48 protein-coding genes (2 of these 48 running past the window's edge) are annotated in these 56,990 nt (G+C 60.2%); 28 read left to right on the top strand and 20 right to left on the bottom strand.

Going from position 1 to position 56,990, the window contains the following annotated elements; all coding sequences use genetic code 11:
• Positions 1–498, bottom strand: partial view of an osmolarity response regulator transcription factor OmpR gene (ompR, locus tag ACEN8Z_RS03840; protein WP_008003231.1) — the 5' portion only. Its footprint begins 243 nt before the window's first position; the window shows 498 of its 741 coding nt (coding positions 1–498); it begins with the start codon at positions 496–498; its stop codon lies off the left edge, out of view.
• Positions 499–859: 361 nt separating this feature from the next.
• Between ompR and ACEN8Z_RS03835 the strand changes: the two genes are divergently transcribed.
• From ACEN8Z_RS03835 to tauD, 7 genes are all read left to right on the top strand, one after another.
• Positions 860–3,184: a Tex family protein gene (locus tag ACEN8Z_RS03835; RefSeq protein ID WP_007983156.1), complete on the top strand. Its 2,325-nt coding sequence runs from the start codon at positions 860–862 to the stop codon at positions 3,182–3,184.
• Positions 3,184–3,567, top strand: a complete 384-nt coding sequence (locus ACEN8Z_RS03830; protein WP_495596827.1) for a PaaI family thioesterase — start codon at positions 3,184–3,186, stop codon at positions 3,565–3,567. The genes ACEN8Z_RS03835 and ACEN8Z_RS03830 overlap by 1 nt, the downstream gene beginning before the upstream one ends.
• Before the next feature lie 273 nt (positions 3,568–3,840).
• On the top strand, positions 3,841–5,424 hold the full coding sequence (gshA, locus tag ACEN8Z_RS03825) for a glutamate--cysteine ligase (protein ID WP_495596826.1): 1,584 nt from the start codon (positions 3,841–3,843) through the stop codon (positions 5,422–5,424).
• Positions 5,425–5,664: 240 nt separating this feature from the next.
• On the top strand, positions 5,665–6,642 hold the full coding sequence (gene tauA, locus ACEN8Z_RS03820) for a taurine ABC transporter substrate-binding protein (RefSeq protein WP_495596825.1): 978 nt from the start codon (positions 5,665–5,667) through the stop codon (positions 6,640–6,642).
• Between the two features lie 15 nt (positions 6,643–6,657).
• The gene (gene tauB / locus ACEN8Z_RS03815; protein ID WP_495596824.1) at positions 6,658–7,452 is read left to right on the top strand and encodes a taurine ABC transporter ATP-binding subunit; all 795 of its coding nucleotides are present in this window, start codon (positions 6,658–6,660) and stop codon (positions 7,450–7,452) included.
• Complete coding sequence (tauC, locus tag ACEN8Z_RS03810) at positions 7,449–8,282, top strand: taurine ABC transporter permease TauC (protein WP_495596823.1); 834 nt, start codon at positions 7,449–7,451, stop codon at positions 8,280–8,282. Before tauB ends, tauC begins: the two co-directional genes overlap by 4 nt.
• Positions 8,283–8,428: 146 nt before the next feature.
• Positions 8,429–9,271 (top strand): taurine dioxygenase, encoded by an 843-nt coding sequence (gene tauD, locus ACEN8Z_RS03805; protein WP_495596822.1) that lies wholly within the window; start codon positions 8,429–8,431, stop codon positions 9,269–9,271.
• Between the two features lie 142 nt (positions 9,272–9,413).
• On the opposite strand, the gene mgrA is transcribed toward tauD, so the two are convergent.
• Positions 9,414–10,451: an L-glyceraldehyde 3-phosphate reductase gene (gene mgrA / locus ACEN8Z_RS03800; protein ID WP_495596821.1), complete on the bottom strand. Its 1,038-nt coding sequence runs from the start codon at positions 10,449–10,451 to the stop codon at positions 9,414–9,416.
• A gap of 237 nt (positions 10,452–10,688) precedes the next feature.
• Between mgrA and ACEN8Z_RS03795 the strand changes: the two genes are divergently transcribed.
• Complete coding sequence (locus tag ACEN8Z_RS03795) at positions 10,689–10,949, top strand: hypothetical protein (protein ID WP_495596820.1); 261 nt, start codon at positions 10,689–10,691, stop codon at positions 10,947–10,949.
• A gap of 24 nt (positions 10,950–10,973) precedes the next feature.
• Here ACEN8Z_RS03795 and betT read toward each other — a convergent pair whose 3' ends face one another.
• Entirely contained in the window at positions 10,974–12,935 is a 1,962-nt protein-coding gene (gene betT / locus ACEN8Z_RS03790; RefSeq protein WP_162130689.1) for a choline transporter BetT, read from the bottom strand.
• A 392-nt stretch (positions 12,936–13,327) separates the two neighbouring features.
• The gene (gene epsC / locus ACEN8Z_RS03785; protein ID WP_007983137.1) at positions 13,328–14,254 is read right to left on the bottom strand and encodes a serine O-acetyltransferase EpsC; all 927 of its coding nucleotides are present in this window, start codon (positions 14,252–14,254) and stop codon (positions 13,328–13,330) included.
• A 190-nt stretch (positions 14,255–14,444) separates the two neighbouring features.
• On the opposite strand from epsC, the gene ACEN8Z_RS03780 reads away from it, so the two are divergent.
• The 11 genes from ACEN8Z_RS03780 to ACEN8Z_RS03730 all read left to right on the top strand — a co-directional run bounded on the left by ACEN8Z_RS03780 (position 14,445) and on the right by ACEN8Z_RS03730 (position 25,930).
• A complete protein-coding gene (locus ACEN8Z_RS03780; RefSeq protein WP_495596819.1) occupies positions 14,445–15,437 on the top strand; it encodes a D-cysteine desulfhydrase in 993 nt (330 codons plus the stop codon).
• 302 nt (positions 15,438–15,739) lie between these two features.
• Entirely contained in the window at positions 15,740–16,534 is a 795-nt protein-coding gene (gene tcyJ / locus ACEN8Z_RS03775) for a cystine ABC transporter substrate-binding protein (RefSeq protein WP_108231455.1), read from the top strand.
• Positions 16,534–17,199 (top strand): cystine ABC transporter permease, encoded by a 666-nt coding sequence (gene tcyL / locus ACEN8Z_RS03770; RefSeq protein ID WP_007972897.1) that lies wholly within the window; start codon positions 16,534–16,536, stop codon positions 17,197–17,199. The genes tcyJ and tcyL overlap by 1 nt, the downstream gene beginning before the upstream one ends.
• Positions 17,200–17,203: 4 nt before the next feature.
• A complete protein-coding gene (gene tcyN / locus ACEN8Z_RS03765; protein WP_477753105.1) occupies positions 17,204–17,959 on the top strand; it encodes an L-cystine ABC transporter ATP-binding protein TcyN in 756 nt (251 codons plus the stop codon).
• Between the two features lie 484 nt (positions 17,960–18,443).
• Entirely contained in the window at positions 18,444–19,208 is a 765-nt protein-coding gene (locus ACEN8Z_RS03760) for a hypothetical protein (protein ID WP_495596818.1), read from the top strand.
• 232 nt (positions 19,209–19,440) lie between these two features.
• A complete protein-coding gene (locus tag ACEN8Z_RS03755; RefSeq protein WP_495596817.1) occupies positions 19,441–20,673 on the top strand; it encodes an SfnB family sulfur acquisition oxidoreductase in 1,233 nt (410 codons plus the stop codon).
• 23 nt (positions 20,674–20,696) lie between these two features.
• Entirely contained in the window at positions 20,697–21,890 is a 1,194-nt protein-coding gene (locus tag ACEN8Z_RS03750) for an SfnB family sulfur acquisition oxidoreductase (RefSeq protein WP_495596816.1), read from the top strand.
• Positions 21,891–23,243, top strand: a complete 1,353-nt coding sequence (locus ACEN8Z_RS03745) for an LLM class flavin-dependent oxidoreductase (protein ID WP_495596815.1) — start codon at positions 21,891–21,893, stop codon at positions 23,241–23,243.
• Between the two features lie 119 nt (positions 23,244–23,362).
• Positions 23,363–24,172, top strand: a complete 810-nt coding sequence (locus ACEN8Z_RS03740; RefSeq protein ID WP_495596814.1) for a MetQ/NlpA family ABC transporter substrate-binding protein — start codon at positions 23,363–23,365, stop codon at positions 24,170–24,172.
• 2 nt (positions 24,173–24,174) lie between these two features.
• Positions 24,175–25,296, top strand: coding sequence for a methionine ABC transporter ATP-binding protein (locus ACEN8Z_RS03735; RefSeq protein WP_495596813.1), 1,122 nt, complete (start codon positions 24,175–24,177; stop codon positions 25,294–25,296).
• A complete protein-coding gene (locus ACEN8Z_RS03730; protein WP_007999735.1) occupies positions 25,286–25,930 on the top strand; it encodes a methionine ABC transporter permease in 645 nt (214 codons plus the stop codon). The genes ACEN8Z_RS03735 and ACEN8Z_RS03730 overlap by 11 nt, the downstream gene beginning before the upstream one ends.
• Here ACEN8Z_RS03730 and ACEN8Z_RS03725 read toward each other — a convergent pair.
• Positions 25,927–28,644, bottom strand: coding sequence for an RHS repeat domain-containing protein (locus ACEN8Z_RS03725; RefSeq protein ID WP_495596812.1), 2,718 nt, complete (start codon positions 28,642–28,644; stop codon positions 25,927–25,929). The two genes, ACEN8Z_RS03730 and ACEN8Z_RS03725, sit on opposite strands and share 4 nt — an antisense overlap.
• 656 nt (positions 28,645–29,300) lie before the next feature.
• On the opposite strand from ACEN8Z_RS03725, the gene ACEN8Z_RS03720 reads away from it, so the two are divergent.
• The gene (locus tag ACEN8Z_RS03720; protein ID WP_495596811.1) at positions 29,301–29,642 is read left to right on the top strand and encodes a DUF6124 family protein; all 342 of its coding nucleotides are present in this window, start codon (positions 29,301–29,303) and stop codon (positions 29,640–29,642) included.
• A 185-nt stretch (positions 29,643–29,827) separates the two neighbouring features.
• A complete protein-coding gene (locus ACEN8Z_RS03715) occupies positions 29,828–30,457 on the top strand; it encodes a class I SAM-dependent methyltransferase (RefSeq protein WP_495596810.1) in 630 nt (209 codons plus the stop codon).
• A 97-nt stretch (positions 30,458–30,554) separates the two neighbouring features.
• Here ACEN8Z_RS03715 and ACEN8Z_RS03710 read toward each other — a convergent pair whose 3' ends face one another.
• From ACEN8Z_RS03710 to ACEN8Z_RS03700, 3 genes are read right to left on the bottom strand one after another with little or no spacing between them, the layout of a single operon-like run.
• Positions 30,555–33,605 (bottom strand): efflux RND transporter permease subunit, encoded by a 3,051-nt coding sequence (locus ACEN8Z_RS03710; RefSeq protein WP_495596809.1) that lies wholly within the window; start codon positions 33,603–33,605, stop codon positions 30,555–30,557.
• Complete coding sequence (locus ACEN8Z_RS03705; protein WP_495596808.1) at positions 33,602–34,666, bottom strand: efflux RND transporter periplasmic adaptor subunit; 1,065 nt, start codon at positions 34,664–34,666, stop codon at positions 33,602–33,604. Before ACEN8Z_RS03705 ends, ACEN8Z_RS03710 begins: the two co-directional genes overlap by 4 nt.
• Positions 34,663–35,766 (bottom strand): efflux RND transporter periplasmic adaptor subunit, encoded by a 1,104-nt coding sequence (locus tag ACEN8Z_RS03700; RefSeq protein ID WP_495596807.1) that lies wholly within the window; start codon positions 35,764–35,766, stop codon positions 34,663–34,665. Before ACEN8Z_RS03700 ends, ACEN8Z_RS03705 begins: the two co-directional genes overlap by 4 nt.
• 176 nt (positions 35,767–35,942) lie before the next feature.
• On the opposite strand from ACEN8Z_RS03700, the gene ACEN8Z_RS03695 reads away from it, so the two are divergent.
• Positions 35,943–37,139 carry an AAA family ATPase gene (locus ACEN8Z_RS03695; RefSeq protein ID WP_495596806.1) on the top strand — a complete coding sequence of 399 codons (1,197 nt, stop codon included), beginning with the start codon at positions 35,943–35,945 and terminating at the stop codon, positions 37,137–37,139.
• A gap of 479 nt (positions 37,140–37,618) precedes the next feature.
• Here the strand turns inward: ACEN8Z_RS03695 and ACEN8Z_RS03690 are convergent, their stop codons facing one another.
• The 8 genes from ACEN8Z_RS03690 to ACEN8Z_RS03655 form a co-directional block, all read right to left on the bottom strand.
• Complete coding sequence (locus tag ACEN8Z_RS03690) at positions 37,619–38,401, bottom strand: MetQ/NlpA family ABC transporter substrate-binding protein (RefSeq protein WP_007972924.1); 783 nt, start codon at positions 38,399–38,401, stop codon at positions 37,619–37,621.
• 267 nt (positions 38,402–38,668) lie between these two features.
• Positions 38,669–39,592 carry a sigma 54-interacting transcriptional regulator gene (locus ACEN8Z_RS03685; protein ID WP_495596805.1) on the bottom strand — a complete coding sequence of 308 codons (924 nt, stop codon included), beginning with the start codon at positions 39,590–39,592 and terminating at the stop codon, positions 38,669–38,671.
• Between the two features lie 55 nt (positions 39,593–39,647).
• Positions 39,648–40,229 (bottom strand): alpha/beta hydrolase, encoded by a 582-nt coding sequence (locus tag ACEN8Z_RS03680; RefSeq protein WP_007999757.1) that lies wholly within the window; start codon positions 40,227–40,229, stop codon positions 39,648–39,650.
• Positions 40,230–40,506: 277 nt separating this feature from the next.
• On the bottom strand, positions 40,507–40,908 hold the full coding sequence (locus ACEN8Z_RS03675; protein WP_007999758.1) for an ExbD/TolR family protein: 402 nt from the start codon (positions 40,906–40,908) through the stop codon (positions 40,507–40,509).
• Position 40,909: 1 nt separating this feature from the next.
• Positions 40,910–41,635 (bottom strand): MotA/TolQ/ExbB proton channel family protein, encoded by a 726-nt coding sequence (locus ACEN8Z_RS03670; RefSeq protein ID WP_495596804.1) that lies wholly within the window; start codon positions 41,633–41,635, stop codon positions 40,910–40,912.
• 44 nt (positions 41,636–41,679) lie between these two features.
• Complete coding sequence (locus ACEN8Z_RS03665; RefSeq protein ID WP_495596803.1) at positions 41,680–42,489, bottom strand: energy transducer TonB; 810 nt, start codon at positions 42,487–42,489, stop codon at positions 41,680–41,682.
• Between the two features lie 258 nt (positions 42,490–42,747).
• Positions 42,748–45,108, bottom strand: a complete 2,361-nt coding sequence (locus ACEN8Z_RS03660; RefSeq protein WP_495596802.1) for a TonB-dependent receptor — start codon at positions 45,106–45,108, stop codon at positions 42,748–42,750.
• 134 nt (positions 45,109–45,242) lie between these two features.
• Entirely contained in the window at positions 45,243–46,163 is a 921-nt protein-coding gene (locus ACEN8Z_RS03655; protein ID WP_495596801.1) for a TauD/TfdA dioxygenase family protein, read from the bottom strand.
• Between the two features lie 183 nt (positions 46,164–46,346).
• On the opposite strand from ACEN8Z_RS03655, the gene ACEN8Z_RS03650 reads away from it, so the two are divergent.
• Positions 46,347–47,267 (top strand): LysR family transcriptional regulator, encoded by a 921-nt coding sequence (locus tag ACEN8Z_RS03650; protein WP_495596800.1) that lies wholly within the window; start codon positions 46,347–46,349, stop codon positions 47,265–47,267.
• A 124-nt stretch (positions 47,268–47,391) separates the two neighbouring features.
• Here ACEN8Z_RS03650 and ACEN8Z_RS03645 read toward each other — a convergent pair whose 3' ends face one another.
• Positions 47,392–48,405: an ABC transporter substrate-binding protein gene (locus tag ACEN8Z_RS03645; protein WP_495596799.1), complete on the bottom strand. Its 1,014-nt coding sequence runs from the start codon at positions 48,403–48,405 to the stop codon at positions 47,392–47,394.
• Positions 48,406–48,807: 402 nt separating this feature from the next.
• Between ACEN8Z_RS03645 and ACEN8Z_RS03640 the strand changes: the two genes are divergently transcribed.
• Genes ACEN8Z_RS03640 through ACEN8Z_RS03630 form a run of 3 tightly spaced genes read left to right on the top strand, consistent with a single transcriptional unit; the run spans position 48,808 to position 52,844 of the window.
• On the top strand, positions 48,808–50,406 hold the full coding sequence (locus ACEN8Z_RS03640) for an ABC transporter permease (protein ID WP_495596798.1): 1,599 nt from the start codon (positions 48,808–48,810) through the stop codon (positions 50,404–50,406).
• Complete coding sequence (locus ACEN8Z_RS03635) at positions 50,403–51,218, top strand: ABC transporter ATP-binding protein (RefSeq protein ID WP_495596797.1); 816 nt, start codon at positions 50,403–50,405, stop codon at positions 51,216–51,218. The genes ACEN8Z_RS03640 and ACEN8Z_RS03635 overlap by 4 nt, the downstream gene beginning before the upstream one ends.
• A 15-nt stretch (positions 51,219–51,233) precedes the next feature.
• Positions 51,234–52,844, top strand: a complete 1,611-nt coding sequence (locus tag ACEN8Z_RS03630; RefSeq protein ID WP_495596796.1) for an arylsulfatase — start codon at positions 51,234–51,236, stop codon at positions 52,842–52,844.
• A 129-nt stretch (positions 52,845–52,973) separates the two neighbouring features.
• Here the strand turns inward: ACEN8Z_RS03630 and ACEN8Z_RS03625 are convergent, their stop codons facing one another.
• On the bottom strand, positions 52,974–54,047 hold the full coding sequence (locus ACEN8Z_RS03625; protein WP_495596795.1) for a fatty acid desaturase: 1,074 nt from the start codon (positions 54,045–54,047) through the stop codon (positions 52,974–52,976).
• 100 nt (positions 54,048–54,147) lie between these two features.
• On the opposite strand from ACEN8Z_RS03625, the gene ACEN8Z_RS03620 reads away from it, so the two are divergent.
• Positions 54,148–55,152 carry an AraC family transcriptional regulator gene (locus tag ACEN8Z_RS03620; RefSeq protein ID WP_495596794.1) on the top strand — a complete coding sequence of 335 codons (1,005 nt, stop codon included), beginning with the start codon at positions 54,148–54,150 and terminating at the stop codon, positions 55,150–55,152.
• A gap of 210 nt (positions 55,153–55,362) precedes the next feature.
• Here ACEN8Z_RS03620 and ACEN8Z_RS03615 read toward each other — a convergent pair whose 3' ends face one another.
• Positions 55,363–56,049, bottom strand: a complete 687-nt coding sequence (locus ACEN8Z_RS03615; RefSeq protein ID WP_007999783.1) for a Crp/Fnr family transcriptional regulator — start codon at positions 56,047–56,049, stop codon at positions 55,363–55,365.
• Between the two features lie 84 nt (positions 56,050–56,133).
• Between ACEN8Z_RS03615 and ACEN8Z_RS03610 the strand changes: the two genes are divergently transcribed.
• Positions 56,134–56,658, top strand: coding sequence for an Mpo1 family 2-hydroxy fatty acid dioxygenase (locus ACEN8Z_RS03610; RefSeq protein WP_495596793.1), 525 nt, complete (start codon positions 56,134–56,136; stop codon positions 56,656–56,658).
• A gap of 91 nt (positions 56,659–56,749) precedes the next feature.
• Here ACEN8Z_RS03610 and ACEN8Z_RS03605 read toward each other — a convergent pair whose 3' ends face one another.
• Positions 56,750–56,990, bottom strand: partial view of a sulfate/molybdate ABC transporter ATP-binding protein gene (locus ACEN8Z_RS03605; RefSeq protein ID WP_007983086.1) — the 3' end only. Its footprint extends 749 nt past the window's final position; the window shows 241 of its 990 coding nt (coding positions 750–990); its start codon lies off the right edge, out of view; the stop codon is at positions 56,750–56,752.

Genomic DNA, 56,990 nt, shown 5'->3' with positions numbered 1-56,990 from the left:
CATGTGCACTTCTTCGCCACGCTTGAGCTCGCGGGTGGCCAGGGACAACTCGTAGTCACCGAAGGTCACGCTTTCGTCTTCGCTGCCCGGGGCGCCAGGCACCGGAGCCGACTGGCGACGCAATACCGCTTTGACTCGGGCCATCAGCTCATCCGGGTTGAACGGCTTGGCCAGGTAATCGTCGGCGCCCAGTTCCAGGCCCTTGATGCGGCTCAACTCGTCGCCCTTGGCGGTGAGCATGATGATCGGAATCTGGTTGTTCGCGTTGCGCAAACGGCGGCAGGCGGTCAGACCGTCTTCGCCGGGCAACATCAGGTCGAGGACGACCAGGTTGAACACTTCGCGCGCCAGCAGGCGATCCATTTGCTCAGTATTCGGTACGGCGCGGGCGCGATAGCCCTTGCTGACGAAAAAACGTTCCAACAGGCTGCTGAGGCCCGGATCGTCGTCAACAATAAGAATTTTTTCGCCTTCAGCAATGTTTGCAGTGCTGCTCATTGGATGCTCCTTTGATCTCGGCGCGCATTATGGCGTAGCTGCCGTTATACGCACCGTGTGCATTGTTAGCAGATTTTTCCTTTAGCGCCAGAAAACCGGCCGTTGTGCCTGCTGCCTGCGATGCCCCCGAACGACAGAACGCTGGTTATAATGCGCGGCCTTTTGTGTCAGGCAACATCAGACAGGTACTACAGACAGACGCCATTTATTTTCATGGCGTCGGCAGTAATTGTTCGATTTCACGGGTCAACGGGATACCTTTTGATCCAGGTAGCGGCGCAGGCCAGGCCGCTCAACCAGACTCGCCGAGCCCTTATCCTTGCGCCTGCGAGCCTGCTTTCACAATTTGTCAGGTGGTTTTATGGACAGCATCAACAGCCGCATCGCCGAGGAACTCGGTGTACGCCCACAACAGGTCGAAGCGGCCGTCGCGCTACTCGATGAAGGCTCTACCGTTCCCTTCATCGCCCGTTACCGAAAAGAAGTGACCGGCAGCCTCGACGATACGCAATTGCGTCATCTGGAAGAGCGCCTGCGCTACCTGCGAGAACTCGACGAACGGCGCATCAGCATCCTTGCCAGCATCGAAGAGCAAGGCAAGCTGACGCCGCAACTTGAACGCGACATCAAGCTCGCCGACACCAAGACCCGTCTCGAAGACTTGTACCTGCCGTACAAGCAGAAGCGCCGCACCAAGGGCCAGATCGCCCTGGAAGCCGGCCTCGGCGAACTGGCCGACGGCTTGTTCAACGACCCGTCCCTGAGCCCGGAAACCGAAGCCGCACGTTTCATCGACGCAGAAAAAGGCGTGGCCGATGTGAAGGCTGCTCTCGAAGGCGCCAAGTACATCCTCATGGAGCGCTTCGCCGAAGACGCCGGCCTGCTGGACAAGCTGCGCAACTACCTCAAGCAGGAGGCCACCCTCAGTGCCCGCGTGATTGCCGGCAAGGAGGAGGAAGGCGCCAAGTTCCGCGACTACTTCGAACACGACGAACCACTGAAAAGCATGCCGTCGCACCGCGCACTGGCGATTTTCCGTGGCCGTAACGAAGGCATCCTCAGCTCCGCGCTGAAAGTCGGCGACGAACTGCCGGGCACCATGCACCCGTGCGAAGGCATGATCGGCCAGCATGTCGGCATCCAGAACCAGAACCGCGCCGCCGACAAATGGCTGGGCGAAGTGGTGCGCTGGACCTGGAAGGTCAAGCTCTACACCCATCTGGAAACCGACCTGCTGGGCGAACTGCGCGATGGCGCGGAAACCGAAGCGATCAATGTATTCGCCCACAACCTGCACGACCTGCTGCTGTCGGCCCCGGCCGGCCCGCGCGCCACTTTGGGCCTCGACCCTGGCCTGCGTACCGGGTGCAAAGTGGCCGTGGTTGATGCCACCGGCAAGCTGCTGGATCACGCCACGGTTTACCCGCACGTGCCGCACAACAAGTGGGACCAGACCATCGCGGTACTCGCCGCCCTGTGCGCCAAGCACTCGGTGGACCTGATCGCCATCGGCAACGGTACCGCCAGCCGTGAAACCGATAAGCTGGCCGCCGAGCTGATCAAAAAATATCCAGCGATGAAGATGACCAAGGTCATGGTTTCCGAGGCCGGTGCATCGGTTTACTCGGCGTCGGAACTGGCCTCCAAGGAATTCCCGGACCTCGACGTGTCGATCCGTGGCGCCGTGTCGATTGCCCGTCGCCTGCAAGATCCGCTGGCTGAGCTGGTGAAGATCGATCCGAAATCCATCGGCGTTGGCCAGTACCAGCACGACGTGTCGCAGCTGAAACTGGCCCGTGGCCTGGATGCAGTGGTCGAGGACTGCGTGAACGCCGTCGGCGTGGACGTGAACACCGCTTCCGTGGCGTTGCTGGCACGGATTTCCGGCCTCAACGCAACCCTGGCGCAGAACATCGTCAGCCACCGCGACGAACATGGCGCGTTCAAGACCCGCGCCGCGTTGAAGAAAGTCGCGCGCCTGGGCGAAAAAACCTTCGAACAGGCCGCCGGATTCCTGCGCGTGATGAACGGCGACAACCCGCTGGACGCCTCCGCGGTACACCCGGAAGCCTATCCACTGGTGCAGCGTATCGCCGCCGAGACCGACCGCGACATTCGCTCACTGATCGGCGACAGCGGTTTCCTCAAGCGCCTCGATCCGAAGAAATTCACCGACGAAACCTTCGGTCTTCCGACCGTCACCGACATTCTCCAGGAGCTGGACAAGCCAGGACGCGACCCGCGTCCCGAATTCAAGACGGCCGAGTTCCAGGAAGGCGTCGAAGACCTCAAGGACCTGCAGCTGGGCATGATCCTCGAAGGCGTGGTGACCAACGTGACCAACTTCGGTGCATTCGTCGATATCGGCGTGCATCAGGACGGTTTGGTACATATCTCCGCGCTTTCGGAGAAATTCATCAAGGATCCACGGGAAGCGGTGAAGGCCGGTGACGTGGTGAAAGTGAAGGTCATGGAAGTCGACATCCCGCGTAAACGCGTGGGCCTGTCGATGCGCATGAGCGACACCCCGGGCGAGAAAATCGACGGCGCTCGCGGCGCGCGTCCGGGATCAGCGCCACGCCAATCCCAGAACACTGCACCGCGCAAGGAAACCACGGCAGCAGCACCGAGCAACAATGCCATGGCTTCGCTGTTCGCCAATGCCAAGCAGTTGAAGAAACGCTGATGGACATTCCCGCCGGGCTGACCGAAAGCGCGTTTTTCAAGCTGTTGGGTTGCCGCTTGCACAGCCTGGAAACCGGGGTGGCGCAAGTCGCCCTGGCGCTTGAACCCGAGCTGCGCAATCGCGGTGGCAAGCTCCACGGCGGGGCCTTGTTCAGCCTGGTGGACATTGCCATGGGGCTGGCCTGTTCCAGCACCCATGGCTTTGACCAGCAGAGCGCGACCATCGAGTGCAAGATCAATTACATCCGCGCCGTCTCTGGCGGCGAGGTGATGTGCACGGCGCGGGTGATCCACCCGGGCCGCCGCACACTGGTGGTCGAGGCCGATGTGATGCAGGGCGACAAACTGGTCGCAAAAGCACAAGGCACGTTCGCTGTCCTGTAGCTAGATGTCATCGATTTGAGTTAATTTCGACGCAATGAAACCTGTGGGAGCGAGCTTGCTCGCGATGGCGGTGTGTCAGACGACGTTAATGTTGACTGATACGCCCTCATCGCGAGCAAGCTCGCTCCCACAGGGATTGTGCAGTTACTGACTGACCGGCACATGGCCTGTGCGGCTCGAAAAACCAGGCGAAAACGCCAGTTTTAACTTCACCCTTGTAGACCGTCTTGCCCACCCCCATATTGGGGCGACTGACGCGTGAAGGAATCCAACTTGAGCGAACTTCTCAACCGCCGCCTGGCCCTGCTCGGCGAGCGCGCTAACCTCTCTCTGCTCGAACAGTGCCTTCACGGCATCGAACGTGAATGCCTGCGCGTGACCGGCGAAGGTCGCCTGGCGCAAACGCCGCACCCGGAAGAATTGGGTTCCGCGCTGACCAACGAACAGATCACCACCGACTACTCCGAGTCGCTGCTGGAGTTCATCACTCCGGCCCTGCCTGACCCGGCGGATACGTTGGCGAGCCTGGACAGGATTCACCGCTTTGCCTACAGCAAGCTCGGCAACGAGTATCTGTGGAGCCCATCGATGCCGTGCCCGTTGCCGGCCGAGGAAGACATCCCGATCGCCTATTACGGCACGTCCAATATCGGGCAGCTCAAGTACGTCTACCGCAAGGGCCTGGCCCTGCGTTACGGCAAGACCATGCAATGCATTGCCGGCATCCACTACAACTTTTCCCTGCCGGAAAAACTCTGGCCGCTGCTCAGGCAGGCCGAAGGTTTTGTCGGCACCGACCGCGATTTTCAGTCGTCATCCTATATCGCGCTGATCCGCAACTTCCGCCGCTACAGCTGGCTGCTGATGTACCTGTTCGGTGCTTCACCAGCACTGGACGCCGGCTTCCTGCGCGGTCGTCCGCACCAGTTGGAACAACTGGACCCGCAGACTTTGTACCTGCCGTACGCCACCAGCCTGCGCATGAGCGACCTGGGTTACCAGAGCAATGCCCAGGCCGGCCTGACGCCGTGCTACAACGATCTGAACAGCTACACCGACAGCCTGCGCAAAGCGGTGGCCACGCCGTATGCGCCGTACGTCGAAGTCGGCACCCACCAGGATGGCGAGTGGGTGCAGCTCAACACCAACATCCTGCAGATCGAAAACGAGTACTACTCCAACATCCGCCCGAAACGCGTGACCTACACCGGCGAGCGGCCGATCCAGGCGCTGATGGCCCGCGGCATCCAGTACGTCGAAGTACGCTGCCTGGACATCAACCCGTTCCTGCCGATGGGCATCGACCTCACCGAGGCGCGTTTCCTCGATGCATTCCTGCTGTACTGCGCCCTCAATGACAGCCCTCTGCTGACCAACACCAGTTGCGGCAACGCGACCTCGAACTTCCTCAGCGTGGTCAAGGAAGGTCGTCGTCCGGGCCTGCAACTGCAACGCGACGGGCAGCCGGTTGATCTTAAGGAGTGGGCCGGCGAGCTGCTGGAAAAAATCGCTCCGCTGGCAGCGATGCTCGACCAGAGCCATGGCGGCGATGCCCACAGCAAGGCGCTGGACGCCCAGATGGCCAAGGTCCTGGACCCGTCCCTGACGCCGTCGGCCCAGGTATTGGCGGCGATGGCCGAGCACAAGGAGAGCTTTGCCCAGTTCTCCCTGCGCCAGAGCCAGGCCCATGCCGAGTTCTTCCGCAGTGAGCCGTTGGCGCCTGAAGAACAAAGCAGGTTTGAAGAACTGGCGCGTTCATCGCTGGCTCAGCAGGTTGAGCTGGAACAGAACGAAGTCGGTGATTTCGATGTGTTTGTCGGGGCGTACCAGGCGAGCATTCTGGCAATCAGCAACTGAAGGTCCTTCGGACCTTATCGCGAGCAAGCTCGCTCCCACAGGGTTCAATGGTGTTTGCACGATTGTGCTCACACCGAAGATCCACTGTGGGAGCGAGCTTGCTCGCGATGACCGCGTAGCGGTCGCTCCTCAAGTTTTCCTCTCATAAGCTCATTCGAAAAAGTTATTTATTTTCGAATTCTTAGATCATTTAGTCTCTTTCTCATGCCGACACTCGGTCGCCTGACAAGGAGCTTTCTGATGAAACTGACTTTCCCTCTACGCTTGCTGGCGGCCGCTTCCTTGGCTACCGCAAGTTTCTTTGCCCAGGCAGCCGGTGTCACCGTCGCCTACCAGACCACCGTTGACCCGGCGAAAGTCGCCCAGGCCGACGGCGCCTACGAAAAAGCCACCAAGGCCGATATCAGCTGGCGCAAATTCGACAACGGTGCCGATATCATCGCCGCCATTGCCTCCGGCGACGTGCAGATCGGCTACCTCGGCTCCAGCCCCCTGACCGCCGCAATCACTCGCAAAGTCCCGGTAGAAACTTTCCTTATCGCCACCCAGATCGGCGCCGCTGAAGCCTTGGTCGCCCGCGATGGTTCCGGGATCAAGACCCCGCAAGACCTGGTCGGCAAGAAAATCGCCGTGCCGTTTGTATCCACCGGCCACTACAGCCTGCTCGCCGCACTGAAGCACTGGAACATCGATCCGTCGAAAGTCACCGTTCTCAACCTGGCGCCACCCGCGATCATTGCCGCCTGGAAACGCGGTGACATCGACGCCACCTACGTCTGGGACCCGGCCCTCGGTGTAGCCAAGGAAAACGGCAAAGTGTTGATCACCTCTGGCGAGCTGGCCAAGTTCGGCGCACCGACGTTCGATGCCTGGATCGTGCGCAAGGATTTCGCCGAGAAGCACCCGGAGATCGTCACCGCATTCGCCAAAGTGACTCTGGATGCCTACGCCGATTACCGCAAAGACCCGCAAGCCTGGCTCGCCAATCAGGGCAACGTCGACAAGCTTGTAAAACTGTCCGGCGCCAAGGCCAGCGATATTCCACTGCTGCTGCAAGGCAACGTCTACCCGCTGGCGGCTGACCAGGTGATCACTCTCGGCGCACCGACCACCAAAGCCATCACCGACACCGCGGCGTTCCTCAAGGAACAAGGCAAGGTCGAGGCTGTGCTGCCGGACTACGCGCCATACGTCAGCGCCAAGTTCATCACCAACTGATCGGGAGTCAATGCGATGGCCTTGCTACAGCTGGAGCGTATCAGCGCACAGTACCCCGGCAACCCGGAACCGGTGTTGGCGGATATCTCTCTGAGCCTCGGCCCCCGGCAATTGCTGGTCGCCCTCGGCCCGTCCGGCAGTGGCAAGACTTCGCTGTTGAACCTGATTGCCGGTTTCGTCGAGCCCGGCGCCGGGCGCATCACCCTCGATGGCGTGCCCGTCAAAGGCCCGAGCGCCGAGCGCGGCGTAGTGTTCCAGGACGATGCGCTGTTGCCATGGCAGGACGTGTTGGCCAATGTCGGTTTCGGTCTTGAACTGGCCGGCATCGCCCGGGACAAACGCGAAGTTCGCGCCAGGGAAATGCTCGCCCTGGTCGATCTTTCCGGCTTTGAACAGCGCCGCATCTGGCAGCTCTCGGGCGGCCAGAAGCAGCGTGTCGGTCTGGCCCGTGCCCTCGCCGCCGACCCGCGCGTGTTGCTGATGGACGAACCTTTCGGCGCCCTCGACGCCTTCACCCGCGAGCAGATGCAGGAACTGTTGCTGCAAGTCTGGCGACGCACCGCCAAACCGGTGTTCCTGATTACCCACGACATTGAAGAAGCCGTGTTCCTCGCCACTGACCTGATTCTGTTGGCGCCGAACCCGGGGCAAATCGTCGAGCGCCTGAGCCTCGATTTCGGTCAACGTTACGCCGCCGGTGAGTCGGCTCGTTCGATCAAATCCGACCCGCGCTTTATCGAAACCCGCGAACACGTACTCGCCAAAGTGTTCTCCCAACGCAGTGCCGCCCAGCGGCAGGAGCGCGCATGAGCAGTTATGAAATCCCCGTCGCGGCGATAAAACCGGGCTCAGCCGTGATTCCGGTAAATCGCCACTTGAGTACTCGCTGGATCAGCGTGCTGACACTGGCCGCGCTCGTTGCCATTTGGTGGGTCGTTACGGCGACCGGTTTGATCGAGCCGCTGTTCCTGCCGCCTCCTTCCGCCGTGCTGCAAAAAGGCTGGCTACTGGCGACCTCGGGTTATATGGACTCAACCCTGTGGCAGCACCTCGGCGCCAGCCTCAGCCGCATCGGCCTGGGCCTGGGCTTCGCGGTGCTGACCGCCGTGCCGGTGGGGATAGCCATCGGCGCCAACCGTATCGCCCGTGGCGTGCTCGATCCGTTGATCGAGTTCTACCGGCCGATTCCGCCGCTGGCCTACCTGCCACTGATCGTGATCTGGTGCGGTATCGGTGAATTGTCGAAAGTGCTGCTGATCTACCTGGCGATCTTCGCCCCGATTGCCATCGCCACCGCCACCGGTGTGCGCACGGTCGACCCGGCCAAATTGCGTGCCGCGCAGTCGCTGGGCGCAACGCGCGTACAGTTGATTCGCCACGTCATTTTGCCGAGTGCCTTGCCGGACATTCTGACCGGTGTGCGCATTGGCCTCGGCGTGGGGTGGTCGACCCTGGTCGCCGCCGAGTTGATCGCTGCCACCAGCGGTTTGGGCTTCATGGTGCAATCGGCCGCGCAGTTCCTGGTCACTGATGTGGTGGTGCTAGGGATTCTGGTGATCGCGCTGATCGCCTTCGCGATGGAAATGGGCCTGCGTGCCCTGCAACGCAAGCTGGTGCCGTGGCATGGCCAGGCCCACTGAATAATTGCCCTGTGAGTACCCCTGTGGGAGCGAGCTTGCTCGCGATGGCGGTTGCACGTTCAACACTTGTGTCGCCTGACCGTCCGCTATCGCGAGCAAGCTCGCTCCCACAAAAGCTCGACACCCCCGGATCAATGAGAACCACCATGAGCCACCCAACCATTGTCCCCTTAAGCTCGGCCCTCGGCGCGCAAATCAGCGGCATCGACATCAGCCAGCCACTGAGCGCGGAACAACGCAATACCATCGAACAAGCCCTGCTCAAACATCAAGTCCTGTTCTTTCGCGACCAGCCGATCACACCGCAGCAACAAGCACGATTCGCCGCCTGTTTCGGCGACCTGCACATTCATCCGATCTACCCCAATGTGCCGGAACAACCGCAAGTGCTGATCCTCGATACCGCCGTCACCGACGTGCGCGATAACGCGATCTGGCACACCGACGTGACCTTCCTGCCGACCCCGGCAATGGGCGCGGTGCTCAGTGCCAAGCTGCTGCCGGAGTTTGGCGGCGACACGTTGTGGGCCAGCGGCATCGCGGCGTATGAAGCCTTGTCGGCACCGATGAAAACCTTGCTCGAAGGCCTGACCGCCACCCACGATTTCACCCGTTCGTTCCCGCTGGAGCGCTATGGCAACACGCCCGAGGCGCTGGCCCAGTGGGAGGAAGCACGGCGCAAGAATCCGCCACTGTCGCATCCAGTGATCCGCACGCATCCGGTGAGCGGACGGCGCTCGCTGTTCGTCAATGAAGGCTTCACCTCGAAGATCAACGAGTTGTCGGAAACCGAGAGCGAGGCGATTCTGAAGTTTCTGTTTGCCCACGCCACACGGCCGGAATTCACCATACGCTGGCGCTGGCAGCAGGACGACATTGCGTTCTGGGACAACCGCGTGACCCAGCATTACGCGGTAGACGATTACCGCCCGGCGCGGCGGGTGATGCAGCGGGCGACGGTGTTGGGGGATGTGCCGTTTTTTCGTTGAGCTCCAAATTCTTTACTGGTTGTCTTGACCCCTTCGCGAGCAAGCCCGCTCCCACATGGGATTTGTGTCGACCACCAACCTGTGGGAGCGGGCTTGCCCGCGAAGAGGCCGGAACAGGCACCAAAAATCCAGTGCCGATCACTTACTCCGCAGTCGAAGGCTTCTCCCAAAGATTGATCCCACCCTCCTGGGCAAATCGATCTATCTCCGCCAGTTCCTCTGCACTGAAGCTCAGGTTCTTCAACGCCCCGACGTTCTCGATGATCTGCTCCGGCCGGCTCGCACCGATCAGCGCCGAAGTTACCCGAGGATCGCGCAGGGTCCAGGCCAGCGCCAGTTGCGCCAGGCTCTGACCGCGACGTCTGGCAATTTCGTTGAGCGCTCGCACGTGGGCGATGTTGGCCTCGGACAAGTGCGACGCCTGCAACGAGCCTCCACCCGGACGATTGACCCGCGCATCCGCCGGCACGCCGTTGAGGTATTTGTCAGTCAGCAAGCCCTGGGCCAGTGGCGTGAAGGCAATCACGCCAGTGCCGAGTTCGTCGGTGGTATCCAGCAGGTCTTCTTCCACCCAGCGATTGAGCAGGTTGTACGCCGGTTGATGGATCAGCAACGGGACTTTCCACTCCTTGAGCAACGCGGCCATTTCACGGGTTTTCACCCCGGAATAAGACGAGATGCCGATGTACAGCGCCTTGCCCTGTTGCACCGCTGTCGCGAGTGCGCTGGCGGTTTCTTCCAGTGGCGTATCCGGGTCGAATCGGTGGGAATAGAAGATGTCGACGTAGTCCACGCCCAGACGCTGAAGGCTCTGGTCGAGGCTGGCCAGCACATACTTGCGCGAACCGCCGCCCTGACCGTAAGGGCCCGGCCACATGTCCCAACCGGCCTTGCTGGAAATGATCAGTTCGTCACGGTACTGCTTGAAGTCTTCACGCAGCAAACGACCGAAGTTGATCTCGGCGCTCCCATACGGCGGGCCATAGTTGTTGGCCAGGTCGAAATGGTTGATGCCCAGGTCGAATGCCGTGCGCAACAACGCGCGCTGGGTATCGATCGGCGTGCTGTCGCCGAAGTTATGCCACAGGCCCAGCGACAGCGCCGGCAACACCAGACCGCTGCGGCCTACGCGGCGGTAAGGGATGGCGTCATAGCGGTTTTCGGCAGCGGTGTAAGTCATCGAATCCTCTCTTGTCGGTCTTGAATCTGGTATCGACTGGTTTGCCAGTCGCCCAGCATACGCCCGGATCAAAGCCAAAAAACCTGAGAGTCGATGAATTGCTGAAACGTTTCACAGAAAATTTATTTGCCCGGAGAATGGAACAAAACAGCGACAGGCTTGCGTGATCAGGGTCGACAGGAACAAAGTCGCCAAAGCAATGAAGAGGCGATACCTATCACCAGGACGGAACCAGCCATGCACACCACAATCATCATCACCTTCGGCCTCGCCTTGCTCGCCCTGATGCTGTTCATCGGCGAGAAACTCGGCTTCAGCCGCCAGACACTCACCTACAGTTTCGTGATCCTGTGGCTGGCGCTGACAGTGATCAACGGCGCCGTCGGCGTGGTAACCGCCGGCCAGTCGTTGAGTACGGAACTGGGGATCGGCACGATGGTGTTCAGCATTCCGGTGGCGGCACTGGTGTTGTTCATGGTGCTGAGCGCCGAGACCTGAAAAGCCCCGGCGCCCTGCCCGCGATCAACGCACCAGGTGCAGGAACTGCATGTGCCGTTCGTACTGGTCGAGGATGTCGTTGATGATCTGCTCCTTGGTGTACCCCATCAGATCGTAGTCCTGACTGCCCTCGCTCAGATGCACTTCGGCCCGATAGTAACGGCGATTGTTGAGCTGCTTGGAACCCATGCCGCCCCGGGCAAAAGACGGCGTGAAATAGCCGCGCATCTGCACTTGATAAACGAACGGATGCTGATCGCCATGGCCGATCTCCAGGCTGACGCTGTCATTGGCCGGGTCAGGGTGGGTCGCTACGTGCAAACCCTTTTCGATGAACACGGCAGACACTTCTTCAATCGCCGGGCGCACCGTCGTATCGAGGAAGCGATAGACCTCGTCCCGCGACGGAAAATGTACCGCCTGACTCAGGCGCTGACGCCAGCCGCCCTTGCCACGCAGGGAACCCGAGACCGGCGCCAGTGAATGCATCTGCGCAATCTTTTTCTGCGATTCCAGATAAAACGCCTTGTGCAGCCCCCACATCATCAACAGCAAGATCAACGAGAACGGTAGCGAGGTCAGGACCACCGCCGACTTCAACGCATCGATGCTGCCCGAGAACAGTAATGCACTGGTCACCAGTGCGGTCATCGCACCCCAGAACACCCGCAGCCATTTCGGCCCGTCTTCATCGGGACTGCCGCCCTTGGCGGACAGCGTCGACAGCACCACGGTGCCAGAGTCGGCGGAAGTGACGAAGAACACGAAACTGATGAACACAGTCACCGCGATGACGGTTTTGCTCCACGGGTAGGTTTCCAGCAGCAGATAGAGCGTCATCGACGGATTGTCGATGGCCGACATGCCGAGCGCACTCATGCCGTGGTTGAGCACTTGATCGATGGCGCTATTACCGAAAATCGACATCCACGCCAGGGTGAACCCGAGCGGAATCAGCAGCACGCCGAAGACGAATTCGCGGATGGTGCGGCCACGGGAAATCCGCGCAATGAACAAGCCCACGAACGGCGACCATGCGATCCACCAGGCCCAGTAGAACACTGTCCAGCCGCCCAGCCAGTCGCTGGGTTTGTCGTAGGCGTAGAGGTCGAAACTCTTCATCGGCAAGGCGCCGAGGTAATCGCCGAGGTTCTGGATCAGGGTATTGAGCAAATGCTGCGTGGGACCGGCGAACAACACGAACAGCAACAGCGCACAGGCCAGCAGCATGTTGATGTCGGACATGACCCGCACGCCCTTGTCGACGCCGGATACGGCGACGATGATCGCCGCGCCCATCATCAGGGTGATCAGGCCGACCTGAATCCATTGGGTGTGGGCGATGCCGAACAGGTAGTCCAGGCCCGAGTTGAGGTGCAACACACCAAAGCCCATGTCGGCGCCAAGGCCAAACACCGTGGCGATGATGCCGAAACCATCCACCGCGTAGCCGATGGGGCCATTGATGCGCTTGCCGATCAGCGGATACAGCGCCGAGCGCAGGGCCAGCGGCAGGTTGTGCCGGTAGGCGAAATAGGCCAGCGCCATGCCGACAAAGGCGAACACGCCCCAGCCATGCAGGCCCCAGTGCAGAAACAATATCTGCATCGCCTGACGCGCCGCATCCGCTGTACCGGCCTCGCCCTGGGGCGGTTGCAACATGTGGGTCAGCGGCTCGGACACGCAGAAGAAAAACAGGGTGATGCTGATCCCCGCGGCGAATAGCATGCCGGCCCAGGACAGGTAACTGAATTCGGGTTCGTCGTGGTCGGCACCGAGCTTGATCTTGCCGTAGCCGGACAAGGCGGTGACCACCACGAAGACCAGATACAGGGTCATCGCCAGCAGGTAATACCAGCCAACCGTGTTGGCCGCCCAGTTTTGCGCCGCCAGCAACCAGGCACCGGCCTGTTCGGGCATGGCGATGACAACGACACCAAACAACAGAATGAAACTCGCCGAGAACCAGAACACCGGCGGATTCATGCGGATCAGGCCGCTTGGAGGGATGGACGATGCACTCATGTTCGGTGCACCTCGAAGGGGTAAAACGTGGCTGTAGAAATCGGACTCAGCAAAGGCAAGCCTCCTGTTGTGAGCGGGCAGCGAACCGCCGGTTTAACTTGAATGAACGTTCAAGTTAAACATGGATAGGGGGCTAAGGACTAATCGCAGGGCTCGGCGGTACTGGTTGTACGCTAGCTCAATGGAGGATCTGGTGCGGGATTGGCGACTCGATTCGGCTTGAAATTCAATCGCGAGCAAGCTCGCTCCCACAGTGGATCCTGGTTGAACACAAAAGCTGTGAACGACAGAAAACCTTGTGGGAGCGAGCTTGCTCGCGATGGGGCCAGACCAGTCAAAGAAGATTCTGGAGCCTACTTCTGCGCCCCGTCATCATGCTGCAGATTCGCCTGGGTCAGGTTGCTGCCCGCCGGCACGCTGCGGGTCAGCCAGACGTTGCCGCCAATGGTCGAGCCCTGGCCGATGGTGATCCGTCCGAGAATCGTCGCCCCGGCATAAATCACCACGTCATCCTCGACAATCGGATGCCGCGGCTGGCCTTTCTGCAACTGACCGTCTTCGTCTGCCGGGAAGCGCTTGGCGCCCAACGTCACGGCCTGATAAATCCGCACGCGCTCGCCGATGATCGCCGTCTCGCCAATCACCACGCCAGTACCATGGTCGATGAAGAAACTGCGACCGATCTGCGCGCCGGGGTGAATGTCGATACCCGTGGCCGAGTGGGCGATTTCTGCGCTGATACGCGCCAGCAACGGCAGCCCGGCACGGTACAAATGGTGAGCCAGACGATGATGAATCACCGCCAGAATCCCCGGGTAGCACAACAACACTTCATCGACACTGCGCGCGGCCGGGTCGCCGTGGTAGGCCGCCAGCACGTCGGTGTCCAACAGGCTGCGCAACCCCGGCAGGGCGAGGGCGAAGTCCTGAATGATCTGGATGGTTTTGGCTTCGACCTCGGTATCGGCCTGGGCACTGTGGCGCGCGGCGTAGCGCAATTCGAGCCGCGCCTGGGCCAACAGCGCATTCAACGCCACATCCAGCGTGTGACCGACGTAGAAGTCTTCGCTCTCTTCGCGCAGGTCCACCGGCCCCAGGCGCATCGGGAACAATGCCCCGCACAGGGCTTCGAGAATCTCCGCCATGGCCGCACGGGAGGGCAGCTCGCGACCGCCCTGCTCGGTACTGGCCCGGCCATTTTGCGCTCGCCATTGCTCACGCGCGGTGCGCAGCTGGCTGACGATGGTCTGCAATTGCCAATGGCTGGAACGCTCACTCACGGTAAAAACTCCTCACGGGCGACCGGACTGTCTGGCCGCACTGACGGCAATTACTTTACGGCAAGGGTTGCAAGGCAAATTAAGAACCAATAGTGCTGTGCTCAGTACGATTGGCTATAAGCGATTGGCGGTTGCCCAGGCTTTTGGGCGTGCCTATAGTCCTGAGACCTTCAACGGCCAGTACGGACCCATGATCAAACAACAGCTCGCCCGCTTTAACCGCCTCGACCTGCTCGGTCAGCCCACCGCCCTGGAAAAACTCGAACGCCTGTCGACCTGGCTGGGTCGCGACGTGTACGTCAAACGCGATGACCTGACGCCGCTGGCGATGGGCGGCAACAAGCTGCGTAAACTCGAATACCTGGCCGCCGATGCCTTGGCCCAGGGCGCCGACACCTTGATCACGGCGGGGGCGCTGCAATCGAACCACGTGCGCCAGACGGCTGCCATTGCGGCGAAACTGGGTCTGGGCTGCGTAGCCCTTCTGGAAAACCCCCTCGGCACCGATGACAGCAATTACACCGGCAATGGCAACCGCCTGCTGCTCGACCTGTTCGATGCCAAGGTCGAACTGGTGGAAAACCTCGATAACGCCGACGAGCAACTGCAAGCCCTGGCCGGCCGACTGCGCAGCAACGGCAAGAAGCCGTACCTGGTGCCGATCGGTGGCTCCAATGCCTTGGGTGCTCTGGGTTACGTGCGTGCAGGGCTGGAACTGGCCGAACAGATCAAGGACACCGGCCTGGCCTTCTCCGCCGTGGTTTTGGCCTCGGGCAGCGCCGGCACTCACAGCGGCCTGGCACTGGCATTGAGTGAAGCACTGCCGGATCTGCCAGTGATCGGCGTGACGGTTTCGCGCAGCGATGAAGATCAGCGGCCAAAGGTTCAAGGCCTGGCCGAACGCACTGCCGAGCTGCTGGGCGTGGACCTGCCGGACGCTTTCAAGGTCGAGTTGTGGGACGAATACTTCGCCCCGCGTTATGGCGAGCCGAATGCCGGCACACTGGCGGCGGTGAAGCTGCTGGCGAGTCAGGAAGGCTTGCTGCTGGACCCGGTCTACACTGGCAAGGCCATGGCCGGGTTGCTCGACGGGATTGGTCGTCAGCGTTTCGACGACGGCCCGATTATCTTTCTGCACACCGGCGGGGCTCCGGCGCTGTTTGCCTACAAGGATTATCTGTAGGAGCGAGCTTGCTCGCGATGGACGACAGGGCACCGCGGGGTGTCAGGTTGCCAGCGTTATCGTTGACGACCATCGCGAGCAGGCTCGCTCCTACAGTCAAAACGTAAGCTATTCCAAAATGAAATAAGCAGAAGAATAACTATTATTTTCCAATCTAAAAACGCCATCATATAGTCATGCTACAGGCGAATTTCCCGAGAGACGCATACGCTGCTTTAAGGCAGGATAGCGCTGTCGCTTAACTCCCGATTTCGCCAAATTTTCGCAAAAGCGTCTTCCATAAGAAAACACAGGGGCTTGTCATGAATTTTTCCGCACTACGTCGCAATCTGCTGGTGGGCTCGCTGGGCCTGGCTCTGAGCGCTGGCCTGATTGGCCAAGCCGTTGCCGGTGAGCAACTGCAAAAAATCAAAGACGCCGGCGTGATCAACGTTGGCCTGGAAGGCACTTACCCACCGTTCAGTTTCGTCGACGCCGACGGCAAACTGGCCGGCTTCGAAGTCGAGTTCTCCGAAGCCCTGGCCAAAGAGCTGGGTGTCAAAGTCAAACTGCAACCAACCAAATGGGACGGCATCCTCGCGGCGCTGGAATCCAAGCGTCTGGACGCGGTCATCAACCAGGTGACCATCACCGAAGAGCGCAAGAAGAAGTACGACTTCTCCACGCCTTACACCGTTTCCGGGATTCAGGCGCTGACCCTGACTAAAAACAAAGACACCATCAAGACCGCCGCCGATCTGGCCGGCAAGAAAGTCGGCGTAGGCCTGGGCACCAACTACGAGCAGTGGGTGAAAGAGAACGTGCCTAAGGCTGACATCCGCACCTACGAAGATGATCCGACCAAGTTCCAGGACCTGCGTGTCGGTCGTATCGACGCCATTCTGATCGACCGCCTGGCCGCACTGGAATACGCCAAGAAGGCCAAGGACACCACCGCCGCCGGTGACGCGTTCTCCCGTCAGGAAGCCGGCATTGCCCTGCGCAAAGGCGAGCCTGAACTGCTGGCCGCGGTGAACAAGGCAATCGACAAGCTGCGCGCCGATGGCACCCTGAAAAAGCTCTCGGAAAAATACTTCAACGCTGACGTCACTCAATAATGGAAGAAGCTTTCCAACTCGCACTGGACTCCGTGCCCTTCCTGCTCAAGGGCGCGTACTACACGGTGATCCTCAGCCTGGGCGGGATGTTCTTCGGCCTGGTGATGGGATTCGGCCTGGCGCTGATGCGTCTGTCGCGCTTCAAACTGGTGAGCTGGATCGCCCGCATCTACGTTTCGTTCTTTCGCGGCACGCCGTTGCTGGTGCAACTGTTCGTGATCTATTACGGCTTGCCGCAATTGGGTCTGGAACTTGATCCACTGCCGGCAGCCCTGATCGGCTTCTCGCTGAACATGGCCGCCTACGCCTGCGAAATCCTGCGTGCCGCGATCAGCTCCATCGAGCGCGGCCAGTGGGAAGCGGCTGCCAGTATCGGCATGACCCGCGCGCAGACCCTGCGCCGGGCCATCCTGCCGCAAGCGATGCGCACGGCTTTGCCGCCGCTGGGCAACAGCTTCATTTCGCTGGTCAAGGACACTGCGCTGGCCGCCACCATCCAGGTACCGGAACTGTTCCGTCAGGCACAACTGATCACCGCCCGTACTTTCGAAATCTTCACCATGTATCTTGCCGCCGCACTGATCTACTGGGTCCTGGCCACGGTGCTGTCGCACCTGCAGAACCAGTTGGAAGCGCGGGTCAATCGGCACGACCAGGAGTCCTGACCCGATGATTGTCGTGGAAAAACTGACAAAGCAGTTCAAGGGTCAAGTCGTGCTCAACGGCATCGATCTTGAGGTCAAGGAAGGCGAGGTGGTGGCAATCATCGGCCCTAGCGGTTCGGGCAAGACCACCTTCCTGCGCTGCCTGAATTTTCTGGAAGAACCCACCAGCGGCCGGATCAAGGTCGGTGATATCGAGGTCGATACCAGCCGTCCCCTGAACCAGCAGCAGAGCCTGGTGCGGCGTTTGCGCCAGCACGTAGGTTTCGTGTTCCAGAACTTCAACCTGTTCCCCCATCGCACCGCCCTGGAAAACGTCATCGAAGGCCCGATCATCGTGAAGAAGATCCCGCACGCCGACGCCGTTGCCCTGGGTAAAAAGCTCTTGGCCAAGGTTGGTCTGGCGGGCAAGGAGGACGCTTACCCGCGTCGCCTCTCCGGTGGTCAGCAGCAGCGCGTGGCGATTGCCCGGGCGCTGGCGATGGAGCCGGAAGTGATCCTGTTCGATGAGCCGACCTCGGCCCTCGACCCGGAACTGGTGGGCGAGGTGCTAGCGACTATCCGCGGCCTGGCCGAAGAGAAGCGCACCATGGTGATCGTCACCCACGAAATGGGATTTGCCCGGGACGTGGCCAACCGGGTGGTGTTTTTCGACAAGGGCGTGATCGTCGAGCAAGGCGAAGCGAAGGCGTTGTTTGCCAACCCGAAAGAAGAGCGGACAAAGCAGTTTCTCAGCAAGTTCCTGAATAACGCTCACAACTAATAACCTGCGCAACAACGGTCAACTTCCACGGATGGAAGTGACACCCCATTCAAAAAAACCACCCCAACAATATCAAACTAAACTTATATGTTCGACATGCCTTTTTTGTAGTCGCGTGCGGTACATATATATGCTTCGCAACAATTCAGTCGAGTGACTCCATTCGGTCACCTACCGCATGGAATGACCGGCCACCTGCCACCAAACGTCCGCATAACAAGGCATTCAGCAGATAAAGTCGACACGGCGACAGGGTTTACTTACTTGTCACCGTAGGAGTTTTCTGAATAGCATCAAACATCAGCCACAACTAACAAATCTTATTGACACTGGTTATCCAGAACTCTTATCTAGTCTCCAACCAGCGACACTCACCACGCTCAAATCATTATTTCAATTCAAAGTAATGAAAGGTTTTGCTGTTCGATATTTAGTTTTTGACTTTCCAGAAACGGACTTCGTTGCAAGACTTCAAGGAGACTTCATGAAAAGCACCTCGAACAAATCCGGGCTTGCGGCCCCGACCCTGGCGCAATCCAACAAGACTGGCATCAACGTCACTTGCGCGGCGCACCTGCTGATCGATGTGGCGCCCTACCCCGCCATGGACGCAGGTGACCTGATTGAACTGTTCTGGGACAACTGCTACGTGGCCTCCCGCGTGCTGACGGCCAGCGATGTCGGCCAACCGGTGCAGTTGCGGGTGCCTGAAAGTTTTATCGCCAACGGTACTTCGCGCATTCATTACCGGGTCATGCAAATTGGCCGGGGCCCGGCGGTATCGGTCAGCCGCAACGTGCAGATCAAACTCGACTGTCCAGGCGGCCAACCTTCGGCGCTGTGCGGCGATGAAAACCAGTGCCTGGCACCGGTGAGCATTCCCGAGGCGATTCGCCGTCAGGGGGTCAATCCGAATCAGGTCAAACGCGGTGTTCCCTTGACTATCGAGCCATACCTGAACATGGCCGTCGACGACGAAATCACCCTGCGCTGGGGCGATGTGCGCATGGATCTGCCACGGCTCAAGTCCGCCGATGTGGGCCAGCCGATCCAGGTCTGGATACCGCCGGCCATCATCCTCGAAGCCGGCGAAGATCTGCGGCTGGAAGTGACGTACTGCATTCTCGACAGGGTGGGCAACAACTCCCGCTGGGCACCGGCCCGCACCCTGAAGATTGGTTGTGCCAATCCTTATCTGAAAGTCCCCCCGAAAAAAGTGCTCAAGGCTGCCGAGTCCCGCAAGCAATGAAGACAGGGGTCAGTGCACACCAGCTGAATCATCCTTCTATTCATATTCCTAAAAGTTAGTTCATAAAATATTTATACACGTTTAGGGTATATGAACCGGACCACCGGACATCCTTGTTTTCGTTCGCCGCCTTCTGCGGCGCTTCCATAAGATGTGAGGTAGGTATGGTCCGGAACACAATCACCCCAGTGCAGATCGCCAGGGCATTGCGTGCAGCCAAGGAGTGGCACTGATGTCCAGTCTGGCAGACGCAATCGTCCAGAGTGACCTGGACATCGCCCCGTTGTTGTTGCCCGCACAAGTCTTGCGCAACGATGCTCAAGCCATCAAGGCGGCCCACGAACTGGCGCAAGTCGCGCGCCTGCAAGCGGCCAAACGTGACCAGCAGCGCAAGCTCCCATGGTCTGAAATCGAACAGTTCACCCGTAGCGGCCTGGGCAGCATTTCCATCCCCCGCGAGTACGGTGGCCCGCAGGTTTCGTTCGTTACCCTGGCCGAGGTCTTCGCGATCATTTCCGCCGCCGACCCGGCGCTTGGGCAGATCCCGCAAAACCAGTTCGGCATTCTTAACCTGATCCTCGGCAGCGCTACCGAAGCGCAGAAAAGACAACTGTTCAAAAACGTCCTGGATGGCTGGCGCATCGGCAATGCCGGGCCGGAACGTGGCACCAAAAACACCCTTGAACTGAAGGCACGCCTCACCGCTGACGGCGTCCTCAACGGCCAGAAGTTCTATTCCACCGGTGCACTGTTCGCCCATTGGGTCGCGGTCAAGGCATTGAACGACGACGGCAAACAAGTGCTGGCGTTCATCCGTCGCGGCACACCGGGTTTGCGCATTGTCGATGACTGGTCGGGTTTCGGTCAGCGCACCACCGCCAGCGGCACCCTTTTGCTCAATAACGTGCAGGTCGATCCCGACCTGGTTGTGGATAACTGGCGGATCAACGACACGCCAAACATCCAGGGTGCCGTCTCCCAACTGATTCAAGCGGCTATCGACGCCGGTATCGCCCGAGGCGCCATCGACGACGCCATCGACTTCGTGAAAACCCGCGCCCGGCCGTGGATCGACGCCAAGGTCGAACGGGCCAGCGATGACCTGTATGTGATCGCCGACATCGGCAAGTTGAAAATCGAACTGCACGCCGCCGAAGCGCTGCTGCGCAAAGCCGGGCAAGTGCTTGATGAAGTCAGCGCCGCACCGCTCACCGCCGAGTCCGCCGCCCGCGCCTCGATTGCCGTGGCCGAAGCCAAAGTGCTGACCACCGAGATTTCGTTGCTGGCCAGCGAAAAGCTGTTCGAACTGGCCGGCAGCCGCGCGACCCTCGCCGAATTCAACCTCGACCGCCACTGGCGCAACGCCCGGGTGCACACGCTGCACGATCCGGTGCGCTGGAAATATCACGCCGTTGGCGCCTATCGCCTCAACGGCACGCTGCCTAATCGCCATTCCTGGATTTAACGACCAGACATCTGGAGAAGCACATGAGCATTTCTCACCACGTCGCGGTCATTACCAGCGATGAACAAGCACTGATCATTGCCAGCGATCTGGCCGAAGACTTCAGACGCGACAGCGCCCTGCGCGACCGCGAGCGCCGCTTGCCACACCCGGAACTGGAAGTGTTTTCCCGCTCGGGCCTTTGGGGCATCAGCGTGCCAGAGGAATATGGCGGCGCCGGTGTTTCCAACGTCACCCTGGCCAAGGTCATCGCTCTGATCGCCCAGGCCGACGGCTCGCTGGGACAGATTCCGCAGAACCATTTTTACGCCCTCGAAGTGCTGCGCGTGAACGGCAGCCACGAGCAGAAAAAACGTCTTTATACCGAAGTGCTGGCCGGCCAGCGCTTCGGCAATGCGTTGGCCGAGCTCGGAACCAAAACCGCACACGACCGCGTCACAAGCCTGACTCGCGATGGCAGCGGATATCGCATCAATGGTCGCAAGTTCTACGCCACGGGCGCGATTTACGCCCAGCGCATTCCCACCTCGGTGGTGGATGAAAACGGCGTGCAGCAACTGGCGTTCGTCCCGCGCAACAGTAAAGGCCTGACAGTGATCGACGACTGGAGCGGCTTCGGCCAACGCACCACCGGCAGCGGTTCGGTGGTGTTCGAAGATGTCTACGTCGCTGCCGAAGATGTCATCCCGTTTCAAAGCGCATTCGAGCGCCCGACCCCGATCGGCCCGCTGGCGCAGATTCTTCATGCCGCCATCGACACCGGCATCGCCCGCGCCGCTTATGAAGATGCACTGCACTTCGTACGCACGAAAACCCGGCCGTGGATCGACGCCACCCACGAAAAAGCCACGGACGATCCGCTGACCCTCAAGAGCTTCGGCCACCTGAGCATTCGCCTGCACGCCGCCGAGGCGCTGCTGGAGCGTGCCGGTGAATACCTCGACAAGGCCCAGGCCGACACAAATGCCGAGACCGTCGCTGGCGCATCGATTGCCGTCGCCGAAGCCCGCGCCCTCAGCACCGAAATCTCACTGGCCGCCGGCAGCAGGCTGTTCGAACTGGCCGGCAGCCAGGCGACCTTGATCGAACACGGTCTCGACCGCCACTGGCGCAACGCCCGGGTGCACACCCTGCACGATCCGGTGCGCTGGAAGTACCACGCCGTTGGCAATTACTACCTCAACGATGAAAACCCGCCACTGCGGGGGACCATCTGAATGGCTAAAAAGAAGATCCTGCTCAATGCCTTCAACATGAACTGCATCGGGCACATCAACCATGGTCTGTGGACGCACCCGCGCGACACGTCAACCCGCTACAACACCCTCGAATACTGGACCGAACTGGCGCAATTGCTCGAGCGCGGGCTGTTCGACGGCCTGTTCATCGCCGACATCGTCGGGGTCTACGACGTCTACCAGAACTCGGTGGATGTGCCGCTGAAAGAGTCGATCCAGCTGCCGGTCAACGACCCGTTGTTGCTGGTCTCGGCCATGGCGGCGGTGACAAAAAACCTCGGTTTCGGCCTGACCGCCAACCTCACCTACGAAACGCCGTACCTGTTCGCCAGACGCCTGTCGACGCTGGATCACCTCAGCCGTGGCCGGGTCGGCTGGAACATCGTCACCGGCTACCTGGACAGCGCCGCCAAGGCCATGGGCCTGAGCGAACAGGTCGAGCATGACCGCCGCTATGACCAGGCCGACGAGTACCTGGAGGTGCTCTACAAACTCTGGGAAGGCAGTTGGGAAAACGGCGCGGTGCTGAACGACCCGCAGCAGCGGATCTACGCTTCGCCTGAGAAAGTGCACAAGGTCGAGCACAAGGGCGAGTTCTATCAGGTCGAGGGTTATCACCTCTGTGAACCCTCGCCGCAGCGCACGCCGGTGCTGTTCCAGGCTGGCAGTTCGGATCGCGGCTTGCTGTTCGCCGGGCGGCATGCCGAGTGTGTGTTCATCAGTGGCCAGACCAAGGCATCGACCAAGGCGCAGGTGGACAAGGTGCGCGCCAGCGCCGTCGAAGCCGGGCGCAATCCCGAGGACATCAAGGTGTTCATGGGCCTGAACGTGATCGTTGGCGCCACCGAAGAGCTGGCCTGGACCAAGCACGCCGAATACCTGAGCTACGCCAGTGCCGAAGCCGGCGTGGCGCACTTTTCGGCGTCCACCGGGATCGACTTTTCCCAATACGAGATCGACGAGCCAATCCAGTACGTGAAGAGCAACGCGATCCAGTCCGCCACCAAACACCTGCAGAACAACGACTGGACCCGGCGCAAATTGCTGGAACAACACGCCCTCGGCGGTCGCTACATCACCGTGGTCGGCTCACCGCAGCAAGTGGCGGATGAGCTGGAATCCTGGATCGCCGAAACCGGGCTGGATGGCTTCAACCTGACCCGCATCGTCACGCCGGAAAGCTATGAGGATTTCATCGAGCTGGTGATCCCCGAGTTGCAGCGCCGTGGGTCGTACAAGACCGCTTATGACAACGGCACTTTGCGTCAGAAGCTGTTTCGTGAAGAGGCGTTTTTGCCTGAGCAACACATCGGTTCGACTTTCCGACGCTAAAAGCATCGCGAGCAAGCTCGCTCCCACATTTGGAATGCATTCCCCTGTGGGAGCGAGCTTGCTCGCGATGAGGCCCGAACAGACACCACAAACTTAATGCACTGACTGGATAACTCATCATGAAAAAGCACTACCTCTCTCACCCAGTCAAAGCACTGGCCCTGGCCCTCGGCCTGTTCAGCTCGGTGACCTTCGCCGCCGACACGCCGCTGAAAATCGGCACCACCGCCGCTTTCGCCATTCCCCTTGAAGCGGCCGCCGAAGAAGCCAACAAACAAGGCCTGAAAGTCGAACTGGTAGAGTTCAGCGACTGGATCGCACCAAACGTCAGCCTCGCCGCCGGCGACATCGACGTGAACTACTTCCAGCACATCCCGTTCCTGGAAAACGCCAAGGCTGCCTCGGGTTTCGACCTGGTGCCGTTCGCACCGGGCATCATCAACAACGTCGGCCTCTACTCGAAGAAATACAAAAGCTTCGACGAACTGCCGCAAGGCGCCAGCGTGGCCATCGCCAACGACCCGATCAACAGCGGTCGAGGCTTGCAACTGCTGGCCAAGGCCGGCCTGATCACCCTCAAGCCCGGCGTCGGCTACAAGGCCACCGAAGAAGACATCGTGGCTAACCCGAAGCACATCAAGATCCTGCAAGTCGAAGCCGTGCAACTGGTACGTGCCTATGACGATGCCGATCTGGTACAGGGCTACCCGGCCTACATTCGCTTGTCGAAAACCTTCGATGCGGGCTCCGCACTGCTGTTCGACGGCCTCGATCACAAGGAGTACGTGATTCAATTCGTGATCCAGCCGAAGAGCAAAACCGACCCGCGCCTGATCAAGTTCGTCGACATCTACCAGCACTCACCCGCTGTGCGCGCCGCACTGGATAAGGCCCACGGCAAGCTCTATCAAGCCGGCTGGGAAAGCTGAGCATGACTGCCGCCATCCAACGGCGACTGGAGATTCCAGAGCCGCAAAGCGCCGAGCGCACTGAGCTGCATCCCGAACTCAACCATGCCCACGTCCGCTTCATCGGCCTGGGCAAAACCTACAACGGCCAGCAAGGCCCGGTGGCCGCATTGCACGGCATCGACCTGGCGATCCAGCGCGGCGAAGTGTTCGGCATCATCGGTCGCAGCGGCGCCGGCAAGTCGTCGCTGATCCGCACCATCAATCGTCTGGAACAACCGAGCAGCGGTCGGGTGCTGATCGATCAGGTCGACATCGGCGAGTTCGATGAGGACCGCCTGGTGACGCTGCGTCGGCGCATCGGCATGATCTTCCAGCACTTCAACCTGATGTCGGCCAAGACCGTTTGGCAGAACGTCGAGCTGCCGCTGAAAGTCGCCGGTGTGCCCAAGGAAAAACGCGAGCGAAAAGTCCGCGAACTGCTGGAACTGGTCGGCTTGCAGGCTAAACACAAGGCTTACCCGGCGCAGTTGTCCGGCGGGCAGAAACAGCGCGTGGGCATTGCCCGGGCGCTGGTGCATGACCCGCAAATTCTGCTGTGCGACGAAGCCACCTCGGCACTGGATCCGGAGACCACGCAATCAATTCTCGGCCTGCTGCGCGAGATCAATCAGCGCCTGGGCCTGACCATTGTGCTGATCACCCACGAGATGGCGGTGATCCGCGAGATCTGTGATCGCGTAGTCGTCCTCGAACACGGGCGCATCGTCGAGCAGGGGCCGGTGTGGGAAGTCTTCGGCAATCCACAACATGAGGTCAGCAAGACGTTGCTGGCGCCGTTGCAACACGCATTGCCGGAAGAACTGCAAAGCCGTTTGCAGCCGCAATCGAACGCCTCAGATGCAGCCGTAGTCCTGCGCTTGCAGTTCACCGGCAGCCAACGCGAGGAACCGGACCTGGCGGCACTGTTCAGCGCCCTCGGAGGCCGCGTGCGATTGCTGCAAGGTGGCGTGGAACGGATTCAGGGCCATGCCCTCGGGCAACTGCTGCTGGCGGTGACGGACTCCCCACTCGATGCCGAAGAATTGCGTCAGCGCGCCGGCCATTGGGCGCAACAGGTGGAGGTACTGGGCTATGTGGTTTGATCGCTTGCTGCAGGGTTTCATCGACACGTTCCTGATGGTCGGCGTGTCGTCGTTGATCGCGCTGTTGGCGGGCATTCCGCTGGCGGTGATCCTGGTCACCAGCTCCAAGGGCGGCATCTACGAAGCGCCAGCGCTGAACCGCGCACTGGGCGGGTTCGTGAACCTGTTTCGCTCGATTCCGTTTCTGATTTTGATGGTGGCGCTGATTCCGTTCACCCGGCTCATCGTCGGCACTACGTATGGCGTATGGGCGGCCGTGGTGCCGTTGACCATCGCGGCCACGCCGTTCTTTGCGCGCATTGCCGAAGTCAGTTTGCGCGAGGTCGACCATGGATTGATCGAAGCGGCGCAGGCGATGGGTTGCCGGCGTTGGCACATCGTTTGGCATGTGTTGTTGCCTGAAGCGCTGCCTGGGATTGTCGGTGGGTTCACCATTACCCTGGTGACGATGATCAACTCTTCCGCCATGGCCGGGGCGATTGGTGCGGGCGGGTTGGGGGACATTGCCTATCGGTATGGCTATCAGCGCTTTGATAGCCAGATCATGCTGACGGTGATTGTGCTGCTGGTGGCATTGGTGGCAGTGATTCAGTTGGGCGGGGATCGGTTGGCTCGGGGGTTGAATAAGCGTTAAGTCACTACATTTCGTCGCGGAATAACCCCGACAGAAAAGTGAGCAACAATTGGATGAAAAATCGGATCTGGTTGACGGTGGACCCATTGCGCCTCCATTTGGAATTCCTTCAATGCAATTTGTGTCCCTTTACCTATGGGTGTCATATTGAGGAATACACGTAACATCTCAGGCGATAATGTTTGGAGTTCTACTGTCGCCTCTAATGTTTGTTTATTCATCACAAATTGGTTTTCTACAACAGAAGGTAAAACCCCGAAAAAACCCATTTTCTTTGATATCTGCTCATACTGATAACTGACTACTTGGCTCGCAAAATAATCCTTGGTTTTGCTCAGCTTAAAATTAGATTGGAGCTTCCATACTTCAGGAAAAAAAGTATTTGAGAACTCATCTATACCATTCCAGTGCTTGGAGCTGATTTTGTAAGGATTCATTGGATCATGTACATGCTCAAACATTGTGGTAATGATTATAGGACCGGTACCATCCTGAAGCTTTAGTTTGGCGCGTTCAAAACTTTCCGGATCGTAATAGGATCTTGGCGGGGTATAAGCATAAGAGCCCCATGCATTCTCTAAGTACTGATCCTGATCACCCCAAAGTACCCCAGGTCTAGCATCCAACGTTTCGATGCCAGCAGATGAACTCCGATCAGACTGACTAAAATTTGAATATTCAAAATATGCATCATTACTAATAATGTAATCCATATCAATATCCAGATGCGAGGCTACTGCGCGCTCACCTACCAACCCGGATACATCCAAATAATTAAGCGAATTTGAACCGACAAATATATATACATTTAAACCATCAAATGTCTTTAGTGGATCCGGGCTGATCCATCGCTGCAACCACGGCGCGTAATACCGATACCCGTAGTAATAAAGCCCAGTCGCATCCCGTTCCTTGCCCGAATACCGAATAGTCTTGTACTTCGCCACCAAGGCATTTTTGCCTGCCCAACTGGCTGTACCCCCGAACGGATAATAGTGCTCCTGAGTCAGCACACCCGCCTCATCATCCAGTTCCAGGGTGCTGGAACCGAGGTGATCGCTGAGGCTGTAGCGTAGTTGATCGTCGTGAACACCTTCGGGCCAATGCAATGCCCGAACAGCGCTGCGTCCGGCTTCGATGCTGACGACGTAGTGCTCTTCGCCATCGGCCTGGCGGTGGATTTCCAGTCCGGGGAGGTAACGGACCTCGGTGCGCAGGGTGCGGCCGCTGCCTTGGGCGAATCCCATTTTGCGCAAGCGATGGCCGGGGCGGTCGTAGCGGTAGCACTCGTAGTCGTCGGGGTCGGTTTCGCGTTTGACCAACGTGACTTGGTGCAATTGATTGCGACTGTCCCAGGTCAGGACTTGACCACGTTGCAGTTCCCGTTGATTGCCACAGGCATCGAAACCCAATGCAATATCACCCTCTCCCGGCAGCGAACCATCGTCACGTTGCGCGAGACTGCGGTTACTCAGCGCCGAGGTGAACATCGAGAAACCCGGCGCGCCGCTGTGGTGACGGGTGATCAGATTCCCGGCCCGGTCGTATTCGAAACGTTGGGTGTAATTGCGCCGTTGGTTGGGGTCCAGCGGTGTGGGCAACAGTGCCGGCAGCTTCGGCCCATGGCTCGGCTGGCTGACCTCCCAGCCTTGGGTTTCGACCAATTGGTACAGGCTGTCGTAGCGGTAGCGATTGATCGGGTCGATGCGCTGGTTGTTGAAATGGGTCACGGATTGAGAACTGTCATGTAACTCGACGATGTTGCCCGCCGCGTCGTAGATGTAGGTCAGGTCCTGCACCGGTTTCTGACTGCCGACTGCCGCCACCAGCCGGATCAGCCGACCGTCATCGGCAGCGTACTCGGCGCGGGTCACTACACCATTGCCGGCGGTTTCGAGTTCGACCTGATCCTGGGCGTTGTAGCGGATCGCGCTGACCAGCCGTTGCGGTCGCTTGTCCTCACCGGCCATGTGCAGCCAGGCCTCACTCAATTTGCCCGCCACGTCGTAGCCAAAGGCGCGAACGTTACCCATCGCATCAATTTGTCGCTGAAGCCCTCCGCCGGGATTGAAGGTGTAACGGGTGAGAAATGACTGATCTTCCAGCCACGTCTCGCGCTCATCAGTGTCCAAGGGCCAATCGGGAGTTTCGAGGTCAGCGAGGAAACGTTGTTCTTCAATCAGCACGGCACCCGAAAGTCCATAAGCGGGGAAGATTTGGGTGCCGGCCGGATGGTCATGGCGGATCAATTGTCCGCATTGGTTGTGCACTGCGAACACGGGGGCAGAGCCACCATAGGTCAAGCGCTCCACCACACAAGGTCGTTCTCCCGCAGCCTGTTCCGTGACGGTGATCGGTCGCTGTTGTTCGTCGAACACCGTTTGACGCTGACTGCCTCGTGCATCCCAAAACGAACAGGGCGAACCGGCCTGATCTAGCAAACTCGACTGCCGCCCGGCATCGACGCTGTCTGTCAGCAACGGTTGGCCGCTCAAGCCGTAGATCGTGGTCAAGTTCGGCTTCGAGGCCGTGCCCCACAACCGTGGATCCCACGACTCGATCAAGTGACCTGCCGCGTCGAAGCGTTGCCGGGTGATGCGTGGGTCAATCTCCGGGCTGTCGAGATGACGGCAGTAACCCACGCTGCGAACCGTCAGGGCGCGTGGATCGATGACCGACAGTGTTGGTGTCGCGGTGTGGTGATAAGCGTCCATTGCATTGACGGCCCTTCGCTTTGACTCAGGACAGACTGAGCTTCTTTTGGCCGGACCGAAACTGTAAGAAGTAACAGGTCGGTGCCTGTGAAATAGCCATCGTCGGAACGCCGCCCGGAGCAAGCTCGCTCCCACAATGGATCGCGCCGAATAGATATCAGTGGGCGGGGATCGGTTGGCGCGGGGCCTCGTGTAGGAGCGAGCTTGCTCGCGATGGAGGTCAACGATAACGCGGGAAACCTGATTCCCCACGGCGCCCTCAGGTTTTTCGCGAGCAAGCTCGCTCCTACACGAGTGGCGATCCTGGCGATATTTCGTACAAAGAAATCAGTGTTTCCGACGGCCCGTTCCCTTTCCTTTGCAGGACGTTTCCTAGATCATTTCGCTCGCTTGCGCCTGCCAATTTCCGTGGCTAGTCTCGGCCCGTCACTGCTCATCAGTGATCGGGTTTAGTAGCCCGGAACAATAGGCGCATAGCGATTCCATGCTCATGTCCGGCAAGTTTTGCCGCATGCAAAATATGGTGGCTGTGCGTGGGGCACCTTCGGGTGCACCGGTTTTCCTATTGACCGGCCTACTAACCTGCGTACAGCCGCCACCCAATCGTTTAGTAGGCGATACGTGATGGCTCCCATGCAGCAATAGGAGTAACACTCATGGAAAAATCCGTTCCCGATCCACCCCCCGAAACCTCCACCGATGACCCGCTCAGGGATCGCTCAGCGCTTTACCGTGCCATCGATTTCCACCTCACCGGCAAGCAACCCGCACCACCCGATGAAATGCGCTTCTACAACGTCAGCAAGGACGTGAGCTTCGAAGACACCCAACTCTATGTCGCCGACCTGCTGCGCTGTGCTTCGGTCACGGCGTATCAGTGTGGCGATCAACTCAAGGGCGCCGACCGGGCGATGGTGTACTCGATCTGGCATTTGCTGGAGATTGCCAAGGCGATGGTGGATCACTCCATTGAGTGTTTGGGGATGAAAAAGGATTGAGTCATTTGCTGTCTGTGCCACCGTCATCGCGAGCAGGCTCGCTCCTACAATGATTCGCGCCGTGCACAAATATTGTGTGCACTGAGGATCAACTGTAGGAGCGAGCTTGCTCGCGATGGGCTGCGCAGCAGCCCCCGGCGCCATGGCGTATATTCGGTGAATCCAAATTGCCTGCGCAGCCGACCATGAAACAAACACCCGACGACCTCGAACAGATCACCGCCACCACCCTGGGCCATTACAACGCAGTGGCCGAAGACTTCCGTGAAGGCACGCGCGATCACGACGTCAGCCAGAATATCGATGCCCTGTTGCGGCATATTCAAAGCGATGCGCCTTTCGACATTCTCGATTTTGGCTGCGGGCCGGGTCGTGATTTGCAGACGTTCACCCGTATGGGCCACAAGGCTGTCGGCCTCGACGGTTCGGAAAAATTCGCGCAGATGGCCCGTGAGGACAGTGGTTGCGAGGTCTGGCAGCAGGACTTCCTGAAGCTTGATCTGCCGGCCGAGCGCTTCGACGGAATTTTTGCCAACGCGGTGCTGTTTCATGTTCCGCGTCAGGAGTTGCCACGGGTGTTGAAGCAGTTGTGGGGAACGCTGAAACCGGGTGGGGTGTTGTTCAGTTCCAATCCCCGAGGCGAGAATCAGGAAGGCTGGAACGGGCCGCGTTACGGGGCATATCACGACCTGGCAGCCTGGCAGCAATTGTTGACCGAGGCTGGGTTTGAGGAGCTTGAGCATTACTACCGGCCGGCAGGGCTGCCGCGGGAGCAACAGCCTTGGTTGGCGAGTGTGTGGCGTAAAGCTGTGTAGTCAGTCCGGACGCCATCGCGAGCAAGCTCGCTCCCACAGTTGACCGCGTACTCCTGTGGGAGCGAGCTTGCTCGCGATGAGCGCGCAGCGCTCGCTTTTAAGCCACCTCTTTCTTCGGCTCGCGAATCTTGTACCAGGCCACATACAGCGCCGGCAAAAACAGCAGCGTCAGCAAGGTGGCGATAACGATCCCGCCAATCATCGCGTAGGCCATCGGGCCCCAGAACACTTCCCGGGCAATCGGGATCATCCCCATGCTCGCCGCTGCGGCGGTCAGCAGGATCGGCCGACGTCGATGCTCGGTGGCCTGCACCACCGCATCCCACGGCGCATAACCCTTCAGTTCGTACTCCTCGATCTGGGTCACCAGGATCACCGAGTTACGGATGATGATACCGATCAACGCGAGAATCCCGAGGATCGCCACGAAACCCATGGGCGTACCCGTAGGCACCAGCGCGATCACCACGCCGATCAGCCCCAACGGCGCGACGCTGGCCACCAGGAACAGCTTCTGCACGCTGTGCAACTGGATCATCAGGAAGGTCGCCATCAGGAACAGCATCAACGGCACAACCTTGGCAATCGGTCCCTGGGCCTTGCCGCTTTCCTCCACCGTACCACCAGTGGCAACCTTGTAGCCCGCCGGCAATTTGGCAGCGAAGGCTTCGATGGACGGTTTGAGGATTTTCACCAGGTCCGTCGGCTGGATCTCGTCGCGGATCGCCGCCTTGATGGTGATAGTCGGCAGGCGATCGCGACGCCACACCAGCGGCTGCTCCAGTTCGTAGCGCACCGTGGCGAACGCCAGCAGTGGAATCGACGTGCCGCCAGGCGTGACGATTTGCAGGTTCTGCAGGGTTTCCGGCGTACCGCGCTCGGAGTCCACCGCACGACCGACCACGTTGATCAGGTAAATGTCGTCGTCGACCTGGGTCACCGCCTGGCCGCTGACAATGCCGTTCATCAGGTTGGCCACATCCTCGGAAGACAACCCCAACTGCCGCGCCTTGTCTTGGGCGATGTCGATGCGCAGCACTTTGCCCGGTTCGTTCCAGTCGTAGATGATCTCGCCAATGTGCGGGTTCTTGTCCAGCTCCGTGGCCAGGTCGATGGCATGTCGGCGCACCTGGTCGATGTCTTTGCCGCTGATCCGGTACTGGATCGGACGCCCTACCGGCGGGCCCATTTCCAGTGCCTGGACATAACTGCCGATGCCGACGAAGTCGTTGCGCAAGCGCTCGCGAAGCTTCTGCATCATGGCTTCACGGGTATGGCCTTTGCTGACGATCACCAACTGCGCATAGAACGGGTTCTGCAGTTGCTGGTCCAGTGGCAGATAAAAACGGATTGCACCCTGCCCGATGTAAGTGCTCCAGCGCACGATGTCCGGATCGTCCTTGAGCGTGGCTTCGAGGCGATCGACGGCCCGGCGGGTTTCGTCGATCGAGGCGTTTTGCGGCAGGTTCAGGTCCACCAGGATTTCCGGGCGATCCGAAGACGGGAAGAACTGGTTCTGCACGTAGCGCATGCTGAACACCGCCAGCACAAAGCACAGCACGGTGATGCCAATGGCCCACCAGCGATTGCGCATGCACCACAGCAGCCCGCCGTTGAAGGCCTTGCCGATACGCCCGGGTTCACCTTCATGGGGTTTCACCTTGGTGCTGAGAATGTGCACGCCAATCACCGGCGCAAACAGAACCGCCACCACCCATGACACCAGCATCGCGCAGGCAATCACCGCAAACAGGGTGTAGGTGTATTCACCGGCCGAGCTGGCGTTCAAGCCGATCGGCACGAAGCCCGCTACCGTCACCAGCGTACCGGTGAGCATCGGGAACGCCGTGGAGGTGTAGGCGAAAGTTGCGGCCTGCTCCTTGGTCTCGCCCAGTTCCAGGCGCGTGACCATCATCTCCACGGTGATCATCGCATCGTCCACCAGCAGGCCGAGGGCGATAATCAGTGCGCCCAGGGAAATCCGCTGCATGGTGATGCCGCTGTACTCCATGAACACGAACACCATCGCCAGCACCAGCGGGATCGAGCAGGCCACCACCAGTCCGGCGCGCACGCCAAGGCTGACGAAGCTGACCAGCAGCACGATCACCACCGCCTCGAACAACGCGCTGGTAAAGCCGCCGACGGCTTCCTCGACCACCACGGCCTGGTCGGACACGTTGTAAATGCCAACGCCCACCGGCAGGTCGGCGGTCAACTGGTCAATACGGGCGTGCAAGGCCTTGCCGAACGCCTGGACGTTGCCACCCTTCTGCATGGCAATCGCCAGGCCGATGGCCGGTTTGCCGTTGAAGCGGAATTCCGGCGAGGCCGGATCGACGTAGCCTCGGCTGATTTCGGCAATGTCGGCCAGACGATAGTAGCGGTCGTTGAGCTTGAGATTGACCTCGGCCAGGTCTTTCTCCGAAGCGAACTTCCCTGAGGTGCGTACCGAAATCCGCTCCGGCCCGGCCTCGATGACACCCGCCGGGGTCACGGCGTTCTGAGATTGCAGGCTCTGCACCACCTGACGCTCATCGATGCCCAGCGCGGCGAGTTTGCGCGTGGAGAAGTTCAGGTACAGCACTTCGTCCTGCTGGCCGACCATTTCGATCTTGCCCAAGCCCGGCACGCCACGAATTTCCATGCGCGCCTGTTCCACGTAGTCGCGCAACTGACGCAGGGTCAGGCCGTCGGCGGTGAAGGCGTAGATCGACCCGAAGACGTCACCGAACTCGTCGTTGAACGACGGCCCCTGTATGCCCTGCGGGAACTGGTATTTGATGTCGTTGATCTTTTTACGCACCTGGTACCAGATTTCCGGGATGTCCTTGGCACTGGTGGTGTCGCGCAGGTACACGTACACCGTCGATTCGCCGGGGCGCGTGTAGCTTTTCACGTAGTCGAGGGAGTCGAGCTCTTCGAGCTTTTTCTCGATCCGGTCGGTGATCTGCTTGAGGGTTTCCTCCTGGGTCGCCCCCGGCCATTTGCTCTGGATCACCATGGTCTTGATGGTGAACGAAGGGTCTTCTTCGCGCCCCAGGTTGAAATACGAGAACACACCCATCAGCAACGCGACGAACATCAGATACCAGATGAACGACTGATGCTTGAGGGCCCATTCCGAGAGGTTGAAAGGCCCTTTCATTGACTGTCCTCGTCGAATTTCACTTGCTGCCCCGGCTTGAGGCTGTTGACACCGGCACTGACCACCCGCTCGCCGTTCTTCACGCCGCCGGCCAGTACCACGGTGCTGTCGGTGCGGCTGATCACCTGGATTTCACGGGGGGAGACGGTTTTACTCTGCGCATCGATCACCCAGATACGTGGCTTGCCATCGACCTCTTGCAGCGCGGTGACAGGCAGCTCGATGCGCGGCTTGATTGCCGAGCTCAGGGTGACGCTGATGGCCGTACCCAAGCGAAAACCCTGTGGCGTTTCGGCCAGGGACAGGCGGGCGCGACGGGTGCGTGTAGCGCTTTGGGCCTGAGGTTCGATTTCGCGAATGACGGCGGTGGTGTTGATGCTCGGATCAAGTTGCGCAGCGACCAGAAACACCACATCGCTGGGCAGTTGATCGACCAGGGTATCCGGCAGGTCAATCACCGCTTCCTTGATGTCCGGTTGTGCCAGGGTCACCACTTGCTGACCCGCCGTTACCACTTGCCCGGCCTCGGCGCTCCATGCGGTGACCACGGCTTTATGGTCGGCGCGCAACTCGGTGTAGCCCAGTTGGTCCTTGCTCTGGTTGACGGCCGCCCGGGCCTGATCGAGGGAGGCCTGGGTGGTTTTCAGGTATGTATTGGCCTGGTCCAGTTGCGCTTGCGCACCGACCCCGCGATCAAACAAGGCTTGCTGACGCTGGGCACTGGCCTTGGCATTGATCAGTTGCGCCTGGATTTTCGACAGGTCGCCCTGGGCCGAACGCAACTGGTTCTGCTGATCGGAAGGATCGAGGGTGGCGAGCAGCGTGCCCTTCTCCACTGCGGCTCCGACATCGACGTTACGACTGGCGATGCGCCCGCCCACGCGAAAGCCGGTATTGCTTTCATAGCGGGCCTGGATGCTGCCGGCGAAGCGGCCCAGGTCCTCTTCGCTCAAGGCCTGGATCTTGATCGACAACACAGGCCGTACCGGTGTCGGCGGCGGTTCGCTCTTGGAACAGGCGCTCAGCACCAGCCCGATGGACAACGCCCATAAAGGCTTCATGGCTTAGCTCCCCAAGTCAGATCCTTGTAGGTGTTTTCGGCAATCTCGACTTCCATGTCCGGGTGCAACAACTGTCCGCCCGCGACAATGACTTTCTCCCCACCCTTCAACCCGTCGCTGATGATGACCTTGCCGGTCAGGTAGCGGCTGACAGTAACCGAATGCAACTGGGCCTTGCCCTTGTCATCGACAATCCAGACCGCAGGTTCACTGATGTTTTTGGTCAGCGCCGACCATGGCAACTCGATGACCGACTTGCCCGACCCCCTGGCCGTGGCACTCACCACCGAGCCCAATTGCATGCCGTCGGGCAGGCTGTTGAGGCCGACCTTGACCTGCACGGTACCGGATTGTGCCGACACCGACGGGGTGATTTCGCGCACGGTGCCGGTGGTTTTGATCGCCGGGTTGTCGAGCAGGCTCAGGACAATGGTTTCATCCCTCGGCTTCTCGGCCAGCAGCGATTCATAGACATTGAACACCGCATCCCGGTCGCCGTCCCGGGCCAGGCTGAAGATCGGCATCGTCGCCTGAACCACCTGGCCGACTTCCGCCTGACGCGCGGTAATGATCCCCGGCGCATCGGCGATCAGCGCCGTATAGTTCAACTGATCCCTGGCGTTGGCCAACTGCGCCTGGGCGGCGCTCAAGGCGCTCTGGCTGCTGCGCAAGGCTGCCTGGGCCGAGTCGAATTCGCTCTGGCTGGTGTAGCCCTTGGGCAAGAGCTTTTGCTGGCGCACGAACGCCGCTGCGCTCTGCGTCACTCGCGCCTGTTCAGCCAACACTTGTGCCTGGGCCGAGTCGACGTTGGTCTGCAAATCCTTGGGGTCGAGCCGGGCCAGCACTTGCTTGGCGGTCACTCGATCACCGACGTCGACCGAGCGCTGGATGATCTTGCCACCCACGCGGAAAGACAGCTCTGTCTGTACCCGGGCCTGGATATCACCGGTGAGGGTAACCGGGGCCGCGTAATCCGCTGGCTTGACGACTTGCACGAACACCCGTGGCAGGTATTCCTGCACGGGCTTTTTCTCGTCGCAAGCGGTCAACAGGGTGACGACACTCAAGGCCATTACGACTTTCAATCCAGGAACCGCCATGCACACTCCTTGGCCTTTTTTATGGACAACTCGACAGAGAGCTTAGAACAGTATTCCAACCGTGCACGCCCCCCTTATGAAGAAACAGACCGCAACGCTTAACGCCTGAAACGCTTGCCATAGACGGCTACGCGTGCCTGACAATGAGCTCCGTCGATACCGTTTCAGGACCCCACATGCTCAAGACCCTCGCGGTGGCCAATTACCGCTCGATCAACAAACTGGTGATCCCGCTGGGCCAGCTGAATCTGATCACCGGCCCCAATGGCAGCGGCAAATCCAACCTTTACCGTGCGCTGCGGCTGCTGGCGGAAACCGCGCAGGGCGGTGTGGTCAATGCCCTGGCCCGTGAAGGCGGGCTGGATTCGACCTTCTGGGCCGGCCCGGAAACCATCAGCCGGCGCATGCGCAACGGCGAAGTGCCCATCGAAGCCACGGTGCGCCAAGGCGTCAAACGCCTGCGGTTGGGTTTTGCCGGTGAAGATTTTGGCTACTCGATCAGCCTGGGGCTGCCAGATTCCAATGGCCATTTCATGCTGCCCGGGCACAGCTTGCCCATACCGTCACGTTTCAGCCTCGACCCGCAGATCAAGCGCGAATGCCTATGGGCTGGAGCGTTCTATCGTCCGGCCAGTCTACTGGTCGATCGTGACGGCCCAATGATTCGCGCCCGCGCCAATCGCAGCTGGGATGTACTGGCCCAACACACGCCGACTTTCGACAGCCTGTTCGATCAGGTCGGTAGCCTGCGCGGTTCGCCGGAAGTGCTGGAGATGCGCGAGTTCATCCGTCGCTGGCGCTTTTACGATCACTTTCGCAGCGATGCCAACGCCCCGGCGCGTCAACCACAACTGGGCACCCGCACGCCGGTGCTGCATCACGACGGACGCGACCTGGCGGCGGCCTTGCAGACGATCATCGAAATCGGCGATCCCGAGGCGTTGCAGGCCGCGATCAGCGACGCATTTCCCGGCGCGCGACTGCACATCGAACCACTGCCGGGTGGACGCTTCACCATCGAGTTCTTTCAGGAGGGTTTGTTGCGGCCGCTGTCGGCCGCCGAGTTGTCGGACGGAACATTGCGCTACTTGCTGCTGGTTGCAGCGCTGCTGACGCCGCGGCCGCCAACCCTGATGGTGTTAAACGAACCGGAAACCAGTCTGCATCCGGATCTGCTGCCGGCGCTGGCGCGTTTGATTATCCGTGCATCAGAACAGTGTCAGGTGTGGGTGGTGTCCCATGCCCGGCGCTTGATTTCGGCATTGCAGCAGGATCCGCAATGCAACTGCATCGTGCTGGAAAAAAATCTCGGCCAGACCGGGATCGTGGGCCAGCGCATGCTGGATGAGCCGGCATGGTATTGGCCGGATTGAATGGCAGGTGATTTGCCGGGACGATGGAAGACGTCTATTTTCCCTTGCACCACAGGAAGGATCTTTTTTTCGAAACACAGCTCCAGGGACGTACCACTTTTGGCCAGACTCCCGGCCAACACCTCACAAGGACGAGAACATGGCAGACGTAAAAACGCCGCAACGGCTGGATCCGCAGGACATTCTGAAATTATTGATGGCGTTGCACAGGGCGTTGAAGGCCGGGCCGGCCTGAGCAACTCCAGGGTCAACAGGCTCTTTGTGGCGAGGGGGCTTGCCCCCGTTGGGCTGCGAAGCGGCCCCTAATAACCTCCCAAATTCTCAATGACGCACCTTGGGACGAATGCTGCGCATTCGAACGGGGGCAAGCCCCCTCGCCACAAAAGCTCCCTCGCCACAGGTAAATCGAACGCTCAAAAAAACGCCGACGCTAAATCAGCCGTCGGCGTTTGAAACCTTGAAGGGGTTTACTTCGCGAATCAGAACGCAGGCAATACCGCGCCGCTGTACTTCTTCTCGATGAACGCTTTCACTTCAGGGCTGGTCAGGGCTTTGGCCAGTTTCTGGATGGCAACGCTGTCCTTGTTGTCCGGACGAGCCACCAGGAAGTTCACGTAAGGCGAATCGGCACCTTCGATCACCAAGGCATCTTTAGCCGGGTTCAGACCCGCTTCCAGCGCGTAGTTGGTGTTGATCATGTCCAGGTCGACCTGGTCCAGCACACGCGGCAACATCGCGGACTCAAGCTCCTTGAACTTGAAGTTGTGCGGGTTCTTGGCGATGTCTTTCGGCGTGGCCAGAGCGTTTTTCGGGTCCTTCAACTCGATCAGGCCGGCTTTCTGCAGCAGGATCAGGGCACGACCGCTGTTGCTGCCTTCGTTCGGGATGGCAATGGTCGCGCCGTCTTTCAACTCAGCCAGGGTTTTGACTTTCTTCGAGTAGCCGCCGAACGGTTCGACGTGCACGCCGATCACGGTTTCCAGGTGAGTGCCTTTGCCTTCGTTGAAGCTTTTCAGGTAAGGCAGGGTCTGGAAGTAGTTGGCGTCCAGACGTTTCTGGTCGACCTGAACGTTCGGCTGAACGTAGTCGGTGAAAACTTTGATTTCCAGGTCCACGCCTTCTTTGGCGAGGGTTGGCTTGATCAGCTCGAGAATCTCGGCGTGTGGAACCGGGGTTGCGGCAACCACCAGTTTTTCGCCAGCCTGGGCCAGGCCCGCGGTCAGGGCAGCCGCCAATGCGGTGAACAACAGAACCTTTTTCATGCAGTGTCCTTATCGAAAATCACAGTCGCTTGTGGCGACGGCTTGAAGATGAGAGTGCCAGTGAAGTGCTATCGCTGGCGTGAAGCGGACAATACCGGGATTTTTTATTCCCGAACAATAACGTTTATTCAGCTTCATATTCCATTTTGCTCATACAGCTGTAGGAGCGAGTTTGCTCCGGGTGGCGTTCCGACGATGGTCGAGAACGAAAACGCGCAAACCTGATACCCAACGGCGTCTTTGGGTTTCTCGCGAGCAAGCTCGCTCCTACAGAAATCCGGCGTTTGCGAGCAGTTGTTTCAAGGCGTCTTTTTCGGCATCGGAACCGTTGCAAAAAATCTGCTTGAGCTGCCGTTCGATCTTTCCCAGACCTTCATCAGGCAAATTCAAATGCTCCGGCAAAATTTCGTCACCGGTGCTCACCAACAGCGCAAAGTGAATGATGTTTTCCAGCTCCCGGGTATTGCCCGGCCAACTGTGGCGTTCCAGCACAAGTTGCGCCGCTTCGCTGATCAATGGCACCGGCAGGCCGAGGCGTTGGCTGTAGATGCCGAGAAAGTATTCGGCCAGCGACAGGATGTCGCCCGTGCGCTCGCGCAGCGCCGGCAGTTCGAGCTGGCCTTCGCTGAGGTAGTGATAGAGCCGCTCATGGAATTTTCCGGCGGCGACGGCCTGGGCCAGATCGATGCTGGTGGCCGCCACCAGCCGCACATCCACCGGGCTCGGCTGCTGAGCGCCGACGCGGGTGACTTCGTGGTTCTCCAGGGCGGCGAGCAGCTTGATCTGGATCGGCAGCGGCAGGTCGCCGATTTCGTCCAGGTATAGCGTGCCGCCATTGGCCGAACCGAACCAGCCTGCACGACTGCTCGCCGAACCGCTGTAGCTGCCCGCCGCATAGCCGAACAGCTCGGCGTCGGCGTAGGTCGGGCTGATCGCGCCGCAATTGACCGAGACGAACAACCCGCCGCGATCACTGGCGCGATGGATATGCCGCGCCAGCAATTCTTTGCCGGTCCCGGTTTCGCCACGGATCAGCACCGAGACTGAACGCGTGGCCAGTTGCTCCAGGTCCTCGCGCAACTTCCGCGAACGCGGATCGACAAACACCAACGCCTTGGCGCGGATGCTCAGGGGACTTTTTTCGGCATCGGGAAAGGTCAGCAGCGGCTGACCGAAGGTTTCAAAGCTCATGGCAGACTCCCGCCCAAACCGCCGGGAGACGGGGGGCGTTAAATAAAGAAAGTGTTCAAGCGCGGCGCAGGGCGTGGTGTTCCATACGGTTCTGCAGGCGATAGAGATAGGCAAAACCCTGCTCCCAGCGCTGGTGACCGGACTTCACGTTGATATGCCCCGCCCCCGCCAGAATTCCCGCCTCGGCGCCCCATTGGCGCGCCAGCTCCAGGGCTCGCGGCGCACTGACGGCACTGTCGTTGTCGGAGCTGACGACCTGGCTCGGAAAGGGCAGCAGATCCGTCGGGATCGGCGCGAAGTTGCGCAAGGCCGGCGCGCAGGCCGGGCGCTCGACATCCGCCGGTGCGACCAGCAGGGCACCACGCACTTGACGCAAAAACTGCACGGGTGCGGTCGCTGCCCAATGGGCGACAGTGATGCAGCCCAGGCTGTGGGCAATGAGAATCACCGGTGTGCTATCGGCGGCAATCGCCTCGGCCAGCGCCGCGACCCAGTCTTCACGGCGCGGTGTCAGCCAGTCGGCCTGCTCCACCCGTGCGCTGTTCGGCAGACTGTTCTGCCAGTGGCTTTGCCAATGATCTTCTGGCGATCCCTGCCAGCCCGGCACAATCAAGTAGCGAATGGATTCGTTGCGCATGGGGAACACTCCTGCTGCGTGTCTGTTCCCGGACGAGTATAGGGAGGAGAGATATATTCGTTAAGGAATAAGAAGCTATTTGTTAATACGATAATTGAATATACAGCACACTTAAATGTGGGAGCGGGCTTGCTCGCGAAGAGGCCGGCACATCCAACATCCATGTCGACTGAGCCACCGCTTTCGCGAGCAAGCCCGCTCCCACAGGGATCAAATCCAGTCCAAAAAAAAGGGCCGCACCCTGCCAAGGAGACGGCCCCGGAAAATCGAAAATCGGTTAACGCGCAGTAATCACCGACAGCCTGGTAATCCCTGCCCGCTCAATCGACGCCATGGCCCGGGCCACCTCGCCGTAATTCACCCCATCGTCCGCCTGCAACTGCACGCGCACCTCGGGGTCTTTGGCCTTCGCCGACCTGAGGTTGAACTCCAGCAAGTCCGGCTGTATCTCGTCCTTGTTGATAAACAGTTTGCCGGCACCGTCGATGCTCACCACCAACGGGTCTTTCTGCTCCACCGGCGCCACCGCTTCGGTCTTGGGCAGGTTGATCGGAATGGCGTTGGTCAGCAGTGGCGCGGTGACGATGAACACCACCAGCAACACCAGCATCACATCCACCAGCGGCGTCACATTGATCTCGCTGAGCACCTCATCGGTGTCTTGCGTGGAGAAGGCCATATCAGGACGCCTCCTTCACTTTCTGTGCGCTGCCCTGGGCCGCCAGTTTGTGTGCCGTCGGGTGAATCAGCACGCGGAACGAACTCTTCTGCGCCAGGCTGTAGAAGTCGTGGGCGAAGTCATCCAGGTCCGCCGCCGTCAGTTTCAAACGACGCAAAAAATAGTTGTAAACCAGCACCGCCGGTACCGCGACGGCGATCCCTACGCCGGTGGCAACCAGCGCCGCGCCAATCGGCCCGGCGACCGTTTCCAGACTCGCCGAACCGGCCGCGCTGATGCCCTTCAACGCTTCCATGATTCCCCACACCGTGCCGAACAAACCAATGAACGGCGAGGTGCTGCCAATACTCGCGAGCACTGCCAACCCGGTTTCCAGCGACCGGCGCTCGCGCACGATCTGCTGACGCAAGGCACGCTCCAGACGATCCTGATGATTGATCGCCTGGCTCAAATCCGCCGCCTGTGGCGTCTCGCCCACCTGGATCGCGGCATAACCTGCCTGCGCCACCCGGGCTGCCGCTCCGGGCCGGATTTCGCTCAGTTCCGCCGCCGAATCGAGACTCGAAGCGGCCCAGAACTGTTGATGAAACTTTCGATCCTGTGCCTTGAGGCGACCGAACTGCACGCCCTTGAGCAATGCCAAACCCCAGGTCGCGACGGAAAAAACCACCAGCAGCCAGATCACCGCGCTTTCGATGGATTCAAGTGGAGATGCCAGTAACGTCATGGTGTATTCCTCGTGTAAACGTTTCGCGCGAAATTGGTTTCGGTTTAATGAATCTTGAAATCGATGGGCACGCTGACCCAGCCATCCTGGGCGACATCACCTTGCCTGGCCGGCACGAAACTCCAGCGTTTCACCGCGTTCAGTGCAGCTTCGTCCAGTGCATCGCGACCGCTGCTTTTCTGGATCTGGATCTCGCCGGGCTTGCCGCTGGCCAGCACATGCACGCGCAACAACACCGTGCCTTCCCAGCCGCGACGCTGGGCCAGCGAGGGGTACTCCGGCGCCGGGTTTTTCAGGTAGCCCGCGTTCGCTGAAGCGGGTGTCACGGGAGCTGGGGCCGGGGGAGCAGGTGGCGCAGGGGCCGCTACGGGCGCTGCCGGTTTCGGCGGCGCGGGTGGTTGCTCAACCGCCTTGGGCGCCGGTTTCGGTATCGGTTTGGCAACCGGTTTGGGCTTGGGAACCGGCTTCGGTGGCGGCGGCTTCACGGCCAGTTCGTCTTCCACGGGCGGTGGCGGCTCGACCACTGGCTGGACAGGTTGCGGTGGCGGCGGCTCGACCACCGCAGGTGCCGGACGCGAGAACTCAATGGTCATCGGCGGAGTCTGCGGCGGCACGATGGGCAGCACCGGGGTCGATTGTTGATTGACCCAATAAATCACCACGCCATGCACCAGCAACGCCAGCACACCGAGCAGGATCGTCTCCCGTCGACTCAAGATGCCTTTGGGCGCGCGCTGCAAACGCAACTGGCCCAAGGGCACCCGGTGCGGTCGGCCGAGGTCGACCAACTCACCACCGGGTGCCTGGCGCCACAGCACTTCATGTGCACTGACGGCGGTCTGGACATTGCCCATTGTTCAACTCCCTGCGGTCTCTTTGCGGATTACCGGAACGTCGTACTGAACATCCCCCGACGACGTCCTGGTAGAGCAATCATTGGCCTGAACGCTTAGCGCTTAAAGTAATGTTTAAACTTATATTTAGATCATAAACGAATATACAAGCCATCAACCCACCGCCAGAGCCCGCCGTTCAAGGGCTCGGGCGTAGTGGAAAAAAACCGATGCTTTGCCCGCATTGAAAATATTCATTCGAGGCATGATTTTTCGCCGTCAGAAGTCATATCGACCGGTCACACCCAGCGTCCGCGGCGTGCCCAGCAGCCCTTCATACCCACCATTCGCGGCCGTCCACAGCGTCGTGTAGTAGGTTTTGTCGAAGGCGTTTTTCAGCCACAACGAAACGTCCCACTGTCCCTGGTTGAAGTCGCCGCGCAGGCCGGTGGACAGGTTGACCAGCGCATAACTCGGGATCTGCCCGAAATCGGAATCTTCCACCGTGCCCACTGCTTTGGAGCGGAACGCATAGCTGGCAGTGACGTACTCTTCGAAGCCGTTGCTCAGGTTCCACTTGTATTCGCCGTTGGCGTTGCCGATCCATTTCGAAGCGCCAACCACTTGATGCCCGGTCAGGTCACAGGAGGCTGGAGCACCGGGCCTCAGGCTGACTTCAGGCGGGCACGGCGCATTCTTGTACGAGAGGTAACTGACGTCGTTGTACGAGCCGTTGATGTTCAGCGTCAGGCCGCGCAACGCAAGCAAGGTGCTTTCGAATTCCACGCCACGGGAGCGTACCGAGCCGGCGTTGGTCAGGAACTGCACGCGGTTGACGTCGTCGAAGGCGTTGGTCTGATAGCCGTTGACCTGGGTCCAGAACAGGTTGGCGTTGAGTTGCAGGCGTCGGTCCCACAGGGTGCTCTTGAAACCGAGTTCGGCGTTGTTGGCGCGCTCGGTGCCGATCAACAGCGAATCGGCACCGGCCACCGGCGCCGTGCCGACGGCCAGATTGATGCCGCCGGATTTTTCGCCATGGGACAAGGTGGCGTAAGTGAGCAGGTCGTCGGTGAGGCGGTAGCTGAGGTTCAACAGACCCGAGGGGCTAGAACTGTACTGATTCAAATCGCCAGAGTCGAAAGCCCCCGCACGAGCGCGTCGTGCTGCGGCCGCCGCTCCGGTGACCGCTGCACCACCGGCCGGCGCATCACGGGTCACCTGGGCGTTTTTCTCTTCATAGGTGCCGCGCAGGCCGGCGGTGAAATCAAGGCGCTCAGTCAGGTGCCAGGTGCCTTGGGCGAAAAGCGCGAAGCTGTTGGTTTCGATATGGCCGTTGCCGACGCTGTCGACGTTGTTCAGCGCACCGTTGGGCGTGCCGTTCCAGATGTCCGCTTGCGGGCCGTAAAAGGTGAACGACTTGTTGTCCAGGTTGGAGCCGAAGTAATAGGCGCCGAGCACGTAATCGAAGAATCCGCCGGAGGGCGACGCCAGGCGAAACTCCTGGGAGTACTGCTTATCCTCCACCGAAACGCCCGCGTTGAAGAAGGTGGATACGTTCAGGCCGTCATCATTGCGCGGGGTGAAATTCCACCAGCGATAGGAGCTGATGGAGGTCAGGGTGAAGTCGCTTGGCAGCGTCCAGTTGGCCTCGACCGAGGTACCGCCCTGATGCACGGTAACGTGCTGGTCGTTGTTCAGGTTGACCTTGCGGTGCGTGCCGTCAACCAGTGTCGCGCCAGCGGCATTGGCCCGCGATTGATAGAGATTGAAGCCATTGATGGTCGGCCCGGTGTTGAACAACACACGGGTGCCGGCGCTGGAATCTTCTTCGTTGTAGTCGCCAATCCAGCGCAGGTTGAACGATTCGTTGGGCTTGAACAGCAACTGGCCACGGAAGCCATCGCGGGAGCCACCGTTCAGGTCATGGCCGTCGAATTCGTTCTTGATGTCACCGTCGCTACGGGTGCGATACGCAGAAAAGCGTCCGGCGAGTCGCTCATTCAGCGGGCCGGAAATCGTACCCTTGGTCTGGAAGTATCCGTCCTCGCCCACCGAAGATTCGATGCTGCGTTCGGGGGTAAAGGTCGGCGCGCGGGTGCTGATGTTGATCACGCCGGCGGTGGTGTTCTTGCCGAACAACGTGCCTTGCGGACCGCGCAGCACTTCGAGCTGCTCGATGTCCATCAGGTCGAATACGGCCATGCCCGGCCGGCCGAGGTAAACGTTATCGAGGTACAGGCCGACACTGCCTTCCAGGCCATCGCTGGCCGGGTTGTTGCCCAGGCCACGGATCGACACGCTGGACTGGCGCGCATGCATGTAGGCGACGTTGACGCTGGGCACCAGTTGCTGCAAATCCTGGATGCGATAGACCCGCTGGATTTCCAGGGTCTGGCCGCTGACCACACTCATGGGCGTCGGCACATCCTGCGAACTTTCTTCGCGGCGGCGAGTGGTGACCGTCACGGTTTCCAGTTGTGCACTGTCGGCTGTGGCGGCTGTTGAGGGGGTGGATTGCGGGGTGGTGCTGTCGGCCGCATAGCCTTGGGTCCAGCTGGCACTGCCTGCCAGTAACAGGGCCAGGGGCAGGCGTTTGAGCCGTTGGGGGGACGAAGTTGGGGCGAGGTACAACGGACTCATAAGGCGGGGTTCCCGATCAGAAGAAATGCTTTATTGCTTGCCAGGCCGCCATCGCGAGCAAGCTCGCTCCCACACTGATCCTGTGAACACCGAAGACCCCCTGTGGGAGCGAGCTTGCTCGCGATAGCGTCAGTTCAGACGCCGCCGATATCCGGCCCTTTCACGGTCTGGCTGACCTGCCCATTCACCCCCACCGGCACTTCACCCTTGAGCGTCACCCGCCGCACGATCCGGTCCTGGGTCCCGTAGTCATCCACCGCGTAATGCTGGGTGGAGCGGTTGTCCCAGATCGCCACATCGCCAGCCTTCCAGCGCCAGCGCACGATGTTTTCCTGGTGGATCACATGGCTTTGCAGCAACCCGAACAGGTGCGCCGAATCAGCCTGGGAATAGCCTTTGATGCGCTTGACGAAATGCCCCAGCAACAGGCTCTTCTCGCCACTGATCGGGTGCACGCGGACCACGGGGTGTTCGGTCTCGTAGACGGTCGAAGTGAAGATCTTGCGATAGCGCTCCAGCTTCTCGGCAGAGACGTCAGGCCTGGTACCGGCGTAGTCGTATTCATTGCTGTGCACGGCGACCAGTTTGTCGGCCAGCTCACGCAGCTCCGCCGACAACCCGTCGTAGGCAGTGGCGGTATTGGCCCACAGGGTGTCGCCGCCGAAAGTCGGGGCCACCACCGAGCGCAGGATCGAGGCTTTGGGGTAGGCCTCGACGAAAGTCACGTCGGTGTGCCAGGAGCTGGCTCGCTGGCCCTCGGCGCCGTCCAGTTCCAGCAGAAAACGCGTGCCTTCGCGCACCGGTACGGTCGGGTGCGCCACCGGTTCGCCGAGCAGGTGGGCGAACGCCTCCTGGCGCTGATCGTCGAGCTGTGTCTGCTCGCGGAAGAAAATCACTTTGTATTGCAGCAGCGCCTGTTGAATGGCTTCAACAGTGGCGGCATCCAGCTCGCCAGAAAGCTGTACGCCACGGATTTCGGCACCGATGCGACCGGCCACCGGATGGATTTCAAGCGAGTGAACAGCGGGTTGTACTGCGAAAGCGGCATTGCTCATGGGTAGACCCTCATCAGACTGCTTGCGGTTGAACCGGCCACGAAACACTGCTCTATCTATATTCAATTTAGATCTAATAGATATCAACATGCTTCGTTGACGGAATAAGAGGTTGCATTTAAAACCTCAGTCAACCCTCGTCGCAAATGCCTTCGAGCTATTTTTAGGATGCCGGGAAAGCATATGGATCTTCGCCAGTTGCGTTACTTCATCGCCCTCGACGAACACCGCAGTTTCGTGCGCGCGGCCGAGGCCATGGGCATTACCCAGCCAGCCTTCAGCCGCAGCATTCAGGGGCTGGAGCACGAGTTCGGCTGCGTCCTGGTGGACCGTGGCAACAAGGATTTGCGCCCCACCCCCGAAGGCCTGGTGGTGCTGCAACATGCCCGCAGCCTGGTGCAGGGTGCGGCGTTGCTCAGCTGCGAAGTGACGCAGATGACCAAGCTCGATGCCGGCGAACTGCGCTTCGGTTGCGGCCCGGCACCGGCGGTGAAACTGGTGCCGGATGCAGTGGCGCAATTCATCAACGCGCACCCGAAAGTGCGCACCTGTTTCGAAGTGGATAACTGGGAAAAACTCAGCCGCGCCCTGAGCCGTGAGGAGATCGAATTCTTCATCGCCGACATCCGCCATTTCGAGTCCGACCCGAACTTCCAGACCCAGGCTCTGACACCCAAGCGCGGTGTGTTTTTCTGCCGCCCCGGGCATCCGCTGCTGGCCAAGGAGAGCCTGTCGACCAACGATATGTTCGACTACCCGCTGGCGACCACCAAGATCCCGCCAGGCATTCGCAAACTGCTGGCGAACCTCAGTGGCCGGGTGGATTTTTCACCGACCATCGAGACCGAACATTTCCCGGCGCTGGTGAAAGTGGTGCTGCAATCCAACGCCATCGGCGTGGGCACGCAAGAAGCGTTTATCGAGGACATCGCCCAGGGCTCGCTGGTGCTGCTGCACTGGCGCAATCTGCCGCAGAACATCGAAAGCATGAATGCGCGATGCGGGATTGTCAGTCGTACCGGGTTCCGGTTGTCGCCGGCGGCGCGGGCGATGATCGAGACGTTGGTGGCGGTGGATAAGCAGGAAGTCAGCGTTGCGGTTTGATAGCCCTATCGCGAGCAAGCTCGCTCCCACAGGGGATCTCTATCGGACACACAGCTTGTGTACGACAAAAATCCAGTGTGGGAGCGAGCTTGCTCGCGATGGGGCCAGTGAGCTCACTGAAAATTCAAAGCTTCGCCGCAGCCAACTCCGGCGCCACCCAATCGCTCACTTTGAACGACTTGCGAATCAGCTTCTGCTGCGACGCCAGATCCACCGCATCCTGCAATTTGCCGAGGAACACCGGGTCAAGCGTCGAGGGGAATACCTCGCTCAGTTTCTGATCCTTCAGATCCTGCGTGAGGATCACCGGCGGATAGCTCGCCAGCCCTGACACCAGTTGAATGTAGGCGTCCTTGTTGCTTTCCTGGGTCAGCCACGTCACGGCTTGCTGTTGCGCCTTGAGCAGTGTGGCGACCGCCTCGGGATGCTCGTCGACAAATTTTCCGGTGCCCACCAACACCGCCTGCACACTGCCGGCGTTGCCCAGATCCTTGGTATTGAGCGGCAGTTCGGCCAGCCCCTTGGCTTGCAATGCCGTGAGCCCGGAACCGCCCCACGAGGCATCGATCTGCTTCGCCGCCAGCGCCGCGACTGCCGCATTGAAGTCGAGGTTGATGACTTTCACATCCTTCTCGCTCAACCCCTGACTGGCCAGCGCCGCATCGAATGACAACTGGCTGGCGGTGCCACGGAAGATGGCCACGCGTTTGCCCTTGAGGTCCTGCAGGGTCTTGATCCCCGAACCCGGCACCACGCCGAGGTAATGCTTGACCCCGCGCGCCGAGGCGCTGAGCAACCGCGTATCCAGACCATTGGACTTGCCGATGATGGCCGCCAGATCGCCGAGGTAGGCCAGGTCGACCTGACCGTTAGCGAACGCCTCGTTGATCACCGGGCCTGCGCCCTTGAAGAAACTCCACTGAATCTTGATGCCTTGATCGGCAAAGGCCTTTTCGAAGATCTGTTGATCGCGCAGCACATCCACCACACCGCCACCACTGTGCTGGGTACCGGCGCTCAGGTCCGGCACGGCGATGCGGATTTCCTTGAGCTCACCGGCGTTGGCCGTGAAGGCCAGCAGACCCGCAAGGGCCGGTGCAGCGAACAGGCTGATGACACGTTTGAAGGGAAGGTTCATGGGTGCGGCTCCTTGGGGAAATGGGCGTTGAGGAGCCGAAAGTAGGCCGAAGTGGAACCAGCACTTAAATACTATAAATTCACATTTTTATATCTTTTTGATCTATATCAACCCCTGCGGGCCTCTCCGCCAACTATGCCTTGGCAGCATCGAAAATATTCTTCGAATGCATTGGATGCGTGCGCGCTTCCAAGCCTTAAATGGCCTTACTTATCCCCAAATAGAATTAATTTTTATTTTTATAGATCAATTTTGCATACACCTTAAACCCTGTGGGAGCGAGCTTGCTCGCGATAGCGGTGTGTCATCCAGCACATAAGTCGCCTGACACACCCTCATCGCGAGCAGGCTCGCTCCTACAAAAGGCAGGCCTGTATTGCAACCCGACAACGGAGGTCACCCATGGTCCGTGTTTCCCTTCTGAGCCTGCCGCTGGCCGCACCCCGGCTTGATGGTCGACGGCATTGGCCGACACTGAGCCAGCGGCTCTTGCCCTGGCTGCTGCCCTTCAGCCTGTTCACGCTCTGGTGGCTCGCCAGCCGCAATCACTGGATGAGTGAGCAGATCCTGCCGGCGCCGTCGCTGGTCTGGACCAGCGCGGTGGAATTGTCCCAGGGCGAGTTGTGGGGCCATTTGTGGATCAGCCTGCAACGCTTGTTCTGGGGGCTGCTGGCCGGGATCAGCGCTGGTGCTGTTTTGGGTGCGGCACTGGGTTTCAGCCGTCGACTGGAGCGCCTGGTGTTTCCGACCTTCGCCGGGTTGGCACAAGTCCCGACCCTGGCCTGGATTCCCTTGTTCATGGTGTTTTTCGGCATCGGTGAAGTGCTGAAACTGGTGGTGCTGATCAAGGCCATCGTGGTGCCGGTGACCCTGCACACCCTTGTCGGTGTGCGCGATGCGCAACCAAAGTTGCGTGAGGCCGCCGCCGTGTTGCGCTTGCCCAGGCGCCTGTTGATCCGCCGCCTGGTGCTGCCCGCTGCACTGCCGGCATTCATGGCCGGAGTGCGCCTCGCGCTGGCCGCTGGCTGGACTTCGCTGCTCGCCGTGGAACTGCTCGCTTCCAGTGAAGGCATCGGCTACCTGATGGTCTGGGCACGACAGTTGTTCATGCTCGACATCGTGTTCGTGTGCATCGTGGTGATCGGCTTGATCGGCGTGGCGATGGACCGCGGCGTCGGCCTGCTCGACAAACACCTGGTGCACTGGCCGCACCCGGCCACCGCCGAAATCCGTCGCGGGCCGCGCTACCAGGGCTGGCAGCGCCTGCAACCCTGGCTGCTACCGCTGGCACTGTTGGCGTTGTGGCAACTGACCACGGATCAGCAGTGGATTGACGCGAACATTCTGGTCAGCCCGCTGGCCGTCCTGCAGACCACTCGGGATGGTTTGTTCGACGGCACATTGATTGGCGGCATGGCCCTGAGCCTGGGTCGTACCCTGGGCGGTCTGTTGCTCGGTGGTGGTCTCGGCTTTGCGCTGGGACTGTTGCTGGGACTGTCACGTACTAGCGAACGGGTACTCGGCCCGACCCTCGCCGCCATCCGCCAGATCGCCATTTTCGCCTGGGTGCCGCTGCTCACCGCGTGGTTCGGTCTGGGGGAATTGGCCAAGTGGGTGTTCGTTGCCCTCGCGGCATTTTTCCCACTGTTTATCGCCACCCAGCGCAGCGTCGCCCACCTCTCGCCGCAACTGAACGAGGCCGCTCAAGTGCTGCGCATGAATCTGCGCCAGCGCCTGCGCCGACTGGTGCTGCCGGGTGCCGCGCCGGGGATCTTCGCCGGGCTCAGGCTGAGCCTGATCTACGCCTGGCTCGGCACCATCGGCGCCGAATATTTCATGCCGTCCAACGGCGGCATCGGCAGCCAGATGATCGGCGCCCAGCAACTGCTGCGCATGGACCTGATCATGGCCGGCATGCTGCTGGTGGGCCTGACCGGCGCACTGCTCAACCTTATTGGCCAACGCCTGGAAATCCGCGCCACTCGCTGGAGACACGCATGAACGCACCGATTGTCAGCTTCAATCACGTGGGTAAAACCTTCGACGTCGACGGCTTCACACTTGAGGCCATTCGCGAATTCAACCTGGACATCGCCGAGGGTGAATTCGTCGCCATCGTCGGCTCCAGCGGCTGTGGCAAATCCACTTTGCTGCGGCTGCTGGTGGGCCTCGATACGCAGTTTCGCGGGCAGATCACCGTGGACGGCAAAGCCGTCAGCGGCATCGGCAGCGAGCGCGGCATTGTCTTTCAGGAACACCGTCTGTTCCCGTGGCTGAGCGTGGCCGACAACATCGGCCTGGGCCTGGTCAACGAGCCATTGAGTGCTGCGCAAAAGCAAAAGCGCATCCATGACTTCATCGAACTGGTGGGCCTGGGCGACTTCGCCCGGGCCTACCCGCACCAGCTCTCCGGTGGGATGGCGCAGCGCGTGGCCATCGCTCGCGGCCTGGTGGCCAGCCCGCGGATTCTGCTGCTGGACGAGCCCTTCGGCGCCCTCGATGCGCTGACCCGCCAGCAGATGCAGGACGAACTGCTGGCGATCCGCGCGCGGGCAAAAATCACCACCATCCTGGTCACCCACGATGTCGAGGAAGCGATCTTCCTCGCCGACCGCGTGGTGGTGATGGAGCCGCGTCCCGGACGGATCAAGCAAGTGGTCGACATTGCCATGCCCCATCCGCGCCAGCGCAGCAGTTTCGACTTCCACCAGTTACGCGAAGAACTGCTTCACGAACTCACCAGCGACGATCACTACCAGCCTCCCGTGCCGGTGCAGGTCCGTGATTTGCCACTGTCCTTCATTGCCTACTGAAAAAGGAAATGCTTGATGCCGCAACGTCCCAACTTTCTAGTGATCCTGGCCGATGACCTGGGCTTTTCCGACATCGGTGCCTTCGGCGGCGAAATCAACACGCCGAACCTCGATGCCCTGGCCAACAATGGCCTGCGCCTGACCGACTTCCACACCGCACCGACCTGCTCGCCGACCCGTTCGATGCTGCTCACCGGCACCGATCACCACATCGCCGGCATCGGCACCATGGCTGAAGCGCTGACCCCGGACCTGATCGGTAAACCGGGCTACGAAGGGCATTTGAACGACCGCGTGGTCGCCCTGCCCGAGCTGTTGCGCGAGGCCGGTTACCAGACCTTGATGAGCGGCAAATGGCACCTGGGCCTGACCGCAGAACGGGCGCCCCACGCCCGGGGTTTCGAGCGCTCGTTTTCGCTGTTGCCCGGCGCCGCCAACCATTACGGCTTCGAGCCGACCTACGATGAAACGACGCCACGGCTGCTGAAATCCACCCCGGCGCTGTACATCGAAAACGACCAGTTCATCGATGAACTGCCGAAGGATTTTTATTCCTCCGATGCCTTTGGCGACAAGCTGCTGCAATACCTCAAGGAACGCGACCAGACCCGGCCATTCTTCGCGTACCTGCCGTTTTCCGCGCCGCACTGGCCGTTGCAGGCGCCGGCCGATGTGGTGGAAAAATACCGCGGGCGCTATGACGCCGGCCCTGAGGTGCTGCGACTTGAGCGCCTGGAAAAACTCAAGTCCCTGGGGTTGATCGAGGCCGATGTCGAGCCGCATCCACTGATCCAGCTGAGCGCACAGTGGGATGCGTTGAGTGATGAACAGCGGCAGATTTCCGCGCGGGCCATGGAAGTTTATGCGGCGATGGTCGAGCGCATGGACTGGAACATTGGGCGTGTCGTCGATTACTTGCGCCAGCAAGGGCAACTGGACAACACCTTCATCCTGTTCATGTCCGATAACGGCGCCGAAGGGGCATTGCTGGAAGCCTTCCCGAAATTCGGACCGCAGTTGCTGACCTATCTCAACCAGCATTACGACAACAGCCTGGACAACATCGGCCGAGCCAATTCCTACGTCTGGTACGGGCCGAACTGGGCACAAGTGGCTACCGCACCGTCGCGGCTGTTCAAGGCCTTCACCACCGAAGGCGGGATCAGGGTGCCGGCGCTGGTGCATTACCCGCAGCTGCCGCTCAAGGGTCAGATCAGCCACGGCTTCGGCACCGTGATGGACATCACGCCGACCATTCTCGACCTGGCCGGCGTGCGCCATCCGGGCAAGCAATGGCACGGCAAACCCGTGGCAGAGGTTCGCGGGAAGTCGTGGCTTGGGTTTCTGTCGGGCGAAACGGCGCAAGTGCATGACGAGCACACCGTTACCGGATGGGAATTGTTCGGTCGGCGAGCGATTCGACAGGGGCAATGGAAGGCGGTGTACATCCCGGGACCGGTGGGCCCGGCGACCTGGCAGCTGTATGACCTGGGCAATGATCCGGGGGAGATTCACGACCTGGCATCGAGTCAGCCGCAGAAGCTCAGTGCCTTGATCGAGCATTGGCAGCGGTATGTGGATGAGACCGGGGTGATCCTGAGTGAGTCGCCGTTTCAGCCGGATTGATGTTGCCTGATGTACCGCTATCGCGAGCAAGCTCGCTCCCACAGGTTTGTTGTTAATCACAAAATTTGTGTTCAACGCATATCCACTGTGGGAGCGGGCTTGCCCGCGAAGAGGCCCTTTCAAGCACTACTAAGCCTGAGCCGTACGCACCTTTTCTGCGACCAATTCCTCCTTGCTCTCAAACCGGTTGGCCCGCGCAAACGTGCCGAAATCATTGAACCGCACCCCCATCTCACGCATCACCTTGTGCGCCACCGGCACGGTCAACTGGCGGATGTAGAACGGCTCCTTCACCACAAAGTGATGAATTCCGTGGCTGCTGCCGAAGTTGAAGCAGAACGCCTGCAGCGGCCACAGCCACCACGCGTTCAGCACCTGGCACTGCTGCATCACGTTGCCCGGTTCAACGTCGCCGTAGTAGTGCATGTTTGAGCTGATGAAGTGCAGGCAGAAGGTGCGCAACACATTCGGGCCGATGATCACGACGGCTGCGATGTCGATCACCGGCATCACCGACAACGTGGTCGCCGACCACTCGATCGGTGCGCCCATCAGATGCGCAACGCCGTTCGCTGCGTGGAAACCGAGAAACACGTACCACGCGCCCCAATGCATCAGCGCAAGGGGTGCGTAGACCTTCAGCGTGCGGTAAATGATGCTGAACTTCATTGCCCAGGTCTTGGCCCGCAGCATGCGGATGAACGACGACATAATGTTGTCGCCAATCATCAAGAAGCGCGCGAAGCCCCATGGCTCTCCGTTGGTGATGGCGCGCTCTTCCAGGTCAGCCTCGGAACCGGACACCTTGTGGTGATTGAGGTGCAGATGGCGGCGAATCCAGGGGTTGATGGTGCTCGGCCGCGCCAGCCACACCAACCCCATCATCAGGTTGTGCGGCACCTTCTGCTTGCGGAAGTACATGCTGTGGATCAGGTCGTGTTCCAGCTCATGGGTCAGCGAGGCGAAAAACGCGTTGAGCAGCAGGCATGCCCACCAGGCCATGTACCCGGTCATGTAGAGCGCGGCCGAGCCGACCATGCCAGCCAGGGCGAAGGCCAGAATGCCTGCGCCCATGGCGTCCTGATGCTTGAGAATCGGGTATTGCTGGCGCAACTCGACGCCTCTGGCCAGCACCACTTCACGGATACGGGCTGATCGTTGAGCTGCATTCAGTCGTTGGGGGCTTGCAGAAGTACGGTCCATGCTTCCATCCTCTGGTTATTGATGGTTGCATCCTGCCTTGCGACCCCTCGCAACGCGGTAGCCGAAAACGCCAACCTGTTGACTGGAAGCGCCAATCAGCATGACCGAACCGACCTCCCTCGCCAGCTGGACCCGCGCCCTGCGCAAGCAACTCGACGCCCTGGGCATCGACAGCACCGCCCTGTGCCATCAAGCGGGGCTCGACCCGTTGTTGATGGACGACCCGAACGCGCGTTATCCGCTGTCGGGCACCACGCACCTGTGGAATCTGGCGGTGCAGGTCAGCGGCGACCCGGCGATCGGTTTGCGGGTTTCGCGCTTCGTCAGCCCGACCACCTTCCATGCGCTGGGTTATGCGTTGGTGGCCAGCGGCAGCTTGCGGGAAGTGTTCGAACGCATCGTGCGCTATCACCAGGTGGTCAGCGATGCCCTGGAACTGGAACTGACCCGCGCCGAGGATCGCTACCGTTTCCGTCTGAAAATCCCTGCCGGCAACCCGGCCCCGGCCTTCGAAGCCATCGATGCGTTCATGGCGATTTACGTGCGCACCTGCCGCAATCGCCTGGGCCGTGAATACGCACCACTGGCGACCTACCTGCGCCGCCCGGAGCCGGCGGACGCGCACCAATGGCATAAAGTCTTTCGCTCGCCCGTGCACTTCGGCGCCGACGAAGACCGACTGGAATTCGCCCTCATCGACTTCGACAGCCACCTGGATGACGCCAACCCGGAACTGGCTGAGCACAACGAAACCGTGCTCAAGAGAACCCTGGCGCAACTCAAGCCGCTGACGTGGGAGCGCAAGGTCCGCGACGCCATTGAAGAACAACTGCCCGAAGGCGAACCCAGCGCCGAACACATCGCCAAGGCCCTGCACCTGAGCCTGCGCAGCCTGCAACGGCACCTGGCGGATGAAGGCTATCGGTTCGATACGCTGCTCAATGAAAGCCGCGAAAACCTCGCGCTGTTGCACCTGCGGGACCCGCAGGTGTCGCTGAGCGAGATCAGTTATCTGCTCGGGTTTGCCGATACCAGCAGCTTCAGTCGCGCGTTCAAGCGCTGGACCGGGATGACGCCAGGGCAGTTTCGGGATGGGTTGCGGTGACGGATCCGGAAGGTGGGTTGGCTGGTCTGGCCCCATCGCGGGCAAGCCCGCTCCCACAATTTTTTTTCGGTGACCACAAATCTCTGATTCACCCAGCCCCCCTGTGGGAGCGAGCTTGCTCGCGATAGCGGACTTTCAGTCGACATACCTGGAGACTGACACACCGTCATCGCGAGCAAGCTCGCTCCCACAAGGGATATGCGTCGAGTTTCAGATCGTGGCCAGTTCCCGCAACCGAGCAGCATCGAGGATTTCGATTTCGCCGTAACTCAGTCCGATGATCCCCTGCCCCTGCAACTCTTTGAGAATCTGGTTGGTGGTCTGGCGCGACAGCGACAGCATGGCGGCAAGCTGCTCCTGGGGCAATTGCAGGACGCGCCGCGGTGGGGCGGTCTCGCCATAGCCTTCGGCGATCATCAACAAGCGGTGCGCCAGCCGTGCCGGGGCCGGCAACAGGCTCAATTGTTCGAGGTTGATGAAGGTCATGCGCAACTTCTGGCTCATCAGCAACGCCAGTTGCCGCCAGTGCTGCGGATGCTCGTCAAGCAACGCCAGCAAGGTGTTTTGGGGAATGTGCAGCAGCGTGCACTGGCCTACGCCGTAGGCATCGTGGGTGCGCGGCTGGCCGTCGAACAGGCAGATTTCGCCGAACCAGTGCGGCGGCTCCACCAGGCTCAGCAACGCTTCCTTGCCCTGCTCGCTCACGGCACCGACGCGCACCGCGCCTTCAAGCACCGCGTACAGGCCGCAGGGCGGATCGCCGCGTTTGAACAGCCGTTGGCCCGGCGACAAGCGCCGCACCCTGGCCGCCGACAGGAGACTATCCTGTAGGGAATCAGGTAAATGGCTGAACCACTGACCGCTCATCAGGCGTGGACGCCAGACCTGCATATCCATGAAAACTCCTAGAGATTGTCGCCTGGCTGACAGAGCGGGAAGTGGCCCCGGGGCATGATCAATCACCCCCACAGGAGAACAACAATGAAAAGCCTCGTCGACCACCTCAGTCAATACGCTGCCTACCACCGTGATCCGCGCAACATCGCCAGTCACTTTATCGGTATTCCGCTGATCGTGGTGGCCGTCGCGGTGTTGCTGTCCCGGCCGGAGTGGTCGCTGGGTGGCGTGTGGATGTCGCCGGCGGTGCTCGTTTCGCTGGCATCGGCGTGGTTTTACCTGCGCCTGGAGTTGCGCCTGGGCGTGTTGATGACGGTTTTGCTGGGGCTGTCCGTGTGGGCAGGACATGCGCTGGCGCAGCAAAGCACGCTGGTCTGGCTGAGCAGTGGCGTGGCGATGTTCGTGATCGGTTGGGCGATCCAGTTTGTCGGCCATCACTACGAAGGGCGCAAACCGGCATTTGTCGATGACGTGACCGGGTTGATTGTCGGACCGTTGTTTGTGGTGGCTGAGTTGGCGTTCATGCTCGGGATGCGGCGTGACCTGAAAGAGCAGATCGAGGCGCGGGCGGGTGGGGTGCGGGTCAATCCGAAGCGTGCTGCTGTCTAGATTGCATTCGCGAGCAAGCCCGCTCCCACAGGGGTTCTATGTACACCATAGATCCACTGTGGGAGCGGGCTTGCTCGCGAAGCTTTTGATTTTAAATATTCGCGACCTTCTGCCAGACCTTCGGCTTGAAGAACAGCGTCTCACCCTTCGCCAACCCGATTAGGCTGTCGTGATCCTTGACCACTTCGGCCTCGATCAGATCGCTCTGCCCTTCGACCTTCAACGTCACCCGCGTCGTCGCACCCAGCGGTCGAATGTCCCGCACTTCAGCCGCGTGGTGGTCTTCCAGTTCATGCCGGGACAACGACACCTCGTGCGGGCGGAACAGCACG

The organism is Pseudomonas sp. Pseusp10, from assembly GCF_059492225.1.
The sequence above is the reverse complement of the archived record's forward strand: the minus strand, read 5'-3'. Positions and strand labels throughout refer to the sequence as shown.

What these genes read in the sequence shown, in the direction of transcription:
- ACEN8Z_RS03685 (WP_495596805.1), bottom strand. Translation starts at nt 39,592, where the DNA reads ATGAGCTTTGAAACCTTCGGTCAGCCGCTGCTGACCTTTCCCGATGCC.
- ACEN8Z_RS03835 (WP_007983156.1), top strand. Translation starts at nt 860, where the DNA reads ATGGACAGCATCAACAGCCGCATCGCCGAGGAACTCGGTGTACGCCCA.
- ACEN8Z_RS03750 (WP_495596816.1), top strand. Translation starts at nt 20,697, where the DNA reads ATGAGCATTTCTCACCACGTCGCGGTCATTACCAGCGATGAACAAGCA.
- ACEN8Z_RS03690 (WP_007972924.1), bottom strand. Translation starts at nt 38,401, where the DNA reads ATGAAAAAGGTTCTGTTGTTCACCGCATTGGCGGCTGCCCTGACCGCG.
- ACEN8Z_RS03760 (WP_495596818.1), top strand. Translation starts at nt 18,444, where the DNA reads ATGAAAAGCACCTCGAACAAATCCGGGCTTGCGGCCCCGACCCTGGCG.
- ACEN8Z_RS03680 (WP_007999757.1), bottom strand. Translation starts at nt 40,229, where the DNA reads ATGCGCAACGAATCCATTCGCTACTTGATTGTGCCGGGCTGGCAGGGA.
- ACEN8Z_RS03795 (WP_495596820.1), top strand. Translation starts at nt 10,689, where the DNA reads ATGCACACCACAATCATCATCACCTTCGGCCTCGCCTTGCTCGCCCTG.
- ACEN8Z_RS03725 (WP_495596812.1), bottom strand. Translation starts at nt 28,644, where the DNA reads ATGGACGCTTATCACCACACCGCGACACCAACACTGTCGGTCATCGAT.
- ACEN8Z_RS03675 (WP_007999758.1), bottom strand. Translation starts at nt 40,908, where the DNA reads ATGGCCTTCTCCACGCAAGACACCGATGAGGTGCTCAGCGAGATCAAT.
- ACEN8Z_RS03655 (WP_495596801.1), bottom strand. Translation starts at nt 46,163, where the DNA reads ATGAGCAATGCCGCTTTCGCAGTACAACCCGCTGTTCACTCGCTTGAA.
- ACEN8Z_RS03695 (WP_495596806.1), top strand. Translation starts at nt 35,943, where the DNA reads ATGCTCAAGACCCTCGCGGTGGCCAATTACCGCTCGATCAACAAACTG.
- ACEN8Z_RS03635 (WP_495596797.1), top strand. Translation starts at nt 50,403, where the DNA reads ATGAACGCACCGATTGTCAGCTTCAATCACGTGGGTAAAACCTTCGAC.
- tcyN (WP_477753105.1), top strand. Translation starts at nt 17,204, where the DNA reads ATGATTGTCGTGGAAAAACTGACAAAGCAGTTCAAGGGTCAAGTCGTG.
- ACEN8Z_RS03710 (WP_495596809.1), bottom strand. Translation starts at nt 33,605, where the DNA reads ATGAAAGGGCCTTTCAACCTCTCGGAATGGGCCCTCAAGCATCAGTCG.
- ACEN8Z_RS03705 (WP_495596808.1), bottom strand. Translation starts at nt 34,666, where the DNA reads ATGAAGCCTTTATGGGCGTTGTCCATCGGGCTGGTGCTGAGCGCCTGT.
- mgrA (WP_495596821.1), bottom strand. Translation starts at nt 10,451, where the DNA reads ATGACTTACACCGCTGCCGAAAACCGCTATGACGCCATCCCTTACCGC.
- betT (WP_162130689.1), bottom strand. Translation starts at nt 12,935, where the DNA reads ATGAATCCGCCGGTGTTCTGGTTCTCGGCGAGTTTCATTCTGTTGTTT.
- ACEN8Z_RS03740 (WP_495596814.1), top strand. Translation starts at nt 23,363, where the DNA reads ATGAAAAAGCACTACCTCTCTCACCCAGTCAAAGCACTGGCCCTGGCC.
- tauC (WP_495596823.1), top strand. Translation starts at nt 7,449, where the DNA reads ATGAGCAGTTATGAAATCCCCGTCGCGGCGATAAAACCGGGCTCAGCC.
- ACEN8Z_RS03720 (WP_495596811.1), top strand. Translation starts at nt 29,301, where the DNA reads ATGGAAAAATCCGTTCCCGATCCACCCCCCGAAACCTCCACCGATGAC.
- ACEN8Z_RS03610 (WP_495596793.1), top strand. Translation starts at nt 56,134, where the DNA reads ATGAAAAGCCTCGTCGACCACCTCAGTCAATACGCTGCCTACCACCGT.
- ACEN8Z_RS03620 (WP_495596794.1), top strand. Translation starts at nt 54,148, where the DNA reads ATGACCGAACCGACCTCCCTCGCCAGCTGGACCCGCGCCCTGCGCAAG.
- ACEN8Z_RS03625 (WP_495596795.1), bottom strand. Translation starts at nt 54,047, where the DNA reads ATGGACCGTACTTCTGCAAGCCCCCAACGACTGAATGCAGCTCAACGA.
- ACEN8Z_RS03660 (WP_495596802.1), bottom strand. Translation starts at nt 45,108, where the DNA reads ATGAGTCCGTTGTACCTCGCCCCAACTTCGTCCCCCCAACGGCTCAAA.
- tauA (WP_495596825.1), top strand. Translation starts at nt 5,665, where the DNA reads ATGAAACTGACTTTCCCTCTACGCTTGCTGGCGGCCGCTTCCTTGGCT.
- ACEN8Z_RS03755 (WP_495596817.1), top strand. Translation starts at nt 19,441, where the DNA reads ATGTCCAGTCTGGCAGACGCAATCGTCCAGAGTGACCTGGACATCGCC.
- ACEN8Z_RS03665 (WP_495596803.1), bottom strand. Translation starts at nt 42,489, where the DNA reads ATGGGCAATGTCCAGACCGCCGTCAGTGCACATGAAGTGCTGTGGCGC.
- ACEN8Z_RS03700 (WP_495596807.1), bottom strand. Translation starts at nt 35,766, where the DNA reads ATGGCGGTTCCTGGATTGAAAGTCGTAATGGCCTTGAGTGTCGTCACC.
- tauD (WP_495596822.1), top strand. Translation starts at nt 8,429, where the DNA reads ATGAGCCACCCAACCATTGTCCCCTTAAGCTCGGCCCTCGGCGCGCAA.
- tcyJ (WP_108231455.1), top strand. Translation starts at nt 15,740, where the DNA reads ATGAATTTTTCCGCACTACGTCGCAATCTGCTGGTGGGCTCGCTGGGC.
- ACEN8Z_RS03615 (WP_007999783.1), bottom strand. Translation starts at nt 56,049, where the DNA reads ATGGATATGCAGGTCTGGCGTCCACGCCTGATGAGCGGTCAGTGGTTC.
- ACEN8Z_RS03830 (WP_495596827.1), top strand. Translation starts at nt 3,184, where the DNA reads ATGGACATTCCCGCCGGGCTGACCGAAAGCGCGTTTTTCAAGCTGTTG.
- ACEN8Z_RS03650 (WP_495596800.1), top strand. Translation starts at nt 46,347, where the DNA reads ATGGATCTTCGCCAGTTGCGTTACTTCATCGCCCTCGACGAACACCGC.
- ACEN8Z_RS03670 (WP_495596804.1), bottom strand. Translation starts at nt 41,635, where the DNA reads ATGACGTTACTGGCATCTCCACTTGAATCCATCGAAAGCGCGGTGATC.
- ACEN8Z_RS03745 (WP_495596815.1), top strand. Translation starts at nt 21,891, where the DNA reads ATGGCTAAAAAGAAGATCCTGCTCAATGCCTTCAACATGAACTGCATC.
- ACEN8Z_RS03730 (WP_007999735.1), top strand. Translation starts at nt 25,286, where the DNA reads ATGTGGTTTGATCGCTTGCTGCAGGGTTTCATCGACACGTTCCTGATG.
- ACEN8Z_RS03780 (WP_495596819.1), top strand. Translation starts at nt 14,445, where the DNA reads ATGATCAAACAACAGCTCGCCCGCTTTAACCGCCTCGACCTGCTCGGT.
- tcyL (WP_007972897.1), top strand. Translation starts at nt 16,534, where the DNA reads ATGGAAGAAGCTTTCCAACTCGCACTGGACTCCGTGCCCTTCCTGCTC.
- tauB (WP_495596824.1), top strand. Translation starts at nt 6,658, where the DNA reads ATGGCCTTGCTACAGCTGGAGCGTATCAGCGCACAGTACCCCGGCAAC.
- ACEN8Z_RS03640 (WP_495596798.1), top strand. Translation starts at nt 48,808, where the DNA reads ATGGTCCGTGTTTCCCTTCTGAGCCTGCCGCTGGCCGCACCCCGGCTT.
- ACEN8Z_RS03630 (WP_495596796.1), top strand. Translation starts at nt 51,234, where the DNA reads ATGCCGCAACGTCCCAACTTTCTAGTGATCCTGGCCGATGACCTGGGC.
- ACEN8Z_RS03645 (WP_495596799.1), bottom strand. Translation starts at nt 48,405, where the DNA reads ATGAACCTTCCCTTCAAACGTGTCATCAGCCTGTTCGCTGCACCGGCC.
- ACEN8Z_RS03715 (WP_495596810.1), top strand. Translation starts at nt 29,828, where the DNA reads ATGAAACAAACACCCGACGACCTCGAACAGATCACCGCCACCACCCTG.
- ACEN8Z_RS03735 (WP_495596813.1), top strand. Translation starts at nt 24,175, where the DNA reads ATGACTGCCGCCATCCAACGGCGACTGGAGATTCCAGAGCCGCAAAGC.